Origin of the sequence: Nostoc sp. ChiQUE01b (assembly GCF_034531255.1) — a bacterium.
Taxonomy (GTDB): Bacteria; Cyanobacteriota; Cyanobacteriia; order Cyanobacteriales; family Nostocaceae; genus Nostoc.
Genome location: NZ_JAVRBM010000018.1, coordinates 1 through 57,671, shown reverse-complemented (window position 1 = coordinate 57,671; position 57,671 = coordinate 1). Strand labels below are relative to the sequence as shown.

The window sequence follows — 57,671 nt, the reverse complement described above, 5'->3', positions numbered from 1 at the left end:
ATCGCAATTGGGCGATTGTCTCAATCTTACCTACTTCTAAATCCCCCAACATCTGGACTACGGAGCCAAATTGAGTTCTTTGAGACTGTCTAAATAGTGCTTGCCAAACCCGTCCCAAAGCTTGGATAGTTAATGGCTCCTCTGGTATGGTAGATCCTTGGCTTTGAGCATCTTCTGGCGACTCCGTGGCGGGCTGAGAATTCGATGATTCTACATACAACCTTTGTAGCGCCAACGTTTGGTCTTCATCCAATCGCAAATTCGACAAATCTAAAAGGCTTTGACGACAATTTACTGGTTCCAATACTGCCCAAAGTTGGGTCATTTCATAACACCAGTGTAAAATTTTTAACGAACTGGTTGTTTCTTCTTGCCACAGGTCGAGTAAATGCTGCCAATCCGAGCGGTTTTCGATTATTAATACCTGTATATCACCTTGCTGCCATGCATCGTGAATCGGCGGTATCCCTCGCTCACCTTGGGATTGTAAAGCAATATAAAGTTTAGCAAGGCGAGGAATCTCACTCGCTTCCACTGATGGCGTTAGCAAATCTGATTCTTGCCTTGCTAGTATTGCCTCAATGGGTGATATTTCATACGGCTGGCAGTCTAGAACTTTCACACCCACATCAGTAATAATGGCAGTTTCCGTTTGGGCAAGTGGCGTATCTAACAATTGATAGCGCTCTTGGGAGTCTAAATAGGAGCCTAATGTAATTTGAGAACTAGGTGATATAGGAGATGAGGAGGGTATTGCTTGCTCATCTCCCTCACCTCCCACATCTCCCACATCCCCTTCTACTTTCAAAGCTTCCCCAGTCGTTTCTTGAGCAATAATTGCCCAAAACACTGTTCCACATTCTGTGTCACAGTTATGACAACGTAGTGCATTCACAGGTACATCATCGGTACTGCATTCAGGACAGACCTTATGAGTCAGGGACGTGCCACAGTTTTGACAGAATTTATTGCTATTGGGGTTTTCAAATTTACACTGAGGGCAAATCAGCATAGTGGAAGTTCCTTTATTCCCGTTCGTTCCCAGGTGCTTCTAGCCACTAAGATCCAAGGTGCCACAATTGGCTGTCCCTGACTACAGTAGATTGTAGTTTATCAATGAATTTTGGTGGCAGTATTAATTGTGACGCATCTTAGATAAATATTTCATATATTGGCAGCTAATTCCTTATAAATGGGGAGTGGGGCATAAGGACTGGGGACTGGAAACTAGGGACTGGGGAGTGGGAACTAGGGACTGGGGACTGTAAAATAATTTTTCTACTATCCAACCCCCAGTCCCCAATACCCAATCCCCAGTACCCAATTTCAAGAGTCTGGCAATTGTGGAGGTTCAGCGTCAAACCATTTTTGATAAATTTGCTTGTAATTGCTATTGGATAACAAAGTCGCTATACCTTTGTTAATTGCATCCAAATGGGGGGAATTCTTGGGCATAGCAATCCCGTAGTATTCTTCAGTGAGCAAATCTGCAACAACTCTGATGCCTTTGAGTTTGCCATTTTTAATCGCATACAAAGTCGCAAAAGCATCGCTAATCACAGCATCAACGTTGCCATTAAGTAAGTCTTGGAAAAATTCTGGCCCAGAATTAAAAGTATTAATTTTGGCGTTGGGGATGGTTTTGGCAAAATCTGCCCCAGTAGAACCTATTTGGACAGCAATTTTTTTGCCTTTGAGACTATTGAAGTTTTTAATATTTTGATTGTCCTCGCGGACTGCGATCGCAAGTCCGGCTTTAAAATAAGGTCGTGAAAAAGCAATTGTTTTCAGGCGTTCTGCGGTAATTGTGATTCCACTAATTGCTGCATCAACTCTTTTGGCTTGCAAGGTCGAGATCATGCCATCAAAGGGCAGACTTTCAAACTGGACTGCAAAACCTGCTACTTTAGCGATCGCATTCATCAAATCAATATCAAAGCCTTCCAAGTTACCGCTAGCTGTTTGGATTTCAAAAGGGACAAAGGTGGGGTCTGTGGCCACTTTGAGAGATTTAGCGTCTGGGTTATTGGGATATAAACTCTGACAGGCAATAATCAGTAGTAAGCAGCCTAAGCTTAGAATTAGCTGCTGCCACCTAAAGTTAATTAATTTCACTATAGATAGTAATTCTGTTCTATCAGTCAATATTTACGATACTTGTCATGATGTTATAAGAAAGAATACATCTGTTTGACTTTTAGCTAATCGCCTTCTTGTGTGTTCTGTATTCTAATTCCCAATTTTTAATTGCTTATGGCTCCCACTACCCCTGCTTACCAAATTACTGATTTATTTGCAGAACGAGCTAGAAATATCACACCACCAACCTATGGTACAGAGTTAACCAAAATCATCACTGTCAGCTTTGCCTATGGTTTAGCTGACCCAATTCTCTTTCCCCACGCTGACTTGGCTGCTGCAAGTGCGGCTGTACTAGCAGAAGAAGCTCCGATCGCTCTTAATTACGGGCCCCCTTCAGCCCAACTTTATGAACAAATAATCCTCCGCTTGCAAGCTCAAGGAATCCCTGCCGATCGCGATCGCGTGATTGTTGGCTACGGTTCCAGTCAGATTTTGGGTTTGCTACCAGATGTATTTGTTGAACCTGGTGATGTTGTAATTGTGGAAGGGCCAACCTTCTTGGGAGTAGTTAGTAGATTTGTCCAGGCTGGCGCACGCCTAATTACTATTCCTGTTGATGAGATGGGAATGGATGTGGATGCCCTAGAAGAAACTTTGAGCGAGTTGAAGAAACGGGGCATTCGACCCCGATTTATTTACACCATACCCACTTTTCATAATCCCACAGGCGCTACTATGCCGTTATCTCGCCGCCAAAAACTGGTAGCGTTAGCGGCTGAGTATGGCGTGTTGGTGGTAGAAGACGATGCCTACAGCGATTTGCGCTTCCAAGGCGAAGTTATGCCATCCTTGGCAAGCCTAGACCCGGAGGGGTGGGTATTATACGTGAATACTTTCTCGAAAATCATTGCGCCTGGTATCAGGCTAGGCTGGGCTTGTGGCAATCCAGCAATTATTGAGCGGTTGGCAATGTTCAAAAGTGAAGGCCCTGTGGGGCCATTTGTCAGCCATGTGGTTGGCCGCTACTGTGCTACAGGCAAACTAGATTATCATATTCAGGAGCTAATCGCCTGGTACAAGCATAAGTGTAATTTGTTGTTAGAAGCGATCGCTCAAGAGTTTCCCAGTGATGTAGTTGCTTTGCGCCCAGGTGGTGGCTTTTTCGTTTGGTGTAAATTGCCGCCAGACATTAGTGCCAAAGCACTCCTAACTGCTGCCAATGAACAAGGCATCAGTTTTCTGCCAGGAACTCGCTGCTACGCCAATGGACAGGGAGATGACGCCATCAGGTTAGCTTTTAGCTTTCAACCAACTAAGAAGATTGTCGAGGGAATCGCTACCTTGGGAGCAGTGCTACGTGGATGGCGGTAATTCGTAATTCGTAATTTGTACCTCGTTCCCAGTCTCAGACTGGGAATGCTCTTTGAGAGGCTCCCGCCTCCCGTCTCAGTGGTAGCAGCCCAATGAAGACCATTTCTTTTTTAGAACCTGGAAACGAAATTTTGGTTTTCAATAAATTTTGTAAATCTTTAAAAAATTTGCTCCAAGCGCTGGAAATCACGCTGGACTTCATACCAGAGACTTTTATTATGTGGGTCTGTTTTCAAGGCTTTTTTGAGATAAATTCTGGCTTTGAGTAGTTGTTTTTCGGAAATTAGCGCCCGTCCCCAAATTTGATAGGCGATCGCTAGCCATTGACGGACTTCTGCATCTGTTGATAAACGATCTGCTAAAGCTTCCGCCAGGGCGATCGCTTGCGGAAATCGTCTTTCTTGCAAAAATCGCTGCAATTGTTCATAAGTCTTCCACTTCAGCCGTTCTTCTATTTCCAATAGATTCGGCGGCTTTGGTTTCCCTGATTCTTGGCTTGTCACCGTTGTGACTGGTGTTTTCTGCCGCTGCGTTGCCTTAGCGTCGTCACGTCCAGACGTTGACACCTGACTTGAATGTGCGCCAATTTCCTCTGGTAATACTACCGTCAGCAGGAGTTTGTAAGCCTCTGTTAAGGCAATAAACTTATCTTTGGCTTTGTTGTCATCTGGGTTGATATCGGGATGATATTGCTGCGCCAGTCGTCGGTAAGACGTTTTGATGTCAGCAAAAGAAGCTCCCGATCTTAAACCTAGTAAACGGTAGCAATCTCCAAGATCCATCTTGAGCTATCAGCTATCGAATATTTAGCTATTGGCTATTATCTGTCAATATCAGCTTCAAGCCCGGACTATTAATGATAAAGGCTAATTTTCTATTTTAAAGTTCAATGTTGACAGTTTGTTTAAAGAAGGGGAGTGGGGAGTGGGGAAGGTGGGGCCCCTGAAGGGGATAAGGGGTAATGGGGAGTGGGGACTTAGGAGTTAGGAGTTATAATTCTTCCCCTGCTTCCCCTACTTCCTCATCTCCCTCATCCCCCTGCTCCCCCTGCTCCCCCTGCTTCCTCATCCCCCCTACTCCCTACTCCCTACTCCCCTGTTATTACCGAGGTTCGTTCTTCAATCACACGGTCAATTAAACCGTATTGTTTTGCCTCTTCGGCAGACATGAAAAAGTCACGATCCATATCTTTTTCAATCTTTTCTATGGTCTGACCTGTTTTATCGGCATATATCCCATTGAGCTGGTGACGAATCCGCAGAATCTCTCTAGCTTCAATTTCGATATCGGTTGCTTGTCCACGGGTGCCACCTGAAGGCTGGTGAATCATAATCCGTGAGTGAGGCAATGCTAACCGTTTGCCTTTGGTGCCAGCTGCCAGCAGGAAAGACCCCATTGAAGCAGCTAAACCCACGCAAATAGTCACTACATCTGATTTAATATGTTGCATGGTGTCAAAAATAGCCATGCCAGATGTAACCATTCCACCAGGAGAATTGATGTATAAATAAATATCTTTACCTGGATCGTCTGAGTCCAGATACAGCATTACAGCGATAATTTGATTGGCAATTTCATCATCAATATCTCGTCCCAAGAATATAATCCGTTCCCGGTAGAGGCGATCGTAGATGCTAATCCAATCTGTATATTGTCCTCCGGGCATCCGGTAAGGAACTTTAGGAACGCCTATAGGCATAATTTACTCCGTTTTTAATTAGTCATTAGTCATTGGTCATTGGTCATTAGTCATTAGTCATTGGTCATTAATAATTTTTGGTTATTAACAAAGGACAAAAGACGAATGATAAAAGACAAATTAAAGGACACTGGCAGGGAGTGGGGGATTCGCGAGTTCTTCTTTCTCAAAAACTCGATCAATCAGCCCGTATTCCTTTGCCTCATAGGGTGTTAGATATAACAGCCGATCCATGTCTTTAGTAATTTTTTCTGGGGGCTGTCCAGTGGTGTTATGTAAGATATCAACTAATGCCCCTTTATTTACCAAAACTTCCCTAGCGCGAATTTGAATATCCGTTGCTTGACCTTGGGCGTAGCTCTTAGGCTGATGCAGGATAATCGAGGAGTGAGGCAAACTAGCGCGGCAACCTTTTGTACCAGCGCTGAGTAGCATCGCTGACATACCCATCGCGGAACCGACGCAGATGGTGTGGATCGGAGGCTTGATATATCTCATGGTGTCATAGATGGCGAAGGCTTCGGTTTCAAAGCCAATGGGTTCGCCACTGTAACCGGAAGTGCCGGTGGAGTTGATATAGATTTTAATTGGTTTTTCGGGGTCGTCGGATTGCAAAAACAGCAATTCGGCTACGATTAATTCCGTGACAGCAGGTACCAGTGGCATCCCAATATAAACAATTCGCTCCTTCAATAAGAGGGAAGGCAAATCTGGCGGTGGTGTCCGGTAAAAGTTATCGCCGTAATATGGGGCTTGAACAGCCTTAATTGGGGAAATGTCCATAGCAACTGATCGCCTGAAACTATGCCGTTAACTGTAATACATCCTAGCGCGATGCACGCTTCCCTCAAGGTGCGGATTTCTCCCTAATGCTGAAGGTGGCTTCGCATCTGCCAATGCTAGGCTTCTAAGATATTCTGATTATATTAGTGTATTTGTGTTGGATAAGTTTTCCGTAGAGCTAAAGTGGTGCTTTGAAGTTATTTTTTAATATGTATATCCTGTATAAGGACTTTGAGTTATGAAGGTTAATTTGCAGCCTGCCTTGAATGATGGTAATTTGGACGCAAATCAACTGAACAGTCAACGTCAGTTGGGAATTTCGATTTCGGCGATCGCAGAAAATCAAGACCGCCATGTACCTCTGAATTTATGCTTAATTCTCGATCATAGTGGTTCGATGAACGGGCGATCGCTAGAAACGGTGAAAAAAGCAGCGAATCGTTTGGTAGATAGACTCAATCCTGGCGATCGCCTCAGTGTGGTAGTTTTCGATCACTGTGCCAAAGTCTTAGTACCTAATCAAAGTGTCGAAGATCCAGAGAAAATAAAACAGCAAATCAATCGCCTCACCGCCGATGGTGGAACTGCGATTGATGAAGGACTGCGCTTGGGGATTGAGGAGTTGGCGAAGGGTAAAAAAGATACTGTTTCCCAAGCCTTCTTATTAACCGACGGGGAAAATGAACACGGTGATAACAATCGTTGTTTGAAATTCGCCCAATTGGCTGCTAGCTATAATTTAACTTTAAATACTTTGGGATTTGGTGACAACTGGAACCAAGATGTTTTAGAAAAAATTGCCGATGCTGGCTTAGGTGCTTTATCTTATATTCAAAAACCCGAACAGGCAGCCGAAGAGTTTAATCGCCTGTTCAGCCGCGTTCAAACAGTGGGATTGACTAATGCTTATCTTTTATTTTCTCTGATGCCCAATGTCCGGCTAGCGGAACTCAAACCTGTGGCTCAAGTTTCACCAGACACAATTGAGTTACCACTGCAACAAGAAACTGATGGACGTTTCGCTGTACGGTTGGGAGATTTAATGAAAGATGCAGAACGGGTAATCTTAGCTAATATTTATTTGGGACAATTGCCAACAGGTGAACAAGCGATCGCGAATGTGCAAGTCCGCTACGACGATCCAGCCGCCAACAAAGTAGGTTTAGTTACACCAAATATCCCAGTTTATGCCCATGTAGTCAAAAATTATCAAGCAGATCCGAATCCCCAGGTGCAGCATTCTATTTTAGCATTAGCGAAGTATCGCCAAACCCAGTTAGCCGAGACGAAATTGCAACAAGGCGATCGCTCTGGTGCGGCGACAATGTTACAAACGGCTGCTAAAACTGCCTTGCAAATGGGAGATACTGGGGCAGCGACGGTGTTGCAAACTTCTGCCACCCAGCTACAATCTGGTGGAGATTTATCTGAAAGCGATCGCAAGAAAACCAGAATTGTCTCCAAAACAGTTTTGCAAGATACCCCTCCCCAGTAAACTCAGGTTTAGATGAAAGTTAAATTGCTCTCGGCGTTAAATGACAATAATGTTGATCTGGCTCAAACAAGTAGCCAACGTCAACTAGCAATAACGATTTTTGCTATCGCTGGTGAGTCCGATCAAAATCTGCCCCTTAATCTCTGCTTGATTTTGGATAGAAGTGGTTCCATGCATGGACAACCAATTAAAACGGTGATCCAGGCTGTGGAAGGATTAATCGATCGGTTGAAAGTAGGCGATCGCATCTCAGTTGTGGCTTTTTCCGGTTCTGCGGAAGTCATTATCCCCAACCAAGCGATTGAAGACCCCGAAAGCATCAAATCTCAAATAAAAAGCAAACTGACTGCTAGCGGCGGTACTGCGATCGCTGATGGTTTGGAATTGGGAATTACAGAACTGATGAAGGGTACAAAAGGCGCTGTTTCCCAGGCGTTTCTGCTGACGGATGGACATGGTGAAAGCAGTTTGCGGATTTGGAAGTGGGATATTGGGCGAGATGATAACAAACGCTGTCTTAAACTGGCGCAAAAGGCTGCCAAGCTAAACCTAACTATCAACACTTTCGGATTTGGCAATAGCTGGAATCAGGATTTGCTAGAAAAAATTGCCGATGTTGGTGGTGGAACTTTAGCCTATATTGAACGCCCTGAACAAGCTGTGGAGCAATTTAGCCGACTGTTTGGACGGATTCAATCTATTGGGCTAACTAATGCCTACTTGCTGTTATCTCTAGTGCCCAATGTCAGACTAGCAGAATTGAAACCCATTGCCCAAGTTGCCCCAGACACAATCGAGTTACCAGTGGAAGCCGAAGCTGATGGTAGCTTTGCTGTGCGTTTGGGAGATTTGATGCAGGATTTAGAACGGGTAGTTTTGGCGAACATTTATCTGGGACAATTGCCAGAAGGTAAACAAGCGATCGCTCATCTGCAAATCCGTTATGATGACCCGTTGGTTAACGAAGAAGGTTTACTTTCGCCCCTTGTGCCAGTTTATGCAGATGTAGTGCGGGCTTATCAACCAGATGCTAATCCCCAGGTACAACAGTCTATTTTAACATTAGCGAAGTATCGGCAAACCCAGTTAGCCGAGGCGAAATTGCAACAAGGCGATCGCACTGGTGCAGCTACAATGCTACAAACGGCTGCTAAAACTGCTTTACAAATTGGAGATAAAGGGGCGGCGACAGTGTTGCAAACCTCAGCCACTCGCCTGCAAGCTGGAGAACAACTTTCCGAAGCAGACCTGAAGAAAACTAGGATTGTATCAAAGACCGTTTTACAGGAATAGTAACCGATATTCCGCAGGTAGAGTGACAAAACATTGTGTTTTTTAAGCTTGGAAGGCACTAAGCCTTTTTAATACCAGCCTAGCGACGATGATAGGCAAGTGATAATTAAATTGATGGAAAAGATTGCTCAAGTAATTTCCGGCTGAACAATTGTGTAAATACAGAGGTAAAAATGACAATTAAAGAACAGATTACCCAAGAACTAGAAAAATTACCCGAACCGCTATTACAGGAAATTTTGGACTTTGTTCATTTGTTACAAACCAAACATCAACAATTCAGCATATCTGCAAATAACCAACCAGAGCAACCACTTATAGTAGAGCATACTTTAACAGGTTCCACTGCCGAAGATTTATTAGAGTTTGTGGGAAGTTGGTCAGGTTCGGACATTAAAGAATGCCTGCAACTAGTTCATTCTAGTCGTATGCCACTAGAATTTTAATCATGTATCTACTTGATACTAATCACTGTTCTTTCTTGATGGAAGGTGTGCCAAGTCTAGTCAATCACTTGCGTTCCCTTGGTCAAGTACAACTAGCAACTAGTGTCATTGTTGCAGGGGAGCTACGCTTTATGACACAAAATTCAGAGCAAAAAGCTGCTAATTTAATCAAAATAAATGCGTTTTTGCGACGAATTAACCTATATGGAATCGACAAAGAAACAACAGAAATTTACGGTGATTTTAAATCAGAAATTATTAAGCAATTTGGCTCGAAAGAAAAAAGTAAACGTAGAACAACTAAATTAGCTACCATTGGCATTAGTGAAAATGACCTCTGGATAGCTGCGACAGGTTATTTAATTAACCAATTACCTACGATTCCAGATTTCCCGCATAAAGATTTATTAATTATTGGTGCTGTGATTATTGTGACGCTGTTAATTGCGTGGGGAACATATCAACAGGCACAGCAACAGCTAGAAGATGCACCAGAACAAATTGACCCGACGTTAAGACCGCGACTACTGGAAGCAGAAGAAACAAAGGTTAAAAAGCGATCGCAAGATTCTCTGCTTTTGTCGTTGATGATTGAACTAGACAAACAAGAGCAACCGGAAAGAGTCGGACGAAACCCACTGCAACCCTTGTATACAATCTCTGCAAACCAGAATACAAGTCCACCTCAGCAAATTAATCGCATGGTGGAAGTGTTGCAGCGAAAAGACATCGGTAGCAGGTTATTAATTTTAGGACAGCCGGGAGGCGGAAAAACTACGACACTACTAAATTTAGCAGAAGAATTATTGGAAACAGCAAAGATACTTTAATTTTGAATATTATCCAAGCTACTACTTTTTTACTTACATTATTCTACGGTGGAGGATTCGCCTGCATACAGCACGTTTCCCTACGTTTGGTACTTTGGTGCAGTGGCTACATACCTTGGAACTATGCCCTATTTCTCAACCGTGCAGCACAACGTCGCTTAATTCAACAAATCGGTGGTCGTTATCGGTTTATCCATCGTTTGCTACTCGACCACTTCGCCAATATGCACCTGTCGTAGTTTGAGTAATGTGTTCAGCCTTAGTTTGCAATGTTTGGTTCATGGCTTCAAAACCTTGGCGAACTTTAATATTTAACCAATGAGGCAGCAGAGTTACCAGTCAGCCATTGAAAGATTCTTGTTGAATGAAGCGATCGCTACGCCCGCCGCAGGCATTGGAAGCTAACGGCTTAACAATATACCAAAATAAATACGTAAATTACTTAAATAAACAAGCAAACTGGGGTTTGAGAAAGTAAAAGCTTGTTTTACTTGCGGAAAACACCAAAATGAGAAAGCAAACTGGAGTTTGAGAAAGTAAAAGCTTGTTTTACTTGCGGAAAATACCAAAATGAGAAAGCAAACTGGGGTTTGAGAAAGTAAAAGCTGCTTTTGCTTGCGGAAAACACCAAAATGAGAAAGCAAACTGGGGTTTGAGAAAGTAAAATCTCATTTTGAGTAAGCAATATGCCTTTTTGCTTATTGAATATGAAGTTTTGAGAAAGCAATAAGCCTTTTTGCTGATTAAATATAAATTTCAGTTAAATTTGTGTTCATGATAGACGATTGTACTCCAAGCAAAATTTTTTAGCAGGGAACAGGAAATAAGGCTTCTGCCACTAAAATAGAAAAATCATTCAATAGCGAAGTATTTATGGGTAATGAAGTTGAACTACTTGAACATTGGCGAGAACTGACACCCCAAAAACAACAAAAAGTTTTGGAGTTTGTTGAACTACTTAAATCTGAGTCAGAAACAACACTCCCCGAATCTGATTTTGTGCCACAAACACCCTTAGCCAAAAAATTATGGTCAATCCGACAACGAGCGATCGCTGCTGGATTGCAACTTCTCAACGAAGAAGAAATTGAACTTGAACTTGCTGCACGTCGTGGTGGATTCCGTGAGTCGTAAGAAGACTTACATAGACTCTGGTGTACTCATCACCGCTTTCTGTGGCATTCAGTCAGTTAGCATCGTAGCTCATCAAATTCTTAACGATGAAAATCTGGAGTTTGCCTCAAGTCGGTTCGTTCAGTTAGAAGTCTTGCCTAAAGCAACTTTTAACAAGCAACAAGACGAAGCAGAATTTTACGAAACATTTTTTAGTGCTGTCATCCACTGGGCAACTGACTTAGAGCAAATTATGCAGGATGCTTCTCAAATTGCCTGTACTTACGGTTTAGCTGCGATGGATGCACTTCATGTGGCGGCTGCTTTGCAAATTAAAGCTGATCAACTGATCACCACTGAAAAGCCAACTAAACCAATGCACCGAGTAACGGAAATCCAGATTATTTCAATATAAAGCGATCGCTAACAATCAAAAGCTCCGCAGCAAACAAGCCAATTTAGTAAGTCGAATGCCATTTTGCTTGCGGAAAACACTAAAACTTGATGAACTTGGCGAAGTATCGCCAAACTCAGTTAGCCAAGGTGAAATTGCAACAAGGCGATCGCATTGATGCAGCCACGATCCTACAAACAGCCGCCAAAACCGCTTTACAAATAGGAGATAAAGGGGCGGCGACAGTGTTGCAAACTTCTGCCACACGCTTACAAGTTGGAGAAGAACTTTCCAAAGCAGACTTCAAGAAAACTAGAATTTTAATCATGTATCTACTTGATACTAATCACTGTTCCTTCTTGATGTCAGGTGTGCCAAATGTCGCCAATCACTTGCGTTCGCTTGGTCAAGTACAACTAGCAACTAGTGTCATTGTTGCAAAGGAGCTACGCTTTATGGCACAAAATTCAGAGCAAAAAGCCGCTAATTTAATTAATATAATTACCCCTTATGCTACTAATTCCGTCATTAACAGGCTGCACAAGCTCTTGGCAATCATCTCTGGAGTCAGAACAAAATCTACTTTTCCGGTGTCAATAGCAGCTGAGGGCATATCGAAATACTCCGAAGTAGTTTCATCTTGAGCAATCGTCGTGCCGCCATACTTTTTCATTGCTATCACTCCTAAAGCACCATCTCTGCCCCACCCACTTAGGACAACAGTAATCCCCCGAATTCCGTAATTAAGTGCTACTGACATGAATAGTTTATCCACTGAGGGACGAACAAAGTTCATCTTTGGCGACTCTAATAGAGACAGACTACCGTTACCATCGACTACTAAGTGCCGATCTTGAACATAAGTGTAAACTGTCCCTGGACGGATTATTTGCCCTGATTTTGCCTGCTCTACGGGCAACGCTGTGTAGCGACTGAGGATATCTGCCAGACGACTAGGGTAGAGAGGATTCATGTGCTGAACTACAATAATCGCCGCTGGAAAATCTGCTGGTAAAGCCGACAAAATTTGGATTATTGGCTTTTGCCCACCCGCAGAAGCTCCGATCGCCACTATATTGTAAGCAATATTAGGGAAGTGTGACAGAATTCGATGTGATTTTCGTAACCCCATTTTTTTGTTTGGGAATGTTTAGGGCTTAGTAGCGATCGTCTAATTACTGTTAAAGCAGCTTCACAAGTCAGACTGCTATGTTAGCTAACTCACATATAATTATTATATGTGATATATGTGAGTTAGCTAACATAAAAGATTTACAAAAGATAAATCTTTTGTCAGAGGTTTTTGATTGCTACCGTTTATTTAATACAGATAAGACTGGCTTAAACAGCCTTTTGCTATCTGTATTTCAAGCATTATGCACTTGTGGAAAACCAACTTTTAGCTGCCCTACCCTCTGAGGAATACTCTCGTCTTGCTCCTTATATGGAGGTTGTCTCTCTAGAGTTCAAGCAAGAACTTTATTCACCTAACCAACCAATTGAGCACGTCTATTTTGTCAACTATGGCGTAGCCTCTTTGCTCACAGTGATGATGGACGGTTCGGCAATCGAAGTGGCTACGGTGGGCAATGAGGGAATGGTGGGTCTTCCAGTATTCCTGGGAGCCGATAGGGTTCCAGCGGAGTGTTTTATCCAAGTTGCTGGCTCTGGCTTAAGGATGAGAGTAGATGCATTTAAAACTCATGTCACCCCAGATAGTCCGTTGTACAATATACTACGACGATACACGCAAGCGCTGTTTAATCAAATTGCCCAATCAGCTGCGTGTAACCGCCTGCACTCAATAGAACAGCGAATGTGCCGTTGGCTGCTGATGACTGCCGATCGAGTAGAGACAGACACTTTTTCACTGACTCAAGAATTTCTCAGCATAATGATAGGTGTGAATCGCTCCACTGTTAGCCTCAATGCCTCTATTCTTCAGAGGGCGGGGCTAATTAACTATACTCGCGGGCAAATAACTATTCTTGACCGCTTAGGTCTAGAAAATATCACTTGCGAGTGTTACCAAACCGTCAATGCAGAGTTTAAGCGTTTGCTTAACGGTAACTAGGTCGGCGTAAATATTTATCGTTGGATGAGGCAGGAGGTAAGAGGGTTTGAGTCTATTTAATTTTTCTTAACTATAGTTTTGTTTTTCCACACCGTTCTACTTAATTAAGATTATTGGCTCCATCTTTGGGACTTCCAACAAATAAATTATCTAATCTTGTGGGGTGGCCCGGACAGCCCGCCTTTAGCTTTAACGTCGACTTAAGAGAGTGTAATGTGGTTGTGTTCCCACCTGCGTACCTCTCTTAATAATTGCACTAAAAAAAGCAAAACTCCAATGAAAACCACTGGCATTCATCATGTAGCTATTATTTGTTCTGACTACGATCGCTCAAAAAAATTTTATGTAGAAGTTTTAGGCTTTTCGATTATTCAAGAAACTTTTCGCGCCACCAGAAATTCTTATAAATTAGATTTAAAAGTTGCAGAAAATACTCAAATCGAACTATTCTCTTTCCCAAATCCTCCAGAACGGCCTAGTAAACCAGAGTCTTGCGGTTTAAGACATCTTGCTTTTCAAGTTGATGATATAGAAGAAACTGTTTTTTATTTAAAATCCAAAGGGTTAGAGGTAGAAAATATCAGAATTGATGAAATTACAGGTAAAAAATTTACTTTCTTTAAAGACCCAGATAATTTACCATTAGAAATTTATCAGCGTTAAAATTACTGCTGACAGACGAACTTGCAATTACTATAGAGAATGAACCAATGTCTACGACGGGCTACGCCTACGCACCATCCTAATTAAACGTTCTTACTGACAAAGTTACTATATTTATAACTTTTGTAAGGGCGATGTCTAGCGACAAGCCGAAGAAGCGTCTACGCACTTTTAATAATATGTTTAAAGCAAGCGATGTCTACCAGGGTAAGCGCTGGTGTAGTATTGGATGATTACCTTTAAGTGCTAAGACATAATCCGCTTTCGCATTAAAAATTTGCGATGCAATTGCTGGAGAGCGTACCCATTGCATCAATCGTAATAATACATCCAGCGATGTCTAATAATTCCAATAATGCAGGGATTGCTGTAATTTCATTCGATTTGTCAGCAACTTTTACTTGCCCTAAAACAAGACGATGTTCGCTCGACCATGCACTAACTTTCCGGTAACGCTAATTTACCCTGTCTTCTATCATAGGAGCCTTTGAGGGTCTTACCATCAATGGGAATTACCTGTGCTCCCACTGTTTCAACTATTGATTCTACCCAACAGAAGAAAGCATCGCTCAAATACTTTTGGGTTAATACGTTCAAATACTCGTCGAAACGTATCTGCACTTGGGATACCTTCTGGTAAAGCTAAAAATTGCTCTAACCAGTCGTATTTACTCAATCCATAATTTTCCATGTCCTCCCATCCCTTGCCACCTGCGATCGCTGATAATATTCCAATGATTAAAATATCTGTTAATACATGGACACGGCTTCTCTCTACACGCGGGTCTTCTATCTCCCTAAAAATCGATGCCATTTTTTCTTTACGTGCATCCGCATTCGCTATATTCAATTTTTTTGAGCTTTTAACTATTTTTTTTCGAGATCCAAAACCTGATCCCATGAGAATGATCCGTTTAGCTAAGATAGACGCTTTGTTCCCTTAGCCTACTACTTAACATCTCTAGATACTCAAATCTCTCTGTAAAACTATAGCTGTACAAAATTATCTGTATTTTATGCTACAAAATTAGATGCGCTTACCCTGGGGCTGTTCGCTTGATTGATACAGTAATTGATGAAGCGATCGCTCGTTACTTTAACAGTTATACTCAAGGACGATTACAAGAGCTTAAACAACTCCAAAGTCAGTTGCGGTTGACTAACCAAGAGTTAACTCGTTTGGTTAGCGCTAATAAAGATAGTATCTCTCATTTGGCTCATGAACTGAAAACGCCCCTAACTTCAATCATCGGTTACGCAGACTTATTTCTGCGCCAGCAGCGTCAGCAATCAGAACTCAAAGACACCTATACAAATCTTGAAAGTATCGAGCGAGTTCTCAAGAGTGGTAGACTTCTTGTGCGGTTAATTAACGATACTCTGGAAATTTCGCGCTATGATGCCGGACAGATGAAATTGCAGCCGACTTTAACCGATGTGCGTAGTTTAATCAACTTTGTTTTAGAGATAATAGAGCCACTAGCGCGTGCTAAAGAATTATCCTTGATTGTTGAATGCGATGGCTTCGCCAACGCCAAAGGCGAACGCGCCCCAAGTCAAGTTATCACAGATCCTCTTCGGCTTCAGCAAATTCTGACAAATCTCCTGAGTAACGCAATTCGCTACACAGAATCTGGTTCAATTCATTTGCAGTGCTGGACGTTATCTCAACAGCAGTGGGCTATCTCCGTTACTGATAGTGGTATTGGTATTTCTTTAGATGCTCAAGCACAAATCTTCAATCCCTATTTTCGGGAACTAACTTCTGCAAAAGTGCAAAGTTCTGATGGTACAGGATTAGGTTTAGCAATAGTCTCTCGATTGGTTCAGTTAATGGATGGTGAAATTAAAGTAGATTCACGGTTAGGAGAAGGGTCTACATTTACAGTAATTTTGCCATTAGAAGCAATCGCCCAGGTATGACCGGCTGACTGATTTCAGCGAAACTTTAAAGTGAAATCGCAACTAAAATTGGTGCGTTACACTGGTTTGGCAAGACTAAAATAGTGCAATAGAAAATGTTCGTAGTTGCGCTTTAGCGCTAAACAAAGCTAAAATCTATCGCAACATTTAAGGCTTGCCACGCCACACCAATTAACAAAATGTAGGGGTTTAAATCCCCGGCTTCTATCAAGCCGCAAGCGTTGGGCTGCTTGTCTTTATCCCCGTTACAACATGGAAAAAGCGAATTGCGAATGGGCGAAAAAGCGAATTGCGAATTGGTTTAAGACACCTACTCGTCAATTTGACCGACGCGGCGGATATTCAAAATGTCGCTCATTTTCTTAATTTGGACGAAGACTTGCTCTAGTTGAGAGCGATCGCGTATATCTATTCCTAAGTCGATCAATGCAGGTTGACCAGTAGAGGTTTTCACCTGGGCATGACGGACGTTGATCCCTTGGTCGCTTAACCGTGACAAAATATCCTTTAGCACCCCAACACGGTCAAGGGCTTCAATTTGAACATCTACTGGGTACGTGTGCGGACGACCACTATTTTCGGCGCTTGGGTTCCATCTAACTGGTACTAAGCGCTCATACTCCACAGTTTCCAGATTATTACAGCCTTGGCGATGAATTGAAATCCCTCTACCTCGCGTCACCACACCAATGATTGGTTCGCCAGGAATCGGGGTACAACACCCAGCTAAATAATACACCAAACCTTCCACCCCAAAAATTGGCGAATCTGTGGAGCGTGAGGTAGTTGGAGGTGCATCTCGCAAAGCTTTTGCTGTTGCTGCTTCTTTGGGGATAAATGGCGACACAGTGGAAACTGGTTGTTGTCCCTTCGCTACTTCTCGCCAACGATTTAGCACTAGGTTCAACGTCACTTCTCCGTAACCCAAACCGGCGAGTAAATCTTCCACGCTATGGTAATTACACTTTTCGGCGACAGTCTCCATTGCATCCGACTTTAGCAGACTCTCAAAACCAGTTTTACCAAGTTCCTTTTCTAACAATTCCCGTCCACGGGCGACATTTTCTTCCCGGCGCGATCGCTTGTACCATTGTTTTATTCGATATTTTGCTGCTGAAGTTCTGACAAAGTTCAACCAATCCAAACTCGGATGGCAATTCTTTTGAGTCAGAACCTCTACAATATCGCCATTTTGCAGCCGCGTTGACAGCGGCACCATTCGCCCATTCACCCGCGCCCCTGAACAATGGTTTCCCACTTCTGTATGAATGCGATAAGCAAAATCTATACTCGTAGCACCAGGACTTAAAGGGACAACATCCCCCTTCGGGGTGAAGACATAGACATCATCTTCAAATAGGTTATCTTTGACGCTATCAAGATATTCTTGTGCATCCTTGAGATCGGTTTGCCATTCTAGCAGCTGCCGCAGCCAAGTAAACTTGTCATCTGTCGCTGTCAAATGGCTAATGCTAGAACCTCCTGTCTCTTTGTACTTCCAATGGGCGGCAATTCCATACTCGGCGATATGATGCATTTCGATTGTCCGAATTTGCACCTCCAAAGGACGGCCAGTTAGTCCAATCACCCCAGTATGCAACGACTGGTAACGGTTAGGCTTTGGCAGTCCAATGTAGTCCTTAAATCTCCCAGGAATTGGGCGAAAAGCATCATGAACCACCGCCAACGCCCGATAGCATTCTTCATTAGTTTGAACAATTATTCGCAGCGCTGCCAAATCGTAAATTTCATGAAATTCCTTTTGCTGGCGGTGCATTTTTTGGTAAATGCTATAAAGGTGCTTGGGGCGACCGCTAATCTCTTGAAAGTGGATTCCGGCTTGCTGCAAACGCTCTTGCAACATATTCGTAGCTCTTGCCAATTTCTCTTCTCGCGCCGTTCGTTTTTCAGAAACATGCTCTTGCATTTGGCGGTAAGCTTCCGGTTCCAAATACTTAAAAGCCAAATCTTCCAGTTCCCATTTAATTCGCCAAATTCCTAAGCGATTGGCTAAGGGTGCAAATATATCTCGCGTTTCCTGGGCACTGCGGCGGCGGCTGGCTTCTGACATATATTGTAAAGTTCGCATATTATGCAAACGATCTGCCAATTTCACCACAATTACCCGAATATCTTGCGCCATGGCCAAAAACATCCGCCGGAAGTTTTCGGCTTGGCTTTCGGTTTTGCTGGTGAAATTGATTTTAGAAAGCTTGGTGACACCTTCGACCAATTGCCGCACTTCTGGGCCAAAGCGTTCTTCTATATCTTGACTTGTAACTTCTGTATCTTCAACGACATCATGGAGAAATCCAGCTGCTATCATAGTAGCACTGCCTCCCAAGTCACGCAGCAATTCAGCCACAGCAATGGGATGGGCAATGTATGGTTCTCCCGATTTGCGGTATTGACCTTCATGCAGTTGATAAGCAAATTCAAATGCCCGACCAATTAAGACGGCATCATTATGCCTTCGGTCATCTTCCACTGCGCCGCTACTTATCGATGACTCCTTCAAACATTTTTTTAACCATTCGGGAATGGCAAGGTCAACTGATGAATTTATCGCTAGACTGCTCATACAATTGGGTTTAGAGTGGATCGGTAGATAAGTGAATGATAAATAAAACTAGCAGCATCGCCCTGAAAAGATGCTGTTGCCCAAAGACATGTGGAAAAAGTAGTGTAAGGATGATTCTCCAATTGCAATAGCGCAGTGTAAAGCCTTCTCTTCTTTTTCAGAGACGAAGACAGCGAATTCCAACGGTATAGCGTAGCGTAGAGCGACGCAGGAGGGTCTGGTAGTCATCCAGTTTGAGTTTCAAGAATCGTTAAAGAAATGAAAATCCATTGATGGCAAACAAAGCCCCAAATCACGATTTGAGGCTTTTAGTGCTGATAAGTCTTTAACAAAGTTTATTGTAGAAGAAAAATTACTTGACATTAATACTATCTTAACTAGCACTGGATGTCTTTAAACCGCGAGAAATATCTGGCATTCGTAACTTTGTTAGAGCAATTACGCTCCGATGCCACAACTACCCAAATCGTTGCGCCAGAACTGCGGCAGCGTGTAGCCACGTTGCAGGAATTTTTCGGGCAACAGATTGTGCCTTTGGCTGATGAAAACTGGCGAGTGCAGTCTTATCAAACGGAGATGAGCAAGCAATTGCGCCTGTTGGCAATAGATGTGATGTTTTTCCAAGGAGCGCGGCAGGCATCTACTGTACAAACGAGACTTCAAACGATTAGCGATCGCTTGACAACCCTCATTCAATACTGTGATGCCATTCTGCAACCAGAAGCGGAAGGAGAAAAATAACAATTGTTCACCTTTTTCTCTAATTTCTCCATCATCTCATTTATGACCTTTACTGGAAAGTTATTTTGCTAACAAGTTGGCATTGGGGAATGGGGAATGGGGAATGGGGAATGGGGAATGGGGCAGGGGGGCGGGGGGGAAACTCTTCTCCCTTGCTCCCTGCTCCCCATCTCCCTCATCTCCCTCATCCCCCCACTCCCTACTCCCCACTCCCTACTCCCTTCATAAGAAGATTCATCGTACGGCGCATGTATACTTCTACTGGCTCGGTTGTGGGTTTGAAGATCAGTGCATAATATAGTGAACCGCTTACAAGGTCAATAATTAAGTCTACGTCTGCGTCCTTGTGAATTTCGCCTCTAGACTTGGCACGCTCAAGTACTTTAGAAAAGGCTTCACGTCGAAGTTTTGTATATTTTGTCCAGTAAACCTCGGCAAACTGAGGATTGCTAGACGCTGTACTAACGATCAGCGCAAGTGTCTGACGACCAAGGGGACTATCTATTTTTTTGGCGGCATTCTTAATCAGGATATCCATGTCTCCCCAAAAGCTGCCAGTATCGGGGATCGCTAAATTATCTCTGAGACTTTCTATCGCGTCTGCAACGAGTTCTTCTTTGGAAGTATAACGCCGATAGATGGTTGTTTTACCAACTCCAGCACGAGCAGCGATCGCTTCTATACTCATGCTTTCATATCCTACCTCTGCAAGCAAGTCTAAGGTTGCTTGCAAAATAGCTTGGTCGGCATGGATGCTGCGTGGGCGTCCAGAAGTGATGTTGATTTGCTTACTCATAAAAATATCATCCCCAAGCAATATCTTCTTGTTCATTTGCTCCATCTGAGAAACAAATAAGCCTTATAACCCAATTCTCATGCACTAAAACAGCAGCAATGACCATCCATCTTTAGCATAGGTATTTCTGCCACATTTTTGGAAAAACTCTCTTGACCATTTTTATATGATACGCTACCGTAGCGTATATATACAATACTTAATTTGAGCTTTGGCGTAAGCGTAGCAAAGCCTTGGCATTGCTTAACATCTCCCAAATATTATTTGTGCTAAATAATGGCTACTAACATTAAAGGTTCTAGTTTTGACGAATTTGGTTATGTCCACGGCCCATTGAAGTGGGCGATCGCTTTTACGGCTTCTCTTGGTGCAATCTTAGAGGTAATTGATACTAGTATTGTTAACGTTGCCCTGACTGACATCCAGGCTAGTTTGGGTGCAACTGTCAGTGAAGTAGGTTGGGTGGTGACTGGATATGCGATCGCCAACGTCGTTTTAATTCCCTTATCTGCATGGCTGGGAGATTACTTTGGACGCAAAACCTACTTTATCTTCTCGTTGATTGGCTTTACCCTGGCCTCGGTTTTATGCGGTTTGGCATTTAATCTGCCGATGCTAGTTATTTCTCGAATTCTTCAAGGTTTATGTGGTGGCGGATTGTTAGCTAAAGCCCAAGCGATTTTGTTCGAGACTTTTCCACCTGCTGAACAGGGTTTAGCACAGGCAGTTTTCGGGGTAGGTGTAATTGCTGGCCCAGCCATCGGCCCAACTTTAGGAGGATTTTTGGTAGATGGTTTAGGCTGGCGGTGGATTTTCTTTGTTAATATTCCCTTCGGGATCATTGCAGTAGCGATGTCAGTGGTATTTTTGCCCAAAGACAAAGATAAAAGCAAGACACAAAGCCAAGCCGTCGATTGGTTCGGGATTGGGTTTTTGGTTATTGCGATTGGCTCAGGGCAAACTTTGTTAGAGGAAGGAGAGAAAGACGACTGGTTTTCCTCTGGTTTCATCACCACGTTGGCGATCGCTAGTATTATCGGATTGGGGTTGTTTATTTGGCGAGAAGTAAAAACAGATCACCCTGCCGTAGATTTGAGAGTTTTGCGTCACCGTTCTTTAGCTGCGGGAAGCGTTCTCTCGGCAGTGGTGGGTATGGGGCTTTATGGTACACTATTTGCTGTGCCGATATTTGCTCAGAGTGTGCTGCACTTTACGGCAACCCAGACAGGACTATTGTTAGCACCTGGGGCTTTAGCGTCTGCGATCGTGATGGTTTTATTAGGCAAACTGTCTAGTAAAATTGATGCCCGATTTTTAATTGCAATGGGCGCTGTCGGATCGTCTGGAGTCATGTTTCAACTAGCAGCAATTACCCCACAAACTGGCATAGATGATTTATTTTGGCCATTGGTATGGCGCGGGGCTTTTACTGTATTGATGTTTCTCCCTTTGAGTTTAGCAGTTTTAGGCCCGCTACCCAAACAGGATATTTCCGCTGGCTCTGGTTTCTACAACCTCACCCGACAACTGGGTGGTAGCATTGGCATTGCTCTACTTACCACTTTGCTTGACCGACGAGAAACTTTTCATCGAGCCATCCTCTTAGCAAAACTTAGTCTTTATGACCCAGAAACCAGTCAGCGCCTCGATGCCCTCAACGGGGCACTCCAAAGTCAAGGCATGGATGCGACAACGGCTCAACAACAAGCATTAGCTTTATTAAGTCAAACAGTAGATATTCAAGCTGCGGTTTTGTCTTACGCAGATTGCTTTCGAGTAGTAGGCGTAGGGTTTATTTGCTCATTACCTTTGTTGCTATTTCTGGGTAAAGGCGGTGCAGGAGCGAAAGCGCCAGTCGGGCATTAGTACCGCAAGGCGGAAGTCAAAAATCACTCATTCAAAAGTTAAAAGTTTTATGGAATAAGCTCTAAAGAGCTTTTCAATGGTCTGCTTATTTACGCCGTGCTGTACTAGGGTAAAGGAAATAGCGATCGCATCCTTATTCTAAATTCTCTGACTGGAAAACTACGTAATAACACGCCTTCAGAATTATTCTCTGCCGAAAGTCACAGCAGAAAATTAATACACACTGATTGAGCTAGATGAAAAAAGTAAAAATCCCACTCAAAACTGAGCGGGACTATGTGAAGTCTTATTGCTAAAATGAGAAATCTTGATCTTAGAAAAAGTTCATTATTGTAATAACCCCAACGCTGGTTAACATCATTAAAGCGCCCATAATTATAGACTGGCCTAATGGATTGCTGAATTTTCCCTTGTTCATTTAAGTAAAATCCCTTTTATTAATAGTTCCTTAACCATATCAAAATCAGTATAAATATCTATAAAAGTATTGTAAAACTTAAATTACCGTAAAGTTTCTTAGTAAATACTTCATTTATACTTATGTAATAATTTTTACCGAGTATTGAGCATTGGGCATTGGGCACAAGAGGCAGAGGGGCAAAGGGGAAAGACTTACTGCTACTTCTCCCCTGCTCCCTTGCTCCCCCACTCCCCAATCTCCAGCCCCAAAATGTAGTAATTTCCGCACATAATAATTACCTTATCTCCGAGCGGAATATGCGTCTTAATAGAGTAAGATCGATCTTAATCAAGGTAAAAATATTTGAACAGAAAATTATCATGACAGTCTCCACGGCATCTAGAAACCAAGCGATCGCTTTTGATTTAGAAAAATTAAATGAGCAATTTGAAACTGCCACTCCCAAAGAAATACTGGCATGGTCTATAGAAAATATCCCAACGGGACTGGTGCAAACAAGCGCCTTTAACGTGGATGACTTGATAATTACCCATATTCTTTACAGTGAACTGAAGCATCCCGTTCCTGTAATCTTTCTCGATACCTTGCACCACTTCCCTGAAAGCCTAGAATTAGTAGCCAAAGCCAAACAAATCTATAATCTGGATCTGCAAACTTACAAAACTCCAGATGTAGACACCCGCGAAGCCTTTGAAGCCAAGTATGGCGACAAACTCTGGGACAAGGATATTGCCCAATTCCACGATATTACAAAAATTGAACCATTATTACGGGGTTTAGACGAACTCAACAGCGTTGCTTGGATTACCGGACGCCGCCGTGACCAAGCAGTAACCCGTGCGAATATGCCCATATTTGAATTAGACGGTAAAGGTCGGCTGAAAGTAAATCCCATAGCTGCTTGGACACGTCAAGACAGCTGGCTTTATGTGGCTGAACATGGAGTCATCTACAACCCCCTCCACGACCAAGGTTATCCCAGCATAGGCGACCAACCCATCACCACCAAAGTAGGTGAAGGCGAAGACGAACGCGCCGGACGTTGGCGGGGAAGTGATAAAACAGAATGTGGAATTCATATTTAAGTGGAAGTGGGGAGTAGGGATTGGAGAGTAGGGAATAGAAGAAAAGAAGAATTTCCCCCTACTCTCTTTTTCTCTGCTTACTCTGCGCCTCTGGGGTTGGTTAGATAACAGTGTTACACAACAAATTTAGAGGCTAGTTTATTGACCACTTTGCTGGAAAAGCTGCTCTAAAGAAGCTAATTCAGCTTCATTTACTGCGTCAATCTGTGGCAAAGGTCGCTGCATAATTGAGTAAAGCGATTGCTTTTGCACTTTTGTAGATTGCAAACCAAGTTCCTTCAATTCCTGTTCAATTTTTAATCTCATATTGCGTCGGTCAGCTTTAGTTACATCAGGACTTTGGAGAATAGCTATTTCAATAGCAGGTAAAATAAATTTCTTGACTTTCTCATATTCTCCTGAATAAATAGCATTTTGAGCTTGAGTAAGTAGCTCTTTTATAGTTTCTAATGACTCCCAATCTTGCTGTTTGCGCTTTTCTATACGAAAAAGCATATAACTATAACCTTCTAGGGGTTTGCCGTCACGCTCAAAAGTTTTAGTTGTTCCAGGTGAACCAAGACAGAGACTATCATTTATAATACAAAGATTATCGCTGTTTATCTTATTATCCTGCGCCAAAATTGCAGCAAAATAACCTGCTTTCAGGGAATTACTACCACCTCCATCTGCTTCAGAAAATGTTTGTTGGTAGCCTAGTTCTAACCGACGCTCACCAATATCGAGTAAATCTTCAATACCCCGATATACTGGTTCTGCTAGCTTTATAACACTTGAAAGTTGCGGCACAGGTAACAATTCAGAAAATCTGCCCATCGTCTTAATAAATTTACCGATGGAGTCATTATTAACTATGCTAAATAAACCTGCTTGTAACTCAACTAATCCATCATTGAAAGGAAATAAAGATGTCAAAGGATAGTTACACTGAATGACTTTATCCAGATTATCTGCTATTGATTTTTCTAATTGTCCAGGTGCAGCTAGATAGGGAATTATTACGGATTTTCCACCGTGATTGAAGCGGACAGCAGCATGAACCACCGGATATCTTTGCTTGAACCATTCTACATCTTTAGCCAAGCGCATCTCCACTAGCCAGATACGACAATAGGCTTCACCTGCAACAATGGGTTTTTCATCGTAGTCTACATCAACTCGATGTTTCGGTAGAGAAAGGGTTTTATATTTTGGAGCCTCACGGCTGAAAGTTTCAGATAAACTCTGGAAAAAGCTCATGAAATTATTCCTCTGTTACATCAACCTAAATGCGGTGAAATCTGATTCCAAATAGCACGAATGGGAATACCTCCCGTTGAACCTAGAGTCCCGTTACGCCCTATACCAGGATTTCCTTGATGAATTGCAATCAATTCCCATTGGCAATTAAAAATTGGTGCGCCAGAGGAACCGTCATCAGTTTTCACATTATGGTCAATGTAATCTTCTCCTACTTGTGTAATTTGCCCAAAGTCGGAAATTATCACTGGATTTCCTTGGGGATGATGGATAATACGAATATCTTGACCGCTATTTAATGTTTCATTCCTAGAAATAGCTTTTTGTTGCTGAGGATTATCTTTTATTTTGACTAAAGCGTAGTCAGGGCGATTATGATAACTGACAAAAGTCATATCTAGTTCAAATAAATCTTTGTTTAACTGACGGTTGTCAGCATTGTAGTTAAAACGTACCCAAGCTTGTGTAACTTGAGTTTTGCTGAAAATGTGATTGCAGGTTAGTAATAGATTTTTACCTACCAATACTCCTGTACCAATACCCGTTCCTTTGGGTGATTCGATTCTGCAAACAGTGTTACGAGCCTTTAAAGCGTTGAAGTTTTCCCGACCTTGTTCAACTAATTTAGTAAATAAGTCTATATCTTGGTCTTCCAACTCATAACTTATTTTTCGATTGAGTAGATACTGTAACAAATTTATCATTGGGTGATAATCTACTCGTTGATTAGAAACTTTATAATTTTTAAATTTTGCTACTACTATATTAGTTATTTCTACAGGAGTACTGTTAAAATTTATATTTTTAATAAATGAATCATCAACACCAGATGTAATAAAAATACTTCTTCTATTGGTTGCATTATCGAGTTTAATAGCAAATAAATTTTCTAGTTTATCCTCAAAATTTACAATATCCCCCTGTTCTAAAAATATTTCAGGATTCATGACGTTTTCATTTGTCCAACTTAAACTATAATTTTCAAATAATTGCAGCGACTTTTCAAGAGCTTGAGTAGCTAGGACAGAGAACGAATCAGCGACGGGTTCCAATGTTTGTTGCTGAAATCTCTCATCTAATTTGAGATTAGATGTTTGCACGTTGTTGCTTAAAACTGGGGTTGTGCTCGTAGAATCTATAGTAGCCTGGGTATAAGTGGTCTGATTAAATCGATCCTTCAAAACTTGAATAAATTCTTGTATGGAATAAGTTGAGTTAGAACGGTATTGTCTTAATACTTTTTCTATCGGTTTGGCAACATTTACATAAAGATTATAAATATATTCACGTCGTGCAGCCTTTGTATTCTCTAGCTGCTCTGAATAGAAACTGTACCATTGCCAAAGCGATCGAAACTGATTGGTGTTTGAGACTGATATTCCTGTTTCTCTAAAAATTTCTATTTTAAACCAAACTTCTTGATATAACTTTCTGTAATTTTCATCATTATACTGAATTGAAGAAATAGTATTACTTTCAGTAGCTACCTCTATCATGATTTCTTGTAGCTGTTCTATTTTTACTTTGAATTCTTCAATTTGTGTTGGTTCTAACTCATTATATAAGACTTCTTGTGAGGTAGCTTTGATGTAATCTTTGCATAAAGCAATATCAATTTGATTGCAGACATTTTGATAAAGGTTATGAATATAACATCCTCGTAAAGCAGATTTACTTAACTTTGATTTACAGTGCTTATACCAGTCCCATAGTGAGTGAAAATTGTTTGGATTTTGTATAGAAAATCCTTGGTATTGAATGTCTTCTATTTGTGATGTTATTTCTTGATAAAGTTCTATGTACTCCTCTTCTTTATCCTGAATTCGATACTCTTGTGAATTAGTAGCAACTGCAATCATTATCGATTGCAGTTTTTGAATATTTGTTAATAATTCTTCAAGTTCTGTTGATTGCATACAAAAAATTACAGGATGCTGCCAATGTCATCTTGAAAGACTACACTAGCACCTTTGTCTATTTCTGATTCAGCAAATGTTTTATGTGTTCTACTAGTAGCTTGATCTGACTGTCTCTATTCCAATACCACTCGCTAGACCAAATTCTGTAAATGTTCCAACCCAAGCCTTTCAGAATTTCGTGGCGGAGGCGATCGCGCTCCCGTGCTGTAGGATATTTATGATAAATAGTCCCATCACAAACAATACCCAACAAAAACTCTTCTGTTTCTTGTCGTCGTTCATCTATTACTGCTAAATCTATGGGATATGCTGAACCTACCCGTTTTTTTACCCTGTATCCTTGCTGCGTTAGAGCTTGATATACATCCTCTTCAAAAAGAAAATCAGATTCAGAAAAATTATTATCAAACTGGATTTCTAATTTTTCACCACCCTTTTCAGCAAATTCAAAATATTTTTGTATCAGTCTCACTTCCTCGTTATCCGAATCAAAATTTATTGCTTTAATAGAAGCTACTAAAATAAACTTGCTTTTTGCACGAGTTACTGCTACATTTAAGCGTCGCCTTCCTCCTGAATTAGTAAGAGGCCCAAATTTATGGATTAGCTTCTGGCTGTTTTCATAAAACCCAAAACCAAAGCTAAAAATAATTATTTCTCGCTGGTCTCCTTGAACTCTTTCTAATGGTTTAATAAAGAAATTACGCGAGTCTTCTTGACACAATTCTTGAATGCTTGGATAGTCTGAGCTAAGTTCCTGTAGTTTGTCTCGAATCATTTCTTCTTGAGATTCATTTAACGTAATAATTCCCAAAGAAAGTTCAGAAAGATCCTGATGTTCTCGACAATATTCTAGACAATGCTGTATTGTCAGTTCTGCTACTTTTTGTGCTTCGCGGATATTATATTTTCCACTATCACCGGGGATGTAGATTCCATCTGGAACGTACTCAAAATGAACGCCTAAATTAGGACTTTTTGCTGGATTTGGAAAAGTCAAAAGCTCTGAATCATAAAAGTTTTGGTTTGAGAAGGCAATTAAACTCTCGTGTTTACTGCGATAGTGCCACTTCAGCCAAATTTTATCTAGGAATGTTGAAGATTCATCAAGCAAGCTGTCATATATTTCTTGCTCCTCATCTTCACCACCTGAAGCATTGCTTTTAAAGAAATAAGTTGGCGGTAGTTGCTTATTGTCACCAACAACTATTACCTGCTTTGCTCGCATAATGGAAGGTACTGCATCTTCGGTACAAACTTGGGAAGCTTCATCGAAAATTACTACATCGAACTCTACAGCCTCCGGTTCTATATATTGACTAACAGCAAGTGGACTCATTAGCCAAAAAGGTTTTAAGGTAGTTACAAGTTTAGAAGCTTCTTTGATGAATTGACGGATTTTTTTATGCCCTTTTTTTAATGTGTTTTGTTTTTCAAGTAATTGTATTTGCGTCCTTGCTTCTGGTTGTACAAACCACTTTTTCCAGCGTTCAGCGTGGAGTTGTCTCAAACGCTGTATTGCTACTTGATATTGTTCATTATCAAGCTGAGAAAATTCTTCTAATTTCTGCTCATGCCTTTTTTGGTTAAAATTCCGCAATTCAGTACTATCTAAAATATATCGCAACCAGTCTTTGTAAATACCTTGTTCCAGAACTAAAAACCAAAAAATTGGTTGAATATTAGACTCTCTTAGTTTTAATAAAAAATCTTTAGCTCCAATATCTTCTAGTTTCTCTACTAGCTGTTCGCAGTCTAAGCATTGTCGGAACCAATCTAGCTCTTGTTGGGCTTTATTAAGGAAATTTTCTACTTCATATAAAGATTTTCTTTCTAATTCACCAGGTTTTGTCGTTGGTTCCTGGTGAAAATGCTGTTTGAGGAATTCAAAGCCTTCTGTTATCAAGTTTCGTGAAGTCTGTAAATTTGTTAATAAAGTCCTAAGTTCTTGCAAATTTTCGGATGAAGAAATAACTACTGCAACTTCCTTTGAAGGCAGTGAATGACTTTCTAGACTTTTCAACCAATTCAATGCTTGCTCAATAGCATCTAAGTCTGGCATTTGTGCTTCAAAAAATGAACCAAACATTCGATGATATTGATGTGTAGTATCTTTCAATTTATTCCAGATTTCACGTTGTTGAATTGCATTATCAATATCTTTAATTAATTCTTGGTCAGTCACTCGATTTTTTATTTTTTGGAGACTAACAAGGTTTCTACGAGTATGCCAGTAACCACATCTTAGCCGACGAAAAACCCCTCTATAATTCTGAAAACGTTGCTTAAATTTCCTTAGCTCTGGTAAATTCCAGCTTAAAAACTCATTGATGTATTTATTACTAAAATCTGAGCCTATACGTTGAAGTTGACCAATATCATCTTTAAGGTCATCAAAATTTTGTTGTAAAGTATTTAATATTGTTCCTCGCAACCAATTTTTTGGAAAACGTGGAGGTACTTCAATAAGATGAGCTATCGCTGGCTGAAGCTTGTCTAAAGCTAATAAAGTGTTAGCAGGTTCTATATTTAATAACTCTCGCAAACGAGTAGTAGTTCTTGTGGCAAGTTTAATTCCTTGTCGCAAGTTGTCAATATTCTGACGTAAGTCCCTGCTAACATCAGAATTCCATCTCCTTATGGGACTACTTGACCATATAGTTTTCTGTCTTCCTCGAAAAAATGGCTCAAATTGTCCGAGGTCATTTAGTAAATTTTTAGCTTGCAATAATAATCTTTGTTCTGACCAATCTTCAAGATTATAAGTATTAAATTCAAGTGTCGTATCTAACTTTCTTTTCAGTTTGAGCAATTCACCATAAAGTTCAAAAGTAGATTTGTTTATTGGCTGGTGTTTATGATGTAAACTTGCAGTGTAGCTATTGAGGCTTTGCCGACAATCACGCAATTGTTGAAAGAATATATCTCGCTTTCCCTGTTGTGACTCAGTTTCATTTCTTTGTGACAAACGAATTTTAGTTTGATTTAATTCTTTTACCAACTCTTTGGTTTTAGTTGTACCTTTATGGTGTAGGTTTAAACATAAGTCTTCAAGGCTAGGCTCAGAATCTCGTAGTGTCTTGTATACGGCATCTAAGGCAGTCTGCTTTTCTGCAACTAGCAGAACTGTTTTATTTTTGCCCATTAGTTCGGCAATTATGTTGGCAATCGTTTGGCTTTTTCCTGTCCCTGGAGGCCCCTGCACTACAAAACTAAGTCCTGCCTTTGCAGCTTCAATTACTAGTTGCTGGCTAGAATCAGCATCACATATTTGATATACCAATTCAGGATTGATTGTATCCAGTTTTTTATCTGTGATTGTTTTAATATAACTACGATTTTCTTGTGCTTCTTGTAGAGCAAGCCCTTGCAGAAGCGGGTGATTGGCGATCAATTCCTGATTTTGTACCAGGTCTTTTATCATCGCTGTTTTGACAGACTCAAATAAGGTAATACAAGCAGTTTCTTCTAATTGCCAATTCTCCTTTTCGGCTATGGCACTACGCACTGCATTTATAAATCCTTCATAGCCTAATTTTTGAAGTGTTTCAGCTTCAGGCAAAGTGATATTAAATTCGTCACGTAACTTGTTTACTAAAAGAAAGTTAATAGAAATATCCTCATCAGTACAACATAGTGTATATTCTGGTGGCTTTTTACCTTTCTTTTCTAATTCTACTGGAATCAGCAACAGAGGAGAGACCAACTTTTCCTTCTCCTTTTTTTCCTTAGGGTTTGCAGTATCAAACCAAGTCAAAGTACCAATAACTAGGAACAGACTAATGAAACCTTTCTCTTCTATAGTTTTTTTGGCTTCTCTACGCAGTTTATCGAGAAGCTTGATGAGGTCAGTATCTGTTTGGTTAGTTCTCAAGTCTTTGAAGGGAATTGATCCAGATTCATCTCCCACAAGATTGTTAAATAAGATTAAAGGTGGTGTAACAACTTCAATTTTTGGCTTTTTGCTCTTTCGGAAGTCAAGTAGTGGATTACTGTTACTTGAACCAGCAAGTTTATCCCTCCAATCCTTGATTTTTTGCTGAATTACAGGATCTATGCTGTTACTCATTGACTTCCGATTGCTAGCAGTTAATCAAAACAAGCTTTTTTCTGATACTTTATATTTTAAGTAAAATTCCTTAGAAAGTGCATATTGTTTGTACAAACTTCATATAATAGCGCAATAACCTATACCAAAACATCAAAAAACACGCAAACAACTGATCCGTAATTGCTAAGTCTGAGACATTTAGACAGTTCTCAATAGCTATTTTTTATTAATATGTAGACATAAAATAAAGGACAAATATGATTAAAATCCTCCACCTCTCCGACATCCACATGGGAAGCGGCTTCTCCCACGGACGAATTAATCCCGCGAGTGGGTTAAATACACGATTGGAGGATTTTGTCAATACTTTGTCTATATGTATTGACCGAGCGCTGACAGATGCTGTTGATATGGTGATATTTGGTGGCGATGCTTTCCCGGATGCGACACCACCACCTTATGTACAACAAGCTTTTGCCAGCCAATTTCGCCGTCTCATGGATGCCAATATTCCAACAGTGCTGTTGGTAGGCAACCACGACCAACATTCCCAAGGACAGGGAGGAGCGAGTTTAAATATTTACCGCACTTTGGGAGTACCAGGATTTGTTGTCGGTGATACATTAACTACTCACTGCATCGAAACCCGCAATGGCAAAGTGCAAGTAATTACCCTTCCTTGGCTAACCCGTTCCACCCTGATGACTCGCCAAGAAACTGAAGGTTCATCTTTGGCAGAAGTGAACCAACTATTAACGGAACGTCTACGAGTTGTAATGGAAGGGGAAATTCGCCGTCTTGACCCCGATGTGCCAACTATCCTTTTGGCTCACTTGATGGCTGACAATGCTAGCTTGGGTGCAGAACGCTTTTTGGCAGTAGGTAAAGGCTTTACTCTACCCCTATCTTTGCTAACGCGACCTTGTTTTGATTATGTAGCGCTGGGACACGTCCACCGCCACCAAAATCTGAATAAATCCAACAACCCGCCGGTGATTTATCCAGGGAGTATTGAGCGGGTAGATTTTAGCGAAGAAAAAGAAGACAAAGGTTATGTAATGCTGGAACTGGAGCGGGGAAGGGCTGAGTGGGAATTTTGTCCTTTGACAGTTCGGACTTTCCGTACCATTGAAGTGGATGTCTCAAAAGCAGATGAGCCGCAAGCAGTTTTAATGAAAGCGATCGCCAAGTATGATATTCAAGATGCTGTAGTGCGGCTAATTTACAAACTCCGCTCTGAACAGATGGATTTAATTGACAGTTCCTCTCTACATAATGCTTTAAGTCCTGCTCATACCTACACCATTCAAGCAGAATTAGTCAGTCAATTAGCCAGGCCCCGGATTCCTGAATTGAGTGCGAGTAGCAGCATCGACCCAATGGAAGCGTTAAGAACTTACTTGAACAATCGCGAAGACCTGAAAGACATCGCAGCATCAATGATGGATGCTGCACAAAAGTTACTAGCAGATGATGTGGAAGTTTGGCTAGAAGCAGCAACTAATGAGTAGGATAAATGCCAATTATTTTTTCATATTTAACTGAGCGCTCGCCTGATTATATATTTTTTCAGAAGGGCGATCGCTCTTTCAATAATAAGAGAATATAGTAAAAATTCAGGAAGTTCATGATGAAGCGAGAATTTAATGTAATTATCGAACAAGATGCGGACGGCTACTTTGTTGCTTCTGTCCCAAATCTTCTTGGTTGTCATACGCAAGCCCAAACTTTAGATGATTTAATGGAGCGTATTAGAGAAGCGATTGAACAGCAATTGAACTTTGTTTAGAATTTGACGAAGTACAGCAGAATTCACTCTTCACTATTCTTTAAAGTTCCCTTAAATTCATTTTTGATTTTTTCTCCAGTATCTTTGACTTCTACTTTGATTCCTTCTCCAGTATCTTTGATTTCTTTTTGTAATTCCTTCCCAGTGTCTTGAATTGTGTCTTGTAGTGGTGAGAAGGTTGCTTCTGCTCGCCTGACAATATCATTAGCTAGCCGTTCACTAAAACCAACTAAAAATGCAAGTGTAAAATATAAAAAATATTTAGCATCATTATTTTGATCGCTTGGCTGTTTGTTATTTGCTAAACTGTTGTTTACTTGATTTGCTGAACTGTTGTTTACTTTTAAAACTGGAAAACTTATAATGTTAGAGTTAATCATTGCAAAAACTAGAACACCAAATGCAGTTCCAATTAAAGGTTTTGCAAAACCAACAATAATAGGAACTGCTGAATCTTTGTAGTCTGTATCTTTGTATTGGTCAAGTCTGATAAATATACTAACTATGCTCCCAAACGCTCCTGCAAAAGCTACCATAATTATCAAAGATGAATTACTAAATAAAACTGTTAACTTATTTGTTACTGTTTTTTCTGCTATTTTTACTACCTCCTTACTAGGAGCTTCTTTTGTAACTACCCGCGCTATTCTATATATAGAATATGTTATCATTTCAGGAGTAATAGTTAATATACTAGCGGTTGTCAAAATTAATGGGATTCCAATACTATAAATTGGAATTACCATTGCAAGCCCAACAAGAACCTTTGTTGGTGTTAAAAAGTCTCGGACAGAATGTTGAAAAAAGTTTTTAATATGACCAAATATAAAAAATGATTCTCTAGGATTCAAGAAATATTCTACTTCATGTCTTATTTTTTTAGCAATTTCTATATATTTTTTATGATTATTCTTATTAATTTCTAAATGTTTTTTATGATTATTATTACCAATTTCTATATATTGATCATTCTGACAGAGAAAATCTAGTGTATTCTTAATACAAGAAAATTTTGATTGTAAAATCCGATGTTCACATTTATTTTTGAAAAACTTTTTTTGCTTTTTATAAATTAAAGTTTCAAGCCGTTGTAATAGAAGAGTCTGTTTGACAATTTCTATTTTAACCTCATCAGTCAAAACAAAATTAATTTTTTTAATTTTTTCAGGTATTTGTTCAATAGTTTTAGAAATATCTTCTTGCAGTTCTATAAGCTTATTTTTACATTCCTCATGTTTATTTGATTGAATCATAAATCCATCACCTCTGAAAATGTATTTTACAAAGCTGAGTCTCAATCTATCAGACCTAGTTATATCCGCACAATACATATAAGTTCTTAAAAATTCGCATAAAGTTCTGGTAAAGTACCGATAGTAACTTGATACTGCATACACACGATCGCACACTATGAACTTTGAGAAAGGTCTGGAAGTGGCAGATGAAGCGGTCTTTAGCAAGGTTGGCAGACGGTTGAATCATGCGGAAATCGGTATTCTGCAAGGTTCTTGGGAAAACAAGACCTATGAGGACATTGCTAAAGACACAAGTTACTCGGTGAGCTATCTGAAGCGGACTGTCGGGCCAAAGCTGTGGAAAATACTGACGGAAGCCTTGAGTGAAGGAGTTAGCAAAACAAACTTTAAATCAGCACTTGAGTGCAGATGGCGAGAACAGACGAGTGGATGGGTTACTGAGAAGCAAAAGGTTGTTAAAGAATCCCTAATCCAAAATTCAAAATCTAAAATTCAAAATCAAACTGACTGGGGAGAAGCAATTGATGTTTCTGCTTTCTATGGACGCACTGATGAACTGGCAAAATTAGAGAAATGGATTTTGAGCGATCGCTGTCGCCTAATCACTATATTAGGTATGGGTGGAATAGGAAAAACTGCTGTTGCAGCCAAATTAGCACAACAAGTCCAGTCTGAGTTTGAGTATGTCATCTGGCGATCGCTACGCAATACCCCACCTATAGATGACACATTAGCAGACCTGATACAATTTATTTGTGGAGAGCAAAATAATTTACCGAAAACGGTAGACGCGAAAATTTTAAAATTGATGGAAACTTTGCGAACCCATCGGTGTCTACTCGTTTTAGATAATGTTGAATCAATATTGCAAAGTGGCGATATTAAAGGTAGTTATCGAGAAGGATATGAAGGTTATGGTCAGTTATTTCGCTGTATTGCAGAAACAACTAATCAAAGTTGTTTAGTACTAACTTCTCGTGAAAAGCCCAAAAGCCTAGCAGCCAAAGAAGGAGAAAACTTACCAATTCGCTCCATAAGTTTGGCAGGTTTGCATATAGCAGAAGCACAAAAGATTTTTCAGCTAAAAGGTAAGTTTATTGGCTCAAAATCTGAATGGGAGTCAGTTATTAATCACTATGCTGGTAATCCCTTAGCGTTAAAAATAGTAGCTACAGTAATTCTAGAAGTTTTTCAAGGAAATATTTCTCAATTTGTAGAATATCAGCAGCGAGAAATATTAGTTTTTGATGATATTCACGATATCTTCCAAAGGCAATTCAATCGCTTGACAGATATAGAACAATCCGTGATGAACTGGCTGGCAATCAATCGAAAACCAGTTTCCTTTGAGGAATTACAAGCAGATTTAGTAACTGAAAAATCAAAAAGCGAATTACTAGAAATTCTTGTGTCTTTGCATAGGCGCTCTCTAATTGAGAAAATGTTTATGCATTATACACAACAACCTGTAGTAATCGAGTATGTGACAAAACGCTTCATTAACTTATGTTATGCAGAAAGAACTTTAGCTAGCTGTAGTAATGATTACTCTGTGCGCTTGTAGAATGTAGATGATCGCACTTGCATGAAAGTTTTGCAAGGTCACACCAATATTTGTTAGCGCTGTAAAACTTAGTCCTGATGGTAAGATACTAGCTAGTAGCAGTCATGACTGTACCGTGCGATTGTAGTATGTAAATGGCGATCACAGTGTACAAGTTTTGCATGGACACATAGCTTGGATATGGTCAGTTAGCTTTAATCCTGATGGTCTAACCCTAGCCAGTAGTAGCTTCGACGAAACAATTAAACTTTGGGATGTGAGTAGAGGTGAGTGCCTGAAAACGCTGCGAGCTCACCGACTCTATGAAGATATTAATATCACTGGTGTTAAGATTCAACGGCAGCGACTATTACGACGTTGAAAGCATTGGGGGCGATTGAACAGTCGGTAGTGTCAGAAGTTGGAGTTTAGTGCATTACTTGAAATCAGTCCCATAATAATATTGTGATTTAGTAATCAGTGCGATCGCTAAATTATGATATTCAAGATGCTTTAATGCGGCTACTTTGTTTTACAAACAGCTTTAAAGGCTAAATAAAGCCAAGTTTTTACTACTGTTTTGTATTAATCATCACATATTTTTTAGCAAATCTTATGTATGCAACCGGATTGTTTCGCTTTTTGCAGAAAAACCCGTTTTTTGAAATGCCTTGGTAATCAGATTTATTTGCTACTTTTGATGATAGATTGCTTACTCAGTAAAAAAATTTAATCCAAATGATAAATATTATTGTATATACTCTATAATTTTCATAATTACGGTATCCGTCTACAAATACCGTAGATTTAGGGGTGATTCTAATGAGCAAGTCGCAACAACCGACACAATTAAGTAAATTCCAGAATGAGGGGATGCAGACTTATGTCATGAAAGCTTTGCAAAGCCTACAATCATATCAACACGCAATTAAAAGTTGGTTGAATAGACACAGCGTACAAAGCTTTCTAAGTCTGTTTCTTATAAGTATTTTTTTGAGTATAGCAGTTACCTCCTGTTCGGGAAGCAGTTCAGCTAGCAAAAATGATGTTAAATTAAAACTTGTATCTTTCTCTGTCACCAAAGCCGCTCATGATCAGATAATTCCCAAATTTGTGGAAAAATGGAAGCAAGAACACAACCAAAACGTTACATTTGAGCAAAGTTATGGTGGTTCTGGCGCTCAAGCGGCTGCTGTCATTGCCGGTTCGCAAGAAGCAGATATAGTACACTTGGCACTTCCCCTTGATGTCAGCAAAATTCAGCAAGCAGGTTTGATTAAATCAGGTTGGGAAACCAAAGCACCGAGAAGTGGTATTGTTAGTAGATCAGTTGCTGCGATCGTCACTCGTGAAGGCAACCCCAAAGGCATCCAGACTTGGGCAGACTTGGCAAAAGATGGCGTGAAAGTAATTGCAGCTAATCCAAAAACTTCTGGTATTGCGATTTGGGAATTCTTAGCTTTTTGGGGTTCGGTGACTTTAACAGGTGGTGATGAAGCGAAAGCGCTAGATTATGTCACCAAAGTTTATAAAAACACCCCAATTCTAACGAAAAATGCTCGTGAGGCTAGCGATTTATTCTTCCAAAAAGGTGAGGGAGATGTCTTAATCAACTACGAAAATGAGGTGATTTTGGCAGGTAAAAATGGAACAAAGTTGCCTTATGTTGTACCCCAAGTTAATATTTCCATTGACAATCCTATAGCGGTAGTTGATAAAAACGTTGATAAACACCGTACAAGAGAAGTTGCACAAGCATTTGTTGATTTTCTTTACTCGACAGAAGCTCAACGGGAATTTGCCAAATTACAATATCGTCCTGTTAACCCCTCTGTTAACCAAGAAGTAGCATCACAACATCCGCCAATTAAAACTTTATTCACATCTCAAGATTTAGGTGGTTGGGATATTATTCAGAGCAAGTTTTTTGGAAATGGGGCAATTTTTGACAAAATTTATGCTGTCAGTAAAGCATGACATGTATATTGTTTTAGCAGATAGCCAAGCAAAGAATAAATAATTCGCAATTACTTTACCTCAATTGATAATTTATGAGCTTTCATCGCAGATTTAAAAATAGCTTTATGCTCACATTTTTAATGATTATTGCCACCACTATCAATGCTTGTAGCAGCAGTGAGGAAAAGAAAAGTCAGGTGAGTCTTGATGGTGCGGCTGTAGGTTTTCCGATTTCTTTAGCAGTTGCCGAAGAATACGGTAAATTCAAACCGGAAGCTAAAGTAAGCGTTGCCTCAAGTGGTACTGGTGGTGGTTTCAGTAAATTTTGTAATGGTGATATTGATATTGCTGGTGCTTCTCGCACCATTAGAGATGAAGAAATCAAAAAATGTCAAAGTAAGAATATTAAATTTGTCGAGTTGCCTGTAGCTTTAGATGGTATCGCCGTGATTGCCAACCGCCAAAATAACTTTGCCAAATGTCTAACTATTAAAGAACTGGGTAAGATTTGGGGAGGCAAATCAGATGGCAAAATCTTGAAATGGAATCAAGTTAATCCTAAGTTTCCTAACGAAAATCTGAAGTTGTATGCTCCATCTTCTGATACGGGAACATTCGATTATATGACTCAAGCTGTGACGGGCAAAGCCAAGAATGGCCGTACAGACTACACTGCCACTCAAAATCAAAACCTTCTCGTACAAGGAGTGTCAGGTGATGCAACAGCTTTGGGTTATGTAGGCATATCTTACTATATTCAAAATCAAGAAAAACTGAATCTAGTTGCTGTAGAAAGTCCTACAGGAAAGTGTGAAAAACCAGTTCCAGTAGATAATGTGATTAAAAATATCTACACACCTTTGTCTCGTCCTCTCTTCATCTATGTCAGTAAAAAATCCTTAGATACTAAGCCAGCAGTAAAAGAATTTGTAGATTTTTATCTAGAAAATTCCTGGAAGTGGGTAGATAGTGTTGGTTATGTGGCACTACCTGATGAAGCTTATGTCAAAGTAAAACAAAAATTTGCTACTGGTGAAACTGGAACAAAGTTTAAAAAAGCAAAACCAGGTGAACCAATCACAAACTTTATTTAAATAAAATCCCAGTCATTGTAGTCTGAGTGTAGTTAAAACCTAATTGTTTATGCAAAATACCAATTCTCAAAACGATCCTTATTTCCTATCCAGACAGTCACTAGATAAAAATCCATCTGAAGATATTTCAGAAAAGATTGTTGCAGCAATTTTATTTGCTTGTGCTTTAGTTTCGGTTTTGACTACCTTTGGGATTGTCGTAATTATCTTTCAGGAGACATTTAGTTTTTTCCAAGAAGTTTCTTTTGCCCAATTTTTTCTTGATACTAAATGGACACCTCTATTTGCTAATAAACATTTTGGCGTTTGGCCATTGATTAATGGTACTTTCTTGACTACAGCTATTGCGATGGCAGTTGCGATTCCTTTGGGTTTATCTTCTGCTATTTATTTGAGTGAATATGCCCAACCCAAAGTGGCTGCAATTTTACGTCCAGCAGTAGAACTTTTAGCAGGAATACCCACAGTAGTATATGGTTACTTTGCGCTGTTGTTCCTCACACCATTGCTGCGGAATCTTATGCCTCTGGAAATATTCAACGCTTTGAGTGCGGGATTAATGATGGGGGTAATGATTACTCCTACAGTTGGTTCCATCAGCTTAGATGCTATCCGAGCAGTTCCACGTTCTTTGCGAGAAGGAGCTTATGCTTTAGGTATCACTAAACTGGAAACTATTTTTAAAGTAGTTCTACCAGCCGCACTTTCTGGAATCATTGCCTCAATTATTTTGGGTATTTCTCGTGCTGTGGGTGAAACAATGACTGTCCTCATCGCCGCCGGACAACAACCAAGATTAACTATTAACTTCATGGAATCAGTAGAAACCATGACAGCTTACATGGCACAAATTTCTGGTGGAGATAGTCCACGTGGTAGCCTCAATTTCAAGACATTATATGCTGTAGGTGCTGTTCTATTTCTACTTACCCTTGCTTTGAATATTGTTAGTTACTGGATTGCTAATCGTTTTAAAGAAAAATACGACTAAATAGATATGGCTACAAGTTATCAACCAGATAATTCTCGAAATTCTACAGCAGAATTTACCGATAATGTTGAAAGTAGAGAAACACTAGGGAAAGTATTTGAAGTACTCTTTTTGTTAGGATTGCTGATTGGTTTATTTGTCTTAGCATTGCTACTTTTTGATATTTTGCGAGATGGATTAGGCAGATTTTTATCACCGGGCTTTCTTACGGAAACTCCTTCTCGTTTTCCTGACCAAGGTGGTATTCGTCCGGCGATTATCAGCAGTGTCCTTTTAGGATGTGTTGTAATTTTAGTGACTGTCCCCATTGGTGTCGGAGCAGCTTTATATCTAGAAGAGTATGCACCTAAAGCTTGGTGGACAGCGATTATTGAGATTAATATCAGTAATCTGGCGGGTGTGCCTTCTATTGTCTATGGATTGCTGGGTTTAGGAGTTTTCAATTATTTGCTTGGGTTTGGCCCCGCTTTGATTTCTGGTGCATTGACTTTATCTTTGTTGTCTTTGCCAGTAATTATTGTGACAGCTAGAGAAGCAATTCGTGCTGTCCCAGATTCGTTGAGAAATGCTTCTTACGGATTAGGTGTCACAAAATGGCGAACTATCAGCAATCATGTCATACCCTATGCTATTCCCGGTATTCTGACGGGGGTGATTATTTCTGTATCCCGCGCTATTGGTGATGCAGCCTCTCTGATTGTTGTAGGTGCTGTCGGTTTTCTCACCTTTAACCCTGGTTTGTTTCAGAGATTTATGGCATTACCCATTCAAATTTACAGTTACATCACTCGTCCTGAACCGGGTTTTGCTAGTGCAGCAGCTGCGACAATTATTGCGTTGTTGCTGTTGATTTTAGCTTTAAACGGTGTAGCAATTTATATCCGGCAACGCTTTTCAATCAGTTAGATAATTAAACATCTAATTGGATACATTCACAGATATTTGGAGATACGCTTTCATGACTTATAGCAATAGTAGAAGTAAATCAGATAGTGCCACAATTGACCAAGGTAATAGCGTCTTCAATGTTGAAGGGGTGAAGGTCTTCTATGGAGGATTTCTGGCACTTTTAGATGTCTATCTAAAGATTCCTGATAAACAAATTATTGCTTTTATTGGGCCTTCAGGATGTGGTAAAAGCACCTTGCTGCGTTGCTTCAATCGGATGAATGATTTAATCCCTGGAGCTAAGGTTGAGGGTAGACTGAATTATCGCGATCGCAACATTTACGATCCCAAGATAAATTCTGTAAAATTAAGACGACAAGTCGGCATGGTTTTTCAAAGACCAAATCCTTTCCCCAAGTCAATCTACGAAAATATTTCCTTTGGGCCGCGTGCTAACGGTTACAAAGGTAACATTGATGAATTAGTGGAAGATTCCTTGAGACGCGCTGCTATCTGGGATGAAGTCAAAGATAAACTCAAAGAGAAGGGAACTGCATTATCTGGCGGACAACAGCAACGACTTTGCATTGCTCGTGCGATCGCGATGAAGCCAGATGTATTATTAATGGATGAACCATGTTCTGCTCTCGACCCAATTTCTAGCCGCCAAGTCGAAGAACTCTGCTTAGAACTCAAAGAGCAATATACCATCATCATGGTGACACACAATATGCAGCAAGCTTCTAGAGTCGCAGATTTCACCGCTTTCTTCAATACAGAAATTGACGAGCATGGCAAACGTCGCGGCAAATTAGTTGAGTTTAATCCTACAGCCCAAATGTTCACTTCTCCTCAAACCAAAGAAGCTGAAGATTATATCAGTGGACGCTTCGGTTAAAGAGGCATCACAGCATAAGGGGAAAGGTAAAAGCCAAGTTCAGTTGTGAGCGACTATTATTTGTTTGCTCTTTAACCTTTCCCCGCAGTACAAGCTCAGACTAGGTAATATATACATCTAACCATGAATAAAAGGTATACAGTGGAAATTCAAGAATTAAAAGCATTGATTAAAGAAACTATGCGTGAAGTTCTGCAAGAAGAAAGACTTCGCCTTTGCCAAATTCTTATTCCTTACATAAATGATGATGAGCAACGTGAACTTGAAGCCGAATTTGGTGTACCTTCAGATGATGCTGAGGATGAAGTAATTGATATGACCGATTGGGTAAAATATGGCAATAAAATTTCGCAAAAAAGCGATTAAATTTTTAGAAAAAGCCAATCCTGAAGATGTTGAAAATATTCGGGAGCAAATTAAACAAATTTTTATTGCTGTCCAAGACCAAGGCATTATTCCATTTACAGAACTAGATATCAAAAAGATTAAAGGTGATTGGGAAGGATTTTATAGACTACGTATAGGTAAAAACAGAATTATTTTTACAGTTGATATTGATTCCAAAGACATCGAAATTTACGCTATTGGTGCAAGAGGAGATGTTTATAAAAAATAATTAGTAATTAGTAATTTAATAAGTGGGAATTAGCAAAGTAATTTTGGAAAATATACTGAGGCTTAATAGTACTTGTTTAAAGTAATATTTCAACTTAGTACTTATACTGTGTATTATGTTTAAGCTTCTGTCATTTGCTTTAGTTACAGCTACCGTTATAGTTGCATCAATCAATAATCCCAGTAATACTTTAGCTAGAACTTGCGCCTCTAAGTGTGGGTCACACCCAATTCAGTTTACACCAGGGCAACACATCCGGGTTGAAGTTGTAAATAGCACACCTAACCTGATTAAAATTCAAAAACCCTCCGGGACTGATGCAATTTCCTTGAGTCCAGGGCAGAAATTAAATTTAGAAGAAATAGAAGGTACAGAACCAAATACATCTCTGATATTTTGGAGCGAAAAAGGTCTATCACTGCAAGCAATTGTCTCCAAACTTAACTTTGGCACATTGCGGCTCGAACTTCGTCCGACTTTGCGCTCTCCGGGCGATCGCTCCTTATATATTATGGATGATGGTAGGATAAACGTGTTTTAGACAGCAAATAATGTTATTAGTTATGAGTTAAGAAACAACTTTCAATTCAACGCTCATAACTTCTAACTTGTATTGTGCTAGACCGACCTGTATCTGAAATATCAAAGCCTCACAGGCGCTTACCCAATCAGCGCTGGCAGATTTATCCACAAAAACCAGAATTTGCCCAAAATCTGGCGGTTTTGACAAATATTTCCCCGATTGTCAGCCAGTTGTTGATTAATCGGGGTATGGAAACACCAGAACAGATACAAGCATTTTTAGCTCCAGAGTCTTTAATTTTGCCTTCGCCGTTAGAAGATTTCCCAGATTTGGCGATTAGTTTAGAGTTGTTGCAAAATGCGATCGCTTCTCAAACAAAAATTGCTATTTGTGGTGACTACGATGCTGATGGAATGACCAGCACTGCTCTACTTTTACGTAGTCTCCGCACTTTAGGTGCACAAGTAGATTATGCTATCCCCAGCCGGATGCACGAAGGCTACGGTATTAATAAACGCATAGTTGAAGAATTCCACAGCGAAGGTGTGGGATTAATTCTGACTGTAGATAATGGTATCTCTGCGTTTGAACCAGTTGCTAGAGCTAGAGAACTTGGTCTTGCAGTGATTATCACCGATCATCATGATATCCCCCAAAAATTACCGCCAGCTAACGCTATCCTCAACCCCAAACTAATAGCCGAATCCTCACCTTATCGGGGTGTTGCTGGTGTTGGTGTTGCCTACATCTTGGCAGTTTCTTTAGCACAACAGCTAGGAGAGACTAAGGGCTTGATCCAGCCGATGCTAGCACTGTTTACACTGGGAACGATCGCAGATTTAGCCCCCTTAACTGGCGTAAATCGTCGCTGGGTGAAACGTGGTTTACAGCATTTACCCAAATCCAACTTAGCTGGGATACAAGCGTTGATTCAGGTAGGTGGAGTGCAGGCTAGGGGAGAGGGGGAGCAGGGGAGCAGGGGAGCAGGGGGAGCAGGGGAAGCAGAGGAGAAAATTTCTAATCCAAAATCCAAAATCCAAAATCCAAAATCGTTAAAGCCTGAAGATATTGGGTTTCGCTTGGGGCCGCGAATTAATGCTATTGGTCGGATTGGTAATCCCCAAACTGTGATTGAATTGCTGACTACAGACGATATGGGAGTGGCGCTGGAAAGAGCAATGCAGTGCGAACAAGTCAACGCCTCTCGCCAGGAGATGTGTCAGCAAATTGAACAAGAAGCGATCGCTTATGTAGAGACAGAATTTGTTGCTTCTCTACAAGATGACCGTGTATTAATTGTTGTTCAACCCAATTGGCATCATGGCGTTATTGGCATAGTCGCCTCCCGCTTGGTGGAACGCTACGGTGTTCCCGTATTTATCGGGACTTATGAAGATGAGGGACATATACGCGGTTCTGCACGCTCAATTCCAGAGTTTCATGTGTTTGAAGCTTTGGAATATTGTCACGATTTACTTGGGAAATTTGGCGGACACAAAGCAGCCGGGGGATTCTCTCTACCAGCAGAGAATTTACAAGTGTTGCGATCGCGTTTGATTGAGTTTGCTAACCAGTGTCTTCAACCCCAACATCTCAAGCCTCTGCTCAAAATTGATGCAGAAGTCAACCTCAATCATCTCAATCAGCAGCTTTATCAACAGCTTAATGCTCTACATCCCTGCGGTATGGACAACCCCGATCCAGTTTTCTGGACACCTAATGTCCAAGTGGTTGAGCAAAAAATTGTTGGCAAGGGTCACATCAAACTGACAGTTGCCCAAACTATAGATAATCAGTTGTATAAAATCAAAGCGATCGCTTGGCGTTGGGGCGACTATTTCCACCTACCATTGCGAGTGGATATCGCTTACAAACTGCGAGAAAATTACTTTAACGGTAACACCAGCATCGAGCTAGAGTTAATCGGTGTCAGACTGCCAATTCGGCTTCAACAATTTTTTGCTTCGCCACCTATCCAGTCAAGCACCACATTTGAGTACAACCAGCGACAATATACTTGTGGTTTCTATAAAAACGGTATTGAAACAGAATTAAGAATTAAAAATTCTGAAGGGAAAGTATTAGCCATGCAGCCCGGACATATAATTGGTTTGCTAGGCACTAATCGTCAAAATGCCAAAGAAGTTGATATCTCTCAACCACAGTATGACAATATTATCCAAGCTGCCCTTCTGGCGTTATCAGTTAAGAGTTAGGAGTTCTTAATTAACCTTGTGACTCTGACACTGCGAGTGCTGATTTATGAGCTATAAGTTATGAGTTGAGAATAAAATTTAACTCCTCACTCTTCACTCTTAACTCTCAATCAGCACTCAGCACTCTTATAGGTTGCCGTTGCGAAATGCCAGTACAAAGATTACCGCTGGGCCAGCAATCACAATTAGCGCCACTGACAGCAATTGGAAGATAACTTCCCAATTGATACTGGTAAAAGCGTTAAACAAGTCAGACACAGCGTCAAACATTTTTCCTTTTCTCCTCTCAATTGTCTTAAAAAATTCAATAACTTAAATTACAAAACCCGCAATAGATCATATCTGGCTATGGACTGTTAGATTTAATTTACTTAACAAAATTATAAGAAAAGACATAAAAATGTAAAATAGGGGGATTGGGGACTGGGAAAATTTTTCTCAATCCCTAATCCCTAATCCCCAGTCCCCAATCCCTACTTCCCAATCCAAAATGTCAACTTGGCAATGTGTAAAACAATGTGGAGCCTGCTGTAATCTAGATCCAGCAGAGCGTCCAGACTTGGAAGAGTATCTCTCTCCACCAGAACTAGAACTCTACCTCAGCATGGTAGGCGAAGGGGGATGGTGCGTTAATTTCGACCATACCACGCGAGAATGTCGCATTTACCCCAATCGTCCGCGCTTCTGCCGTGTGGAATCAGAAGTATTTCAAGATATGTATGGGGTTGAACCAGAAGAAGTCAACGATTTTGCTATTGACTGCTGTCGCCAGCAGATAGAAGGAGTTTATGGCGATCGCAGTTTAGAAATACTACGCTTCGACAAAGCTGTTGGCCTTTGACACCCAACCTCATTTTTTTTGTCTGGGTTGCAATTTATGACAAAAATATGAGAAAATGATAGAAATATGAAAACACTCTAGCAACCAAAACTACTGCTTGTGAAACTTGACTCTGTACCTTTGGAGATTTCTGGCATATCTCAGACTGAGATCGAGCTAGACCTGGAAGACAGCAATGATTTAAACTTGACTCCTGCGATCGCTTTGTCAGTTCAGCCTGTAATTGCCGATAGTCCTCAAAAGCAGCAATCAGCGCTAGTAGTTTTTGGTACGACTTTTATAACCATTTTTCTAGCAGAAATTGGAGATAAAACTCAGCTATCCACTCTATTAATGAGTGCACAATCTCATTCGCCGTGGGTGGTATTTATCGGATCTGCGGCGGCGCTAATAACTACCAGCTTATTAGGTGTACTTTTAGGTAGTTGGATAGCCAGCCGACTCAGCCCAAAAACTGTAGAAAAATCAGCCGGCATGATGTTGTTAGTAATTTCTCTAATGCTGTTTTGGGATGTATTTACTAGTCATTAGTCATTAGTCATTGGTCATTAGTTATTCTCCCCCTGCTTCCCCTGCTTCTCCTGCTTTACCTACTCCCCACTCCCCACTCCCCATAAATAATATGGATTGGCATTTATTAGGACTGAGTTTTATTACAGTTTTTTTATCAGAATTGGGTGACAAAAGTCAGTTAGCGGCGATCGCACTTTCAGGACGTTGTAATTCTCCGCGTGCAGTATTTTTTGGTGCAGCAGGCGCATTGCTGTTGACAAGCCTGTTGGGATCGTTAGCAGGGGGTGCAGTAGCCGAATTATTACCCACACGGGTGTTAAAAGCGATCGCGGCTGTCGGATTTGCCATTCTTGCCGCACGCCTGCTGTTATTTAACAATGAACCATCGGCAGATTCTGAACAAACACCTTAGAGAAGAATTCAGAATTCAGAATCCAGGAATCAGAATTAGTCTTTGTGGGCGATTGGAACGCGCCAAGGTTTTGAACCAATCTCACTCAGCCAAACTTGAATTCATACTAGACTTGTTGCATAAATCCAAAATAAGAACCCCACCCCGCCCTTACGTTAAAGTCTCCCCTCCCCTAATCCCCAGAGGGGGCCCCGAGTTCCCCGCAGGCGGGGAGGGGCTGGGGGTGGGGTTTATGGGACTTTTGCAAGAGGTCTACTTAATTCTGAATTCTGAATTCTGACTCCTGAATTCTTCTTTACAAACGTTCCCAAGCAGTTCCTTTGTAGCCGTATTGAAAAATTTCTGGATGCAAAATTTCTGCCAAAATTTCTAAAGAATCTACCAGTCGCGGCCCTGGACGATTGAAGTAAGAATTGCCATCAGTAATGTAGACTCTACCAGCTTCGCTAGCGTGTAGTTTTTCCCACTCTGGACGTTGAGTTAATAACTTAGCTTCTTGGCGAGTGCGATTTAAATCAAAGCCACAAGGCATAAAAACAATTACATCTGGATTCGTTGTTAATAGTGTTTCCCACGGCAAAATCGGAGAAGGCTGACCTGTAGCGCAAAACAAAGACTGTCCTCCGGCTAAGTTAACTAATTCAGGAATCCAATTAGCGGCGATCATCAAAGGATCAGACCACTCGATACAGGCGACAGTAAGTAGTTCATCTAAAGAAAGTCCTTGAATTTTTTGCTGACAAATTTTGACGCGAGCTTCTAAATTTTCTAAGACTTTTACCGAGTCTACACCAAAGGTGTTGCCGACTCGCTCAATGTCAGCCCAAACATCTTGGAGAATATTGGGTTGTAAAGAAATAATCTCAGGTTTACTGTTAATGAGTGTAGCAACTGCCTTTTGCACCTCGTCTAAGCTGACAGCACAAACATCACACTGATCTTGAGTAAGAATATGAGTAGGCTGCAATTGCTCTAAAACATCTGTTTTGATTTCATAAATACTAAGGGCAGATTGCAATAAATTGTTCACTTCGTCGTGAATTTCGCTGCTGGAGGCATCACTGTTTAAACGTGCTTGGGTACAAATGGGGCGATTGAGGATTTCTGGAGGGTAATCGCATTCGTGCGATCGCCCTACAATAGCATCAACCAATCCTAGTGTCGCTAAAATCTCTGTTCCACCGGGAATCAGAGAAACAATTCTTACATCACTATCTGTCATCGCTCCACCTCCGCAACAGCTGCCGTTACCTTAAGTTTGCCAGAAATTAAATCATTAGGTATCTTTCTCTAGGAGAATCAAGCGTATTTTGCTAGTCAGTACTAAGCAAGAAATTGTACTAGGGATTGGGTATTAAGAAAAGTCTTTAGCACTCCCCAGTTTTAAATTAAAAATATTATACTACTTGTACTACTTGATAGTAGAATTACTTAATAGTGAAATTACTTGAAATGCTAATTATCCCCTGGCAAAAATCACTGGTATAAAGTAATAAAAGTAATCAGCGAAATCCAGATCATAACTAATTAGCCAGAATTATAAAATTTAATTAGAAAAATTATTCTTTCCGGTTATGAAAAAGCACATTAAGTAATTGTAGTTATACAAAGACAGTTCTACTTTTTACCTAGAACTGCAAGTCCAAATTATTTCTTCTTGAGGGCAACTAATGCAGGTCGTGTCAGCTAGAGATATTACAGAGCACAACCAGGCCCAAGAGGCTTTACGAATCAGAGACAATAGTCGGCGAAAACAAAGCCAGACCCTGGTGCAACTGGCAAGAAGCAAGACATTCCAGCAAGGTAATCTCAATGCGGTGTTGAGGGAAATCACAGAAACTGCTGCTCAGACGCTGTTAGTAGAGCGAGTGGGGGTATGGTTATATAATCAAGAACGTTCAAAAATTGAATGCATCAATTTATATGATGTCAGGACTAAGGAGCATACCTTTGGTAACTCGCTTTTAAAAACAAATTTTCCTGCTTATTTCCAGGCTTTAGAAGAGGAACGTACCATTCCCGCAGATGATGCTATAAACGATACCAGAACCCAAGAATTATCCGAGTCTTATCTTTCAGTTTTGGGCATCACATCTATATTAGATGCACCAATTTGGCTAGAGGGTCATTTGGTAGGCGTAGTGTGTCACGAACACATAGGCGAAGGTCGCCAATGGACTTTAGAAGAAGAGAGTTTTGCTGGCTCAATTGCAGATTTTGTGACGCTGGCTATAGAAGCAAGCGAGCGAAACGTCGTACAGGAAGCACTGCGACAGAGTGAGGCACAATTTCGGGCGATTTTTGAGCGTTCCTCTATCGGCATTGGACTTATAGATATGAAAGGGCAGATAGTCGATACTAATCTGGCATTGTGCGAGATTTTAGGATGCAGCCGAGAAGAGTTATACGGCAAGTGCTTTACAGATTACATTTCTATAGAAAAAGAAGATTTAAAACTTTACAAACAACTGATGTCAGGAATTCGCACCGACTTAAAAAGAACTTCCAGGGACGGTTTACAACCTTCTAAACATCAGGAACAACTTGTCGAAAGACATCGGATTGAGATAGAAAGACGCTGCCTGCATCAAAATGGTAACTTAGTTTGGACTCATATCTCTGTTTCTGTTATACCAGGCAGCAATGGTGAACCTGAGTTTTTTCTAGCAATGATTGAGGATATTACTGAACGTAAGCAAACAGAGTTGAAACTACGTGCCTCTCAAGAAGCAGCAGAAGCTGCCAGTCGAGCCAAAAGTGAATTTTTAGCAACCATGAGCCATGAGTTGCGGACGCCTCTGAATGCAATTATGGGTTTGTCACAGTTACTGCAACAAGAAATAGTTGGTTCTCTGAATGAAAAGCAGAACGAATATGTAAGTTGTATATATAGTAGTGGCGAACATCTACTGGCAGTGATTAACGATATCCTTGACTTATCTAAAGTAGAAGCAGGTAAAGAGGAACTGTTACTATCATCTTTGTCGGTGGCAGATATATGTAATTATGCCATCTGGACAGTGCGCGATCGTGCCTCAGAAAAGGGATTGCAACTCACACATGAAATTGACCGAGAAGCGGATATTTGCGTTGCTGATGAGCGGCGCATCAAGCAAATGCTACTCAACTTGCTCACCAATGCCATTAAATTCACCCCAGGAGGTGAAGTATCGCTGGTAGTCAAAAAAGTACCACAAGGGATAACGTTTACAGTTTCAGATACTGGCATTGGTATAGACTCAAGTCAGTTTCAATTTTTATTTGAACCGTTTAAACAGCTTGACAGCCGATTAAATCGGCAGTATGAAGGCACTGGTTTAGGTTTAGCTTTGACGCGTAAATTAGCGCGTTTACATGGTGGAGATGTTACCTTTACATCAACTTTAGGAAAGGGCAGTCAGTTCACCCTGTTTCTACCAAATTCAGAGCATCCGGTAAATGAGACAAATGAGATAGATGAGACAGAAGAGGAAGCAAATTTTACCTCGTCCTCCTTGTTGTCATATTCTCCAGTCATCCCCACAAATAAAACTATTTTGCTTGTAGAAGAAGATGAAAACACAGCAACAGTGTTGCAAGATTATCTCCACACAATTGGCTACCAAGTCAAGTGGATAGATAATGGTAACGACTTTTTGAAACAGGTACAAAGCTTCCAACCAGATTTAGTTTTTTTTGATTTTCAGTTAGTAAAGGATATTCATATCTGGAATTTGCTGGATATTCTTAGAAAAGAGCCTTATCGGGAACATTTACCGATTGTAATGATGACCTTAAGCGAACCTTTAGAGGAGGAAATTGCCACACTGCCAGGTAGTGTGAATGATTATCTTGTCAAGCCAATTCGCATAGTCCAGCTAGAGTCAATCCTGATTAAATATTTTAGTTAATTGCTCATAAAAATGCCTTTTTGTACGAACAATTCCTGAAAAAATTTACTATATATTTTTACTTTGACTGTGTAAATGTTTTTCTCATTTTCACATGGGGAATACTAGCTTCTTCAAATATTTCTCCTTCTTCTACAAAATTGAGTTTTTTGTATAAATCTTTCACATATTCTTGAGCATGAATCACGACTTCTGGAATATTTTGGTTAGCTATCACCTGTAGAGCATTTTCCATAATTTTCTTACCAATACCCTGCCCTCTAACTGTCAATAAAACAGCTAACCTTTCTATTTTGGCAGTTTTATCATCTAAATATCTGATTCTGGCTGTACCCACAGCTTCTAGATTTAAATAAGCAATTAGATGATCGGATATTTCATCTTTGCCATCAAATTCTAAAGCAGGATCTACCCCTTGTTCTTCTTGAAAAACTAATTTTCTAATTGCTTGAATTGCCGGAAAATCTTCAGGTAATTCAGCAAATTTTATAACTAAATTACTCATTAAACTCTCTTTGGGGTTACTACTTAATTGTAGTTTAACGTGAGTTTGATGAACCTCTCCCTACTTTGACCAAAAGTGTAAATCTGTCCCTCTGTGAGTCCAAGAAGGTGGGTTTTACGTAGTAAGCTGTTCCACATTTAAATTGCATAAGCTGATGGCAGGATGCCCACCCCACAAGAGTTATATTTAATTTGATTATGCAAATTAGATGTTTTTTAGCTTACAGCTATTTACCTGAAAATAGCTGTAAAATCAGGGAGAGGCTTTTGATTTGGCTAATTAGACGGACACTATATGAGCCGTAAAATTCACCGAATTTTAGATTTTAGATTTTATATTTTGGATTGAAGATTCAAAATATAAAATCTAAACTGGTTTGAAGCCCACGCCACTTGCTTCTCCCTTGGCGCTAGCCTCTCCCTTTGGGAGAAGGGGAGACGCGCAAGGGACAAGCCGGGAAACCCGTCCAACGCAGTGGCTCCCGAATTCAAACGCGAGAATAAATCCTTGCATTCAAAATCCAAAATTGATTCACGTTAGTTTAATCTGCTCCTTCAATTGGTGCAAAACCTTGACGCTGAATATTTTCTGTCACCGCGCGTGGTTCTAAAAATTGCAGTAAGTAATCAGGGCCACCTGCTTTAGAACCTACTCCAGAAAGTTTGAATCCACCAAAGGGTTGCCGTCCAACGATCGCTCCGGTAATATTGCGGTTGATGTACAAGTTTCCGACTTCAAATTCTGTCTCTGCCTGTTGAATGTGCGAAGGCGTTCTAGAATAAAGTCCGCCAGTCAAGGCGTAATTTGTACCGTTAGCGACTGCTAAGGCTTCGTGGAAATCTTTCACCCGAATTACCGCCAGCACAGGGCCAAAAATTTCTTCCTGGGAAATTACCGCATTTGGCGAAACTTCACTAAAAATAACTGGCCCGATAAAATATCCTTGTTCGGGTGCTGGTAATTCCAACGCCACTTCTGCTTCTGCCTTACCCTTCTCAATATACTCGCAGATGCGATCGCGGGCATTAGCATCAATTACCGGCCCAACTTGTGTACTCGGTAACTCTGCTTCCCCAATGTTCAAGGATTTTGTCGCTTCTACCAACCGTTCCACAAAGGTATCATAAATCGGTTGCAGCACAATCACCCTGGAAGCGGCAGAACATTTTTGGCCGCTGTAACCAAATGCCGACTGTACTACTCCCACAACAGCTTGGTCTAAATCAGCACTTTCATCGATAATAATGGCATTCTTACCACCCATTTCCGCAATCACCCGTTTCATGTGTTTCTGTCCGGGTTTCAGCGTTGCTGCCTCTGCGTAAATTCTACAACCTACTTCCTGAGAACCTGTAAAAGCAATTACATGAGTATCTGGATGATTTACCAAATAAGCGCCAACTTGTGAACCTTTACCCGGTACGTATTGAAATACACCTTTGGGAAAACCAGCGTCTACTAAGATTTCTGTGAGTTTTGCGGCAATTACAGAAGATGTTTCCGCAGGTTTTAGGAGAGTGCAATTGCCGGAAACCAAAGCTGCAACAGTCATTCCACAAGCGATCGCTAGCGGGAAATTCCAAGGAGAAATTACCACAGCAATTCCCCGTGGCTGGTAAATATAATGATTAGTTTCACCAGGTATGTCGTAATTCACACCTTTGTCTAACCGTTCTATCTCATCAGCGTAGTAACGACAAAAGTCTATCGCTTCCGAAACCTCTCCATCAGCTTCTTTAACTGGTTTCCCAACTTCCAAAACTATCCAAGCTGAAAGTTCAGCGCGGCGTTCTTCCAGCAAATCACCCGCTTTCCGCAAAATATCAGCACGTTGTTTAGCTGGTGTTTTCTTCCACCCAGGAAACGCTGCTTTGGCAGCTTGCATCGCCTGTTCTGCTTGTTCAACGCTAATCAACCCAACTTTACCAATTACCTCACTGAACTTAGAAGGATTGAGAGAATCAACAAATTCCGGCGGATTAACATACTCCCCATTAATTAGCGGTAAATAAGTTTTACCAAGTTGTTGGCGAACGCTTTGGAAAGCTTGTGCAGCCTTCATTCTCACCTCTTCTTCAGCGTAATCGGTATCAGCAGCACCAGAGAAATGAGAGTTAGGAGTTAGGAGTGAGGAGTTAGGAGTTAAAGAGTTCTTTTCATCTTTGATAATCGGCGGCGCTAATAATTCTTCAATTGGTCGATTTTCGAGATTTTGGCGTAAAAAAGAACTATTAGCGGTATTTTCTAACAATCGGCGAATTAAATATGCCATTCCAGGTAATAATTCACCATAGGGACAGTAAACTCTCACCCGATAACCTTTGTCAACTAACGCCTTGGCAACTTTATCACCCATACCGTAGAGGACTTGCAATTCAAAGCGACGGCGAGGGACATTTAAACTTTCAGCTATGGCAATGGCGCGAGCGTGCGATCGCACATTATGGCTACCAATGGCAGAATAGACATATTGATGATTTTCTAGCAACAACTGAGTGATGGTTTCAAAGTTAGCATCTGTTGCGGCTTTGTCGTTGTAAACTGGCTGTGGCCAATGCTTTTGGGCTGCTTTAATCGTTTCTTGATCCCAATATGCACCTTTCACCAAACGGATTGTTAAGGGATAACCACGTTTTTTTAACCAAGAAATTACGTCTTCAGTATCTTGTTCGCTATCACGCAGATATGCTTGAATTGTCATGCCAATATCTGTGCGTTGCCGAAACTCTTCTTCTAGTAAGAGTTTTTTCAAAATGCTGAGAGTTATATCCTTATAGGCATACTGTTCCATATCAAAATGCACAGCTGCACCTAATTCTTTAGCACGACGTAAGAGAATCCGAATGCGATCGCTAACTTTATCCTCACTACCTTTAGCATCTAAAGGATCAAATTGCGAATAAAATGCCGTTAACTTCACAGAAACCTGAACTTTTGGGATTGCTTCGCCATCAGCCTCATCAATCGCCGGGATAGCTGCCCAATTCTTTGATGCTTCTACCAATTGTTGCATTAATTCTAGATAGCGTTCTAGATAAGACTGCGCTTCGGCTTCGGTAATCACCGCTTCACCCAGTAAATCGATAGTGAAAGCCATTTTTTCTTTTCGCAGTCGTTCAACTGTTTTGATGACTTGTTTAATATTTTCCCCAGAAATATATTTATGGGCAAGCGTCTCAACCGCTGTCCCAACAGTAGTAGCAGCAACTTGTCCTGGCATTGAGTCGGGATTAGCAAAGTTTAGCATTCCCTTCAAAGCTGCCGGTAATTCTACAGATTCATCGCCGAGATATTCTTGTAAATGTGAGGCAATTTCTGATTTACTGTGCAAAGCAGGTAGCGTATCTATAAAGCGAAATAGTTGTACCCGCAAGCCAGGATTACTCATTGCCCAAGCTAGTAATTTATCATCCCAACGCATTTGATCCCGCAGGGAAGAAAAAAACGAACGATTTTCCTGCGTTGTTGCTAGAAGTTGTTTAGCAATTTCTTGGGTTTTAGCTTCGTAGGTGCTTGTCTGTACTTGTAATACCACTGATAAGAACTCCGTTAATCAAGGCAAGGCTTTTTGTCGAAAGCCTGTGTCTTCTATTTTGACGCTTTCATTTAGCTGTCACCATTATGCAAAATCTCCGCAAGAGTTAATTCAGCAGACGGTGACTGCCGAATCCAAGGGTAATTATTTAGGCTGTACTTGTTGTTCACTCTTCTCAGGCTGTTGTATTAAATAACCAAGGATGGCTGTAGTGATACGCCGATAGTGCCAGCAAGAGTATGGTTAATCACCCCGGCGCTGCCTAACAACGATAAACCACCAGCAATTAAGCCAACAATTGTACAAAGCGTGTTCAGGGTCGATTTAGACATTTGATTACTCCTCGTTAGTGTGTTCGTAGTATTCCCGGATTTTGAAATCAGAATCGCGCTGTAAAAAAGTCTGAATATCACGGGTATAAAACCTGAAGGGGCGACACGCGCCTTCAGCCGCTTGTCATCAACTTAAAATCGCAAGATGAAACCGATACAAGCGCAATATGCCAAGAAATTTGTAACCAAATTTATCTCACAGCTTTTACCGAAAATCCAGAAATTCCCGAAGTTAACAACGCACCTCAACTAAAACGAATTATCCCCCAAATTAAAAAGCAATTGCAAACACAAAACATAGCTTTAATTATCAATAACTGCGAACCAAATCAAATAATTATTACTTTACCCACCTACACAGAAGAAAGCTATCCGTAGTATGTCGTAGAAAAGCAGTGCGCGATCAGGATTTGATGCTGTAGCCACTTACATCAACTAGTAACTATACTTGATCAACCAGTTTGTCAACCGTATTGGGTTAACGATATTGCGTTAATAACTATCAAAGGTGGAGAAATACAGTTCCAATACATCGATTGAGAGCTGGAAAAACTCACAATTCAATAGAGTTTAGTTCTCTATTGAAACCAGAAAACAAGTATTTTTAGTCTTGCGATCGCTACTCAACCTACAATTATTTTTAACTTAATTCTAAATCAGTTAAGACAAATAAAACCAATTCGCAATTCGCAATGACGCTCGAGTACTTGCTAACGCTGCGCTATCGCGGACTCGCTAACGCTTCTCTACGAGATGCCAAAGGCGAACGCTATCAGTGGGGGATTCAGACCCGCCACTGATTGTAGACCGCTAAATCGTACCCCTGCGGGGAAGCAAGCTACGCGCAGCGTCTCTGAAAGAGAAGATTTAGCGGGGGTCTTAAACCCAGTTATTCATCCGCCAGTCACACAAAATTCAATTCTGAATTATGGCGACTGACGCCTCTATTCTGTTTGATTAAATTATTTAAGTATCTAATAATACTACATTAAATTGATAAAATTTTAGTGCTATTTGAAAAACTAATTATTGAACAAGAAGTATTGCTATTAAATAATAAATCTGTCATATTTAAGAATCTTATTTGATACCTCCTTCAATACTATTTAGCACTTACGCAAAATATCTCTCAAACTCTGATTTCTCCGTGTCCTCTGTGGTTCGTTATTCCATAACTCGTGCGTAAGTCCTACTATTGTGTTTAACACATTCTATAGGACTCATATTTGGTTTTTCCTAAAACTCAGTACATATCTATTTTTTATTGCGTGTTCCCTACCTATGCAAATAAATTCAGGAATCAAATCGGATTTCTAGATAATTAATTTGTTTAATTGTTCTCTAATAGCAATTTAACCATGAATAGTCTGCAATCTGCTAAACCTCCAAAACTTAATAGTTGTAATAACCAAGTTATCCTCGATTACTTTGAGAATGCTTGGCACCTGGAAGATATGTTATTGAAAAGTCTAGTTGGGGAAGAGACATTTTATCTCAATCCTGACCCTTTGAGAAATCCTCTAATTTTTTATCTGGGACATTCAGCTATTTTCTACATTAATAAATTAATTCAGGTGGGATTATTAGAAAAACGCCTCAATCCAGAGTATGAAATATTGTTTGAAATTGGAGTTGATCCAGAAAAGCCAGAGGAGTTGAATGCAGCGATCGCTCATCTGGAATGGCCGCAAGTTGCACAAACTTGGAAGTATCGAGAACAAGCATATTCTGTAATTTTCCAGCTAATTAAAACAACCCCAATTACTCTGCCAATTCATCCCAATCATCCCCTTTGGGCTTTAATAATGGGGATTGAACACCAACGTATTCACATTGAAACTTCTTCGATGTTAATTCGCCAACTACCAATTGAGAGAGTGAAACGTCCTCAAAATTGGCAATATGCCCCTTTTAATGGTTACACTTCTGAGAACGAAATGATAGAAGTTGCTGGTGGGGTAGTAAAACTCGGTAAAGCCTTAGATGATTCAACTTATGGATGGGATATTGACTATGGCGATCGCACTGTTGAAGTTGCACCCTTTTTCGCCAGTAAATATCTGATTACCAATGCCGATTTTATTTATTTTGTTAAGGTTGGTGGCTACGAAAATCAAGAATATTGGGATGAAGAATCTTGGAATTGGAAAACTCGATACAATATTCAATTTCCTAAATTTTGGTTACATGAAAATGGTAGCTATAAATATCGAGCCATGTTTGACGAAATTGACTTACCTCTAGATTGGCCTGTAGAAGTCAATCATTATGAAGCAATGGCTTATTGTCGTTGGCAAGGGAAAGATACTCGCTTAATGAGTGAATCAGAATACCATTTAGCAACTTATAGTAATAGTTTATTAGATGATGTCGAAAATTATAATCTCAATTTAAAATTTGGTTCCCCTAGTCCCGTTGGAATGTTAGAAACAGCCAAAAGTTCTTCGGGATTGTACGATTTGCGGGGTAACGTTTGGGAATGGTTGAGTAATAACTTAAACCCTTTTTCAGGATATCAACCTCATTTTCTTTATGAAGATAATTCTGCCATCTTTTTTGATGATAAACATCAAATGATGTTAGGAGGATGTTGGATAACTAATGGTACAGAAGCTTTAAAATATTATCGCAACTGGTTCCGTCCCAATTTTTATCAGCACGCTGGTTTTCGGATTGCTCAAGACATCAAAGATTAGGGATTTCCAAAAAATCTAACGGTTCTCATTTGCATGAAGTAGATTTTTAAACCTCACCCCGTATTTGCTGTCTTCAAATACGGGGTGAGGTTATGACTGAATTGCACCAAAATAAGTAATGTGAAGGCACAACTTCAATAGACTTCTTGCATAAATCAAAAAAAGAACCCCACCCCACCTTTGAGTTACGTCAAATTCCCCCTGCCCCTAATCCCCAGAGGGGACCCCGAGTTCCCCGCAGGTGGGGAGGGGTTCTTTCAAGGGTAGGTGTTTAAAAATTAGGCACTAGAGAGGGTGATTTGGGAAACA

At 40.5% G+C, this 57,671-nt stretch carries 50 protein-coding genes and 3 pseudogenes (1 of these 53 running past the window's edge); 35 read left to right on the top strand and 18 right to left on the bottom strand.

The features are described 5' to 3' along the window. Together RMY63_RS14480 and RMY63_RS14475 are read right to left on the bottom strand one after the other, a co-directional pair. Positions 1–1,012, bottom strand: the 5' portion of a protein-coding gene (locus RMY63_RS14480) for a serine/threonine phosphatase (protein ID WP_322729370.1). Its footprint begins 983 nt before the window's first position; only the first 1,012 of its 1,995 coding nucleotides appear in the window; its start codon is at positions 1,010–1,012; its stop codon lies off the left edge, out of view. Positions 1,013–1,326: 314 nt separating this feature from the next. After that, on the bottom strand, positions 1,327–2,115 hold the full coding sequence (locus RMY63_RS14475; protein WP_322729369.1) for a basic amino acid ABC transporter substrate-binding protein: 789 nt from the start codon (positions 2,113–2,115) through the stop codon (positions 1,327–1,329). A gap of 138 nt (positions 2,116–2,253) precedes the next feature. Between RMY63_RS14475 and RMY63_RS14470 the strand changes: the two genes are divergently transcribed. After that, positions 2,254–3,453 carry a PLP-dependent aminotransferase family protein gene (locus RMY63_RS14470; RefSeq protein WP_322729368.1) on the top strand — a complete coding sequence of 400 codons (1,200 nt, stop codon included), beginning with the start codon at positions 2,254–2,256 and terminating at the stop codon, positions 3,451–3,453. A gap of 158 nt (positions 3,454–3,611) precedes the next feature. Here RMY63_RS14470 and RMY63_RS14465 read toward each other — a convergent pair whose 3' ends face one another. The 3 genes from RMY63_RS14465 to RMY63_RS14455 form a co-directional block, all read right to left on the bottom strand. Then, positions 3,612–4,235 carry a J domain-containing protein gene (locus RMY63_RS14465; protein WP_322729367.1) on the bottom strand — a complete coding sequence of 208 codons (624 nt, stop codon included), beginning with the start codon at positions 4,233–4,235 and terminating at the stop codon, positions 3,612–3,614. A 305-nt stretch (positions 4,236–4,540) separates the two neighbouring features. Then, the gene (locus RMY63_RS14460; RefSeq protein ID WP_109008536.1) at positions 4,541–5,152 is read right to left on the bottom strand and encodes an ATP-dependent Clp protease proteolytic subunit; all 612 of its coding nucleotides are present in this window, start codon (positions 5,150–5,152) and stop codon (positions 4,541–4,543) included. 120 nt (positions 5,153–5,272) lie between these two features. Then, entirely contained in the window at positions 5,273–5,935 is a 663-nt protein-coding gene (locus RMY63_RS14455) for an ATP-dependent Clp protease proteolytic subunit (protein WP_322729366.1), read from the bottom strand. Between the two features lie 238 nt (positions 5,936–6,173). Between RMY63_RS14455 and RMY63_RS14450 the strand changes: the two genes are divergently transcribed. The 8 genes and pseudogenes from RMY63_RS14450 to RMY63_RS14415 all read left to right on the top strand — a co-directional run. Beyond that, positions 6,174–7,430 carry a VWA domain-containing protein gene (locus RMY63_RS14450; RefSeq protein ID WP_322729365.1) on the top strand — a complete coding sequence of 419 codons (1,257 nt, stop codon included), beginning with the start codon at positions 6,174–6,176 and terminating at the stop codon, positions 7,428–7,430. A gap of 12 nt (positions 7,431–7,442) precedes the next feature. Continuing rightward, complete coding sequence (locus RMY63_RS14445) at positions 7,443–8,723, top strand: VWA domain-containing protein (RefSeq protein WP_322729364.1); 1,281 nt, start codon at positions 7,443–7,445, stop codon at positions 8,721–8,723. Between the two features lie 173 nt (positions 8,724–8,896). Continuing rightward, on the top strand, positions 8,897–9,169 hold the full coding sequence (locus RMY63_RS14440; RefSeq protein WP_322729363.1) for a DUF2281 domain-containing protein: 273 nt from the start codon (positions 8,897–8,899) through the stop codon (positions 9,167–9,169). Positions 9,170–9,171: 2 nt separating this feature from the next. Then, positions 9,172–9,999, top strand: a complete 828-nt coding sequence (locus RMY63_RS14435) for a type II toxin-antitoxin system VapC family toxin (protein ID WP_322729362.1) — start codon at positions 9,172–9,174, stop codon at positions 9,997–9,999. 2 nt (positions 10,000–10,001) lie between these two features. After that, positions 10,002–10,238 (top strand): hypothetical protein, encoded by a 237-nt coding sequence (locus RMY63_RS14430; protein WP_322729361.1) that lies wholly within the window; start codon positions 10,002–10,004, stop codon positions 10,236–10,238. A gap of 634 nt (positions 10,239–10,872) precedes the next feature. Continuing rightward, on the top strand, positions 10,873–11,133 hold the full coding sequence (locus RMY63_RS14425; protein ID WP_322729360.1) for a hypothetical protein: 261 nt from the start codon (positions 10,873–10,875) through the stop codon (positions 11,131–11,133). After that, the gene (locus RMY63_RS14420; RefSeq protein ID WP_322729359.1) at positions 11,123–11,527 is read left to right on the top strand and encodes a type II toxin-antitoxin system VapC family toxin; all 405 of its coding nucleotides are present in this window, start codon (positions 11,123–11,125) and stop codon (positions 11,525–11,527) included. The genes RMY63_RS14425 and RMY63_RS14420 overlap by 11 nt, the downstream gene beginning before the upstream one ends. Before the next feature lie 83 nt (positions 11,528–11,610). Continuing rightward, positions 11,611–11,829, top strand: a pseudogene (locus RMY63_RS14415) (hypothetical protein); the annotation flags it as partial. A gap of 185 nt (positions 11,830–12,014) precedes the next feature. Here the strand turns inward: RMY63_RS14415 and RMY63_RS14410 are convergent. After that, the gene (locus RMY63_RS14410; RefSeq protein ID WP_322729358.1) at positions 12,015–12,638 is read right to left on the bottom strand and encodes a chemotaxis protein CheB; all 624 of its coding nucleotides are present in this window, start codon (positions 12,636–12,638) and stop codon (positions 12,015–12,017) included. Between the two features lie 252 nt (positions 12,639–12,890). On the opposite strand from RMY63_RS14410, the gene RMY63_RS14405 reads away from it, so the two are divergent. Both RMY63_RS14405 and RMY63_RS14400 read left to right on the top strand, forming a co-directional pair. Then, a complete protein-coding gene (locus RMY63_RS14405; protein WP_322729357.1) occupies positions 12,891–13,580 on the top strand; it encodes a Crp/Fnr family transcriptional regulator in 690 nt (229 codons plus the stop codon). Between the two features lie 276 nt (positions 13,581–13,856). After that, entirely contained in the window at positions 13,857–14,243 is a 387-nt protein-coding gene (locus tag RMY63_RS14400; protein WP_322729356.1) for a VOC family protein, read from the top strand. A gap of 208 nt (positions 14,244–14,451) precedes the next feature. Here the strand turns inward: RMY63_RS14400 and RMY63_RS14395 are convergent. Continuing rightward, positions 14,452–15,087, bottom strand: a pseudogene (locus RMY63_RS14395) (ISAs1 family transposase); the annotation flags it as partial. A gap of 212 nt (positions 15,088–15,299) precedes the next feature. Here RMY63_RS14395 and RMY63_RS14390 point away from each other — a divergent pair. After that, positions 15,300–16,166 (top strand): HAMP domain-containing sensor histidine kinase, encoded by an 867-nt coding sequence (locus tag RMY63_RS14390; protein ID WP_322729355.1) that lies wholly within the window; start codon positions 15,300–15,302, stop codon positions 16,164–16,166. 310 nt (positions 16,167–16,476) lie between these two features. Here RMY63_RS14390 and RMY63_RS14385 read toward each other — a convergent pair whose 3' ends face one another. Then, positions 16,477–18,747 (bottom strand): bifunctional (p)ppGpp synthetase/guanosine-3',5'-bis(diphosphate) 3'-pyrophosphohydrolase, encoded by a 2,271-nt coding sequence (locus tag RMY63_RS14385; protein ID WP_322729354.1) that lies wholly within the window; start codon positions 18,745–18,747, stop codon positions 16,477–16,479. Positions 18,748–19,134: 387 nt separating this feature from the next. On the opposite strand from RMY63_RS14385, the gene patD reads away from it, so the two are divergent. Further along, on the top strand, positions 19,135–19,488 hold the full coding sequence (patD, locus tag RMY63_RS14380) for a heterocyst frequency control protein PatD (protein WP_322729353.1): 354 nt from the start codon (positions 19,135–19,137) through the stop codon (positions 19,486–19,488). 199 nt (positions 19,489–19,687) lie between these two features. Here the strand turns inward: patD and RMY63_RS14375 are convergent, their stop codons facing one another. Beyond that, positions 19,688–20,284 (bottom strand): TetR/AcrR family transcriptional regulator, encoded by a 597-nt coding sequence (locus RMY63_RS14375; RefSeq protein ID WP_322729352.1) that lies wholly within the window; start codon positions 20,282–20,284, stop codon positions 19,688–19,690. A 276-nt stretch (positions 20,285–20,560) separates the two neighbouring features. Between RMY63_RS14375 and RMY63_RS14370 the strand changes: the two genes are divergently transcribed. Together RMY63_RS14370 and cysH are read left to right on the top strand one after the other, a co-directional pair. Then, positions 20,561–22,150 (top strand): DHA2 family efflux MFS transporter permease subunit, encoded by a 1,590-nt coding sequence (locus RMY63_RS14370; RefSeq protein ID WP_322729351.1) that lies wholly within the window; start codon positions 20,561–20,563, stop codon positions 22,148–22,150. Positions 22,151–22,930: 780 nt separating this feature from the next. After that, positions 22,931–23,656 (top strand): phosphoadenosine phosphosulfate reductase, encoded by a 726-nt coding sequence (gene cysH, locus RMY63_RS14365; RefSeq protein WP_322729350.1) that lies wholly within the window; start codon positions 22,931–22,933, stop codon positions 23,654–23,656. 138 nt (positions 23,657–23,794) lie between these two features. Here cysH and RMY63_RS14360 read toward each other — a convergent pair whose 3' ends face one another. The 3 genes from RMY63_RS14360 to RMY63_RS14350 are packed head-to-tail and all read right to left on the bottom strand — an operon-like array spanning position 23,795 to position 30,883. Further along, positions 23,795–24,895, bottom strand: coding sequence for a hypothetical protein (locus tag RMY63_RS14360; protein WP_322729349.1), 1,101 nt, complete (start codon positions 24,893–24,895; stop codon positions 23,795–23,797). A 20-nt stretch (positions 24,896–24,915) separates the two neighbouring features. Next, positions 24,916–26,811, bottom strand: a complete 1,896-nt coding sequence (locus RMY63_RS14355; protein ID WP_322729348.1) for a trypsin-like peptidase domain-containing protein — start codon at positions 26,809–26,811, stop codon at positions 24,916–24,918. Positions 26,812–26,869: 58 nt separating this feature from the next. Continuing rightward, positions 26,870–30,883 (bottom strand): AAA domain-containing protein, encoded by a 4,014-nt coding sequence (locus RMY63_RS14350; RefSeq protein WP_322729347.1) that lies wholly within the window; start codon positions 30,881–30,883, stop codon positions 26,870–26,872. Positions 30,884–31,122: 239 nt separating this feature from the next. On the opposite strand from RMY63_RS14350, the gene RMY63_RS14345 reads away from it, so the two are divergent. Both RMY63_RS14345 and RMY63_RS14340 read left to right on the top strand, forming a co-directional pair. After that, complete coding sequence (locus RMY63_RS14345) at positions 31,123–32,376, top strand: exonuclease SbcCD subunit D (RefSeq protein ID WP_322729346.1); 1,254 nt, start codon at positions 31,123–31,125, stop codon at positions 32,374–32,376. Positions 32,377–32,492: 116 nt separating this feature from the next. Beyond that, a complete protein-coding gene (locus tag RMY63_RS14340; protein WP_322729345.1) occupies positions 32,493–32,654 on the top strand; it encodes a type II toxin-antitoxin system HicB family antitoxin in 162 nt (53 codons plus the stop codon). A gap of 23 nt (positions 32,655–32,677) precedes the next feature. Here RMY63_RS14340 and RMY63_RS14335 read toward each other — a convergent pair whose 3' ends face one another. Next, a complete protein-coding gene (locus RMY63_RS14335; protein ID WP_322729344.1) occupies positions 32,678–33,907 on the bottom strand; it encodes a hypothetical protein in 1,230 nt (409 codons plus the stop codon). Positions 33,908–34,064: 157 nt separating this feature from the next. Between RMY63_RS14335 and RMY63_RS14330 the strand changes: the two genes are divergently transcribed. From RMY63_RS14330 to RMY63_RS14280, 12 genes are all read left to right on the top strand, one after another. After that, complete coding sequence (locus RMY63_RS14330) at positions 34,065–35,474, top strand: NB-ARC domain-containing protein (protein ID WP_322729343.1); 1,410 nt, start codon at positions 34,065–34,067, stop codon at positions 35,472–35,474. A gap of 46 nt (positions 35,475–35,520) precedes the next feature. Further along, positions 35,521–35,601: a hypothetical protein gene (locus tag RMY63_RS41790; RefSeq protein WP_416212516.1), complete on the top strand. Its 81-nt coding sequence runs from the start codon at positions 35,521–35,523 to the stop codon at positions 35,599–35,601. A 30-nt stretch (positions 35,602–35,631) separates the two neighbouring features. Beyond that, positions 35,632–35,835 (top strand): hypothetical protein, encoded by a 204-nt coding sequence (locus RMY63_RS14325; protein ID WP_322729342.1) that lies wholly within the window; start codon positions 35,632–35,634, stop codon positions 35,833–35,835. A gap of 440 nt (positions 35,836–36,275) precedes the next feature. Further along, positions 36,276–37,430 (top strand): sulfate ABC transporter substrate-binding protein, encoded by a 1,155-nt coding sequence (locus tag RMY63_RS14320; RefSeq protein WP_322729341.1) that lies wholly within the window; start codon positions 36,276–36,278, stop codon positions 37,428–37,430. 74 nt (positions 37,431–37,504) lie between these two features. Next, complete coding sequence (locus tag RMY63_RS14315; RefSeq protein ID WP_322729340.1) at positions 37,505–38,506, top strand: PstS family phosphate ABC transporter substrate-binding protein; 1,002 nt, start codon at positions 37,505–37,507, stop codon at positions 38,504–38,506. 49 nt (positions 38,507–38,555) lie between these two features. Next, complete coding sequence (pstC, locus tag RMY63_RS14310) at positions 38,556–39,497, top strand: phosphate ABC transporter permease subunit PstC (protein WP_322729339.1); 942 nt, start codon at positions 38,556–38,558, stop codon at positions 39,495–39,497. Positions 39,498–39,503: 6 nt separating this feature from the next. Further along, positions 39,504–40,403 carry a phosphate ABC transporter permease PstA gene (gene pstA / locus RMY63_RS14305; RefSeq protein ID WP_322729338.1) on the top strand — a complete coding sequence of 300 codons (900 nt, stop codon included), beginning with the start codon at positions 39,504–39,506 and terminating at the stop codon, positions 40,401–40,403. A gap of 52 nt (positions 40,404–40,455) precedes the next feature. Then, complete coding sequence (pstB, locus tag RMY63_RS14300; RefSeq protein ID WP_322729337.1) at positions 40,456–41,283, top strand: phosphate ABC transporter ATP-binding protein PstB; 828 nt, start codon at positions 40,456–40,458, stop codon at positions 41,281–41,283. Between the two features lie 141 nt (positions 41,284–41,424). After that, the gene (locus RMY63_RS14295) at positions 41,425–41,649 is read left to right on the top strand and encodes a hypothetical protein (protein ID WP_322729336.1); all 225 of its coding nucleotides are present in this window, start codon (positions 41,425–41,427) and stop codon (positions 41,647–41,649) included. Beyond that, positions 41,618–41,899 (top strand): type II toxin-antitoxin system RelE family toxin, encoded by a 282-nt coding sequence (locus RMY63_RS14290; protein ID WP_322729335.1) that lies wholly within the window; start codon positions 41,618–41,620, stop codon positions 41,897–41,899. The genes RMY63_RS14295 and RMY63_RS14290 overlap by 32 nt, the downstream gene beginning before the upstream one ends. Positions 41,900–42,014: 115 nt before the next feature. Continuing rightward, positions 42,015–42,440, top strand: coding sequence for a hypothetical protein (locus tag RMY63_RS14285; protein ID WP_322729334.1), 426 nt, complete (start codon positions 42,015–42,017; stop codon positions 42,438–42,440). 74 nt (positions 42,441–42,514) lie between these two features. Beyond that, positions 42,515–44,638 carry a single-stranded-DNA-specific exonuclease RecJ gene (locus RMY63_RS14280; protein WP_322729333.1) on the top strand — a complete coding sequence of 708 codons (2,124 nt, stop codon included), beginning with the start codon at positions 42,515–42,517 and terminating at the stop codon, positions 44,636–44,638. A 126-nt stretch (positions 44,639–44,764) separates the two neighbouring features. On the opposite strand, the gene psb30 is transcribed toward RMY63_RS14280, so the two are convergent. Further along, positions 44,765–44,908: a photosystem II reaction center protein Ycf12/Psb30 gene (gene psb30 / locus RMY63_RS14275; RefSeq protein ID WP_069068686.1), complete on the bottom strand. Its 144-nt coding sequence runs from the start codon at positions 44,906–44,908 to the stop codon at positions 44,765–44,767. 220 nt (positions 44,909–45,128) lie between these two features. Here psb30 and RMY63_RS14270 point away from each other — a divergent pair, with 220 nt between their 5' ends. From RMY63_RS14270 to RMY63_RS14260, 3 genes are all read left to right on the top strand, one after another. Continuing rightward, the gene (locus tag RMY63_RS14270) at positions 45,129–45,479 is read left to right on the top strand and encodes a YkgJ family cysteine cluster protein (RefSeq protein ID WP_104907911.1); all 351 of its coding nucleotides are present in this window, start codon (positions 45,129–45,131) and stop codon (positions 45,477–45,479) included. A gap of 99 nt (positions 45,480–45,578) precedes the next feature. After that, positions 45,579–46,010 (top strand): TMEM165/GDT1 family protein, encoded by a 432-nt coding sequence (locus RMY63_RS14265; protein ID WP_322729332.1) that lies wholly within the window; start codon positions 45,579–45,581, stop codon positions 46,008–46,010. 91 nt (positions 46,011–46,101) lie between these two features. After that, entirely contained in the window at positions 46,102–46,404 is a 303-nt protein-coding gene (locus RMY63_RS14260; RefSeq protein WP_181928888.1) for a TMEM165/GDT1 family protein, read from the top strand. Positions 46,405–46,699: 295 nt separating this feature from the next. On the opposite strand, the gene RMY63_RS14255 is transcribed toward RMY63_RS14260, so the two are convergent. After that, on the bottom strand, positions 46,700–47,626 hold the full coding sequence (locus RMY63_RS14255) for a cobalamin-binding protein (RefSeq protein WP_322729331.1): 927 nt from the start codon (positions 47,624–47,626) through the stop codon (positions 46,700–46,702). Between the two features lie 448 nt (positions 47,627–48,074). Between RMY63_RS14255 and RMY63_RS14250 the strand changes: the two genes are divergently transcribed. Beyond that, the gene (locus RMY63_RS14250) at positions 48,075–50,294 is read left to right on the top strand and encodes an ATP-binding protein (protein ID WP_322729330.1); all 2,220 of its coding nucleotides are present in this window, start codon (positions 48,075–48,077) and stop codon (positions 50,292–50,294) included. 58 nt (positions 50,295–50,352) lie between these two features. Here the strand turns inward: RMY63_RS14250 and RMY63_RS14245 are convergent, their stop codons facing one another. The 3 genes from RMY63_RS14245 to RMY63_RS14235 form a co-directional block, all read right to left on the bottom strand. Continuing rightward, on the bottom strand, positions 50,353–50,799 hold the full coding sequence (locus RMY63_RS14245; RefSeq protein ID WP_322729329.1) for a GNAT family N-acetyltransferase: 447 nt from the start codon (positions 50,797–50,799) through the stop codon (positions 50,353–50,355). 541 nt (positions 50,800–51,340) lie between these two features. Continuing rightward, positions 51,341–54,334, bottom strand: coding sequence for an L-glutamate gamma-semialdehyde dehydrogenase (pruA, locus tag RMY63_RS14240; protein ID WP_322729328.1), 2,994 nt, complete (start codon positions 54,332–54,334; stop codon positions 51,341–51,343). 188 nt (positions 54,335–54,522) lie between these two features. Continuing rightward, complete coding sequence (locus RMY63_RS14235) at positions 54,523–54,666, bottom strand: hypothetical protein (RefSeq protein WP_322729327.1); 144 nt, start codon at positions 54,664–54,666, stop codon at positions 54,523–54,525. A gap of 120 nt (positions 54,667–54,786) precedes the next feature. On the opposite strand from RMY63_RS14235, the pseudogene RMY63_RS41785 reads away from it, so the two are divergent. Both RMY63_RS41785 and ovoA read left to right on the top strand, forming a co-directional pair. Further along, positions 54,787–55,044 (top strand): annotated as a pseudogene (locus tag RMY63_RS41785) (hypothetical protein); the annotation flags it as partial. 980 nt (positions 55,045–56,024) lie between these two features. Further along, the gene (gene ovoA / locus RMY63_RS14230; protein ID WP_322729326.1) at positions 56,025–57,362 is read left to right on the top strand and encodes a 5-histidylcysteine sulfoxide synthase; all 1,338 of its coding nucleotides are present in this window, start codon (positions 56,025–56,027) and stop codon (positions 57,360–57,362) included. Positions 57,363–57,671 lie beyond the last annotated feature (309 nt).

What these genes read in the sequence shown, in the direction of transcription:
- RMY63_RS14260 (WP_181928888.1), top strand. Translation starts at nt 46,102, where the DNA reads ATGGATTGGCATTTATTAGGACTGAGTTTTATTACAGTTTTTTTATCA.
- RMY63_RS14350 (WP_322729347.1), bottom strand. Translation starts at nt 30,883, where the DNA reads ATGAGTAACAGCATAGATCCTGTAATTCAGCAAAAAATCAAGGATTGG.
- patD (WP_322729353.1), top strand. Translation starts at nt 19,135, where the DNA reads ATGTCTTTAAACCGCGAGAAATATCTGGCATTCGTAACTTTGTTAGAG.
- RMY63_RS14360 (WP_322729349.1), bottom strand. Translation starts at nt 24,895, where the DNA reads ATGAGCTTTTTCCAGAGTTTATCTGAAACTTTCAGCCGTGAGGCTCCA.
- RMY63_RS14385 (WP_322729354.1), bottom strand. Translation starts at nt 18,747, where the DNA reads ATGAGCAGTCTAGCGATAAATTCATCAGTTGACCTTGCCATTCCCGAA.
- RMY63_RS14375 (WP_322729352.1), bottom strand. Translation starts at nt 20,284, where the DNA reads ATGAGTAAGCAAATCAACATCACTTCTGGACGCCCACGCAGCATCCAT.
- RMY63_RS14345 (WP_322729346.1), top strand. Translation starts at nt 31,123, where the DNA reads ATGATTAAAATCCTCCACCTCTCCGACATCCACATGGGAAGCGGCTTC.
- ovoA (WP_322729326.1), top strand. Translation starts at nt 56,025, where the DNA reads ATGAATAGTCTGCAATCTGCTAAACCTCCAAAACTTAATAGTTGTAAT.
- RMY63_RS14255 (WP_322729331.1), bottom strand. Translation starts at nt 47,626, where the DNA reads ATGACAGATAGTGATGTAAGAATTGTTTCTCTGATTCCCGGTGGAACA.
- RMY63_RS14460 (WP_109008536.1), bottom strand. Translation starts at nt 5,152, where the DNA reads ATGCCTATAGGCGTTCCTAAAGTTCCTTACCGGATGCCCGGAGGACAA.
- RMY63_RS14340 (WP_322729345.1), top strand. Translation starts at nt 32,493, where the DNA reads ATGATGAAGCGAGAATTTAATGTAATTATCGAACAAGATGCGGACGGC.
- RMY63_RS14435 (WP_322729362.1), top strand. Translation starts at nt 9,172, where the DNA reads ATGTATCTACTTGATACTAATCACTGTTCTTTCTTGATGGAAGGTGTG.
- pstC (WP_322729339.1), top strand. Translation starts at nt 38,556, where the DNA reads ATGCAAAATACCAATTCTCAAAACGATCCTTATTTCCTATCCAGACAG.
- RMY63_RS14320 (WP_322729341.1), top strand. Translation starts at nt 36,276, where the DNA reads ATGAGCAAGTCGCAACAACCGACACAATTAAGTAAATTCCAGAATGAG.
- RMY63_RS14470 (WP_322729368.1), top strand. Translation starts at nt 2,254, where the DNA reads ATGGCTCCCACTACCCCTGCTTACCAAATTACTGATTTATTTGCAGAA.
- RMY63_RS14410 (WP_322729358.1), bottom strand. Translation starts at nt 12,638, where the DNA reads ATGGGGTTACGAAAATCACATCGAATTCTGTCACACTTCCCTAATATT.
- psb30 (WP_069068686.1), bottom strand. Translation starts at nt 44,908, where the DNA reads ATGTTTGACGCTGTGTCTGACTTGTTTAACGCTTTTACCAGTATCAAT.
- RMY63_RS14245 (WP_322729329.1), bottom strand. Translation starts at nt 50,799, where the DNA reads ATGAGTAATTTAGTTATAAAATTTGCTGAATTACCTGAAGATTTTCCG.
- pstA (WP_322729338.1), top strand. Translation starts at nt 39,504, where the DNA reads ATGGCTACAAGTTATCAACCAGATAATTCTCGAAATTCTACAGCAGAA.
- RMY63_RS14400 (WP_322729356.1), top strand. Translation starts at nt 13,857, where the DNA reads ATGAAAACCACTGGCATTCATCATGTAGCTATTATTTGTTCTGACTAC.
- RMY63_RS14335 (WP_322729344.1), bottom strand. Translation starts at nt 33,907, where the DNA reads ATGATTCAATCAAATAAACATGAGGAATGTAAAAATAAGCTTATAGAA.
- RMY63_RS14250 (WP_322729330.1), top strand. Translation starts at nt 48,075, where the DNA reads ATGCAGGTCGTGTCAGCTAGAGATATTACAGAGCACAACCAGGCCCAA.
- RMY63_RS14440 (WP_322729363.1), top strand. Translation starts at nt 8,897, where the DNA reads ATGACAATTAAAGAACAGATTACCCAAGAACTAGAAAAATTACCCGAA.
- cysH (WP_322729350.1), top strand. Translation starts at nt 22,931, where the DNA reads ATGACAGTCTCCACGGCATCTAGAAACCAAGCGATCGCTTTTGATTTA.
- RMY63_RS14425 (WP_322729360.1), top strand. Translation starts at nt 10,873, where the DNA reads ATGGGTAATGAAGTTGAACTACTTGAACATTGGCGAGAACTGACACCC.
- RMY63_RS14270 (WP_104907911.1), top strand. Translation starts at nt 45,129, where the DNA reads ATGTCAACTTGGCAATGTGTAAAACAATGTGGAGCCTGCTGTAATCTA.
- RMY63_RS14370 (WP_322729351.1), top strand. Translation starts at nt 20,561, where the DNA reads ATGGCTACTAACATTAAAGGTTCTAGTTTTGACGAATTTGGTTATGTC.
- RMY63_RS14455 (WP_322729366.1), bottom strand. Translation starts at nt 5,935, where the DNA reads ATGGACATTTCCCCAATTAAGGCTGTTCAAGCCCCATATTACGGCGAT.
- RMY63_RS14235 (WP_322729327.1), bottom strand. Translation starts at nt 54,666, where the DNA reads ATGTCTAAATCGACCCTGAACACGCTTTGTACAATTGTTGGCTTAATT.
- RMY63_RS14465 (WP_322729367.1), bottom strand. Translation starts at nt 4,235, where the DNA reads ATGGATCTTGGAGATTGCTACCGTTTACTAGGTTTAAGATCGGGAGCT.
- RMY63_RS14290 (WP_322729335.1), top strand. Translation starts at nt 41,618, where the DNA reads ATGGCAATAAAATTTCGCAAAAAAGCGATTAAATTTTTAGAAAAAGCC.
- RMY63_RS14285 (WP_322729334.1), top strand. Translation starts at nt 42,015, where the DNA reads ATGTTTAAGCTTCTGTCATTTGCTTTAGTTACAGCTACCGTTATAGTT.
- RMY63_RS14445 (WP_322729364.1), top strand. Translation starts at nt 7,443, where the DNA reads ATGAAAGTTAAATTGCTCTCGGCGTTAAATGACAATAATGTTGATCTG.
- RMY63_RS14355 (WP_322729348.1), bottom strand. Translation starts at nt 26,811, where the DNA reads ATGCAATCAACAGAACTTGAAGAATTATTAACAAATATTCAAAAACTG.
- RMY63_RS14450 (WP_322729365.1), top strand. Translation starts at nt 6,174, where the DNA reads ATGAAGGTTAATTTGCAGCCTGCCTTGAATGATGGTAATTTGGACGCA.
- pstB (WP_322729337.1), top strand. Translation starts at nt 40,456, where the DNA reads ATGACTTATAGCAATAGTAGAAGTAAATCAGATAGTGCCACAATTGAC.
- RMY63_RS14330 (WP_322729343.1), top strand. Translation starts at nt 34,065, where the DNA reads ATGAACTTTGAGAAAGGTCTGGAAGTGGCAGATGAAGCGGTCTTTAGC.
- RMY63_RS14315 (WP_322729340.1), top strand. Translation starts at nt 37,505, where the DNA reads ATGAGCTTTCATCGCAGATTTAAAAATAGCTTTATGCTCACATTTTTA.